The sequence below is a fragment of the Marivita lacus genome (assembly GCF_014637725.1).
Lineage (GTDB): Bacteria > Pseudomonadota > Alphaproteobacteria > Rhodobacterales > Rhodobacteraceae > Marivita > Marivita lacus.
Map to the genome: position 1 here is coordinate 449594 of NZ_BMFC01000002.1, position 57671 is coordinate 507264.

At 62.6% G+C, this 57671-nt stretch carries 51 protein-coding genes and 1 tRNA gene (1 of these 52 cut by a window edge); 32 read left to right on the plus strand and 20 right to left on the minus strand.

Going from position 1 to position 57671, the window contains the following annotated elements; translation table 11 throughout:
• The first annotated feature begins 35 nt into the window (after positions 1 to 35).
• Positions 36 to 806 (plus strand): 30S ribosomal protein S2, encoded by a 771-nt coding sequence (rpsB, locus tag IEV82_RS06880; protein ID WP_188481251.1) that lies wholly within the window; start codon positions 36 to 38, stop codon positions 804 to 806.
• A 90-nt stretch (positions 807 to 896) separates the two neighbouring features.
• A complete protein-coding gene (tsf, locus tag IEV82_RS06885; RefSeq protein ID WP_188481252.1) occupies positions 897 to 1772 on the plus strand; it encodes a translation elongation factor Ts in 876 nt (291 codons plus the stop codon).
• Between the two features lie 521 nt (positions 1773 to 2293).
• On the opposite strand, the gene IEV82_RS06890 is transcribed toward tsf, so the two are convergent.
• Both IEV82_RS06890 and IEV82_RS06895 read right to left on the minus strand, forming a co-directional pair.
• The gene (locus tag IEV82_RS06890; RefSeq protein WP_188481253.1) at positions 2294 to 3343 is read right to left on the minus strand and encodes a sensor histidine kinase; all 1050 of its coding nucleotides are present in this window, start codon (positions 3341 to 3343) and stop codon (positions 2294 to 2296) included.
• Entirely contained in the window at positions 3340 to 4521 is a 1182-nt protein-coding gene (locus IEV82_RS06895) for a trans-sulfuration enzyme family protein (RefSeq protein WP_229747717.1), read from the minus strand. Before IEV82_RS06895 ends, IEV82_RS06890 begins: the two co-directional genes overlap by 4 nt.
• Positions 4522 to 4645: 124 nt before the next feature.
• Between IEV82_RS06895 and IEV82_RS06900 the strand changes: the two genes are divergently transcribed.
• The 4 genes from IEV82_RS06900 to IEV82_RS23890 all read left to right on the plus strand — a co-directional run bounded on the left by IEV82_RS06900 (position 4646) and on the right by IEV82_RS23890 (position 7357).
• Positions 4646 to 5533, plus strand: a complete 888-nt coding sequence (locus IEV82_RS06900) for a PfkB family carbohydrate kinase (protein WP_188481254.1) — start codon at positions 4646 to 4648, stop codon at positions 5531 to 5533.
• Between the two features lies 1 nt (position 5534).
• Positions 5535 to 6452 carry a pseudouridine-5'-phosphate glycosidase gene (locus tag IEV82_RS06905; RefSeq protein WP_188481255.1) on the plus strand — a complete coding sequence of 306 codons (918 nt, stop codon included), beginning with the start codon at positions 5535 to 5537 and terminating at the stop codon, positions 6450 to 6452.
• Between the two features lie 82 nt (positions 6453 to 6534).
• Positions 6535 to 7215, plus strand: coding sequence for a DUF502 domain-containing protein (locus IEV82_RS06910; RefSeq protein ID WP_188481256.1), 681 nt, complete (start codon positions 6535 to 6537; stop codon positions 7213 to 7215).
• Positions 7216 to 7234: 19 nt separating this feature from the next.
• On the plus strand, positions 7235 to 7357 hold the full coding sequence (locus IEV82_RS23890) for a hypothetical protein (RefSeq protein WP_268236109.1): 123 nt from the start codon (positions 7235 to 7237) through the stop codon (positions 7355 to 7357).
• On the opposite strand, the gene IEV82_RS06915 is transcribed toward IEV82_RS23890, so the two are convergent.
• Together IEV82_RS06915 and IEV82_RS06920 are read right to left on the minus strand one after the other, a co-directional pair.
• On the minus strand, positions 7341 to 8372 hold the full coding sequence (locus IEV82_RS06915; RefSeq protein ID WP_188481257.1) for a patatin-like phospholipase family protein: 1032 nt from the start codon (positions 8370 to 8372) through the stop codon (positions 7341 to 7343). The two genes, IEV82_RS23890 and IEV82_RS06915, sit on opposite strands and share 17 nt — an antisense overlap.
• Positions 8373 to 8460: 88 nt before the next feature.
• Positions 8461 to 9234, minus strand: coding sequence for a 3-hydroxybutyrate dehydrogenase (locus tag IEV82_RS06920; protein ID WP_188481258.1), 774 nt, complete (start codon positions 9232 to 9234; stop codon positions 8461 to 8463).
• A gap of 414 nt (positions 9235 to 9648) precedes the next feature.
• On the opposite strand from IEV82_RS06920, the gene IEV82_RS06925 reads away from it, so the two are divergent.
• The 3 genes from IEV82_RS06925 to IEV82_RS06935 all read left to right on the plus strand — a co-directional run bounded on the left by IEV82_RS06925 (position 9649) and on the right by IEV82_RS06935 (position 11930).
• Positions 9649 to 11466: an extracellular solute-binding protein gene (locus IEV82_RS06925; RefSeq protein ID WP_188481259.1), complete on the plus strand. Its 1818-nt coding sequence runs from the start codon at positions 9649 to 9651 to the stop codon at positions 11464 to 11466.
• A 3-nt stretch (positions 11467 to 11469) separates the two neighbouring features.
• Positions 11470 to 11586 carry an entericidin EcnA/B family protein gene (locus IEV82_RS06930; protein WP_188481260.1) on the plus strand — a complete coding sequence of 39 codons (117 nt, stop codon included), beginning with the start codon at positions 11470 to 11472 and terminating at the stop codon, positions 11584 to 11586.
• Between the two features lie 110 nt (positions 11587 to 11696).
• Complete coding sequence (locus IEV82_RS06935) at positions 11697 to 11930, plus strand: hypothetical protein (RefSeq protein ID WP_188481261.1); 234 nt, start codon at positions 11697 to 11699, stop codon at positions 11928 to 11930.
• A gap of 10 nt (positions 11931 to 11940) precedes the next feature.
• On the opposite strand, the gene IEV82_RS06940 is transcribed toward IEV82_RS06935, so the two are convergent.
• Complete coding sequence (locus tag IEV82_RS06940; protein WP_188481262.1) at positions 11941 to 12561, minus strand: helix-turn-helix domain-containing protein; 621 nt, start codon at positions 12559 to 12561, stop codon at positions 11941 to 11943.
• Between the two features lie 78 nt (positions 12562 to 12639).
• On the opposite strand from IEV82_RS06940, the gene IEV82_RS06945 reads away from it, so the two are divergent.
• The 8 genes from IEV82_RS06945 (at position 12640) to IEV82_RS06980 (ending at position 20713) form a co-directional block, all read left to right on the plus strand.
• Positions 12640 to 14148 (plus strand): class I adenylate-forming enzyme family protein, encoded by a 1509-nt coding sequence (locus tag IEV82_RS06945; protein ID WP_188481263.1) that lies wholly within the window; start codon positions 12640 to 12642, stop codon positions 14146 to 14148.
• A 63-nt stretch (positions 14149 to 14211) separates the two neighbouring features.
• Positions 14212 to 14859: a DsbA family oxidoreductase gene (locus IEV82_RS06950; protein ID WP_188481264.1), complete on the plus strand. Its 648-nt coding sequence runs from the start codon at positions 14212 to 14214 to the stop codon at positions 14857 to 14859.
• Positions 14856 to 15230, plus strand: a complete 375-nt coding sequence (locus IEV82_RS06955) for a potassium channel family protein (RefSeq protein WP_188481265.1) — start codon at positions 14856 to 14858, stop codon at positions 15228 to 15230. Before IEV82_RS06950 ends, IEV82_RS06955 begins: the two co-directional genes overlap by 4 nt.
• A 69-nt stretch (positions 15231 to 15299) precedes the next feature.
• Positions 15300 to 16526, plus strand: coding sequence for a multidrug effflux MFS transporter (locus IEV82_RS06960; RefSeq protein WP_229747703.1), 1227 nt, complete (start codon positions 15300 to 15302; stop codon positions 16524 to 16526).
• 31 nt (positions 16527 to 16557) lie between these two features.
• On the plus strand, positions 16558 to 17772 hold the full coding sequence (locus tag IEV82_RS06965; protein ID WP_188481266.1) for an NADP-dependent isocitrate dehydrogenase: 1215 nt from the start codon (positions 16558 to 16560) through the stop codon (positions 17770 to 17772).
• 63 nt (positions 17773 to 17835) lie between these two features.
• The gene (locus IEV82_RS06970) at positions 17836 to 18456 is read left to right on the plus strand and encodes a YitT family protein (RefSeq protein ID WP_188481267.1); all 621 of its coding nucleotides are present in this window, start codon (positions 17836 to 17838) and stop codon (positions 18454 to 18456) included.
• 240 nt (positions 18457 to 18696) lie between these two features.
• Positions 18697 to 20232: a trimethylamine methyltransferase family protein gene (locus IEV82_RS06975; RefSeq protein ID WP_188481268.1), complete on the plus strand. Its 1536-nt coding sequence runs from the start codon at positions 18697 to 18699 to the stop codon at positions 20230 to 20232.
• 151 nt (positions 20233 to 20383) lie between these two features.
• Positions 20384 to 20713 (plus strand): DMT family transporter, encoded by a 330-nt coding sequence (locus tag IEV82_RS06980; RefSeq protein ID WP_188481269.1) that lies wholly within the window; start codon positions 20384 to 20386, stop codon positions 20711 to 20713.
• Between the two features lie 71 nt (positions 20714 to 20784).
• Here IEV82_RS06980 and IEV82_RS06985 read toward each other — a convergent pair whose 3' ends face one another.
• A complete protein-coding gene (locus IEV82_RS06985; RefSeq protein ID WP_188481270.1) occupies positions 20785 to 21366 on the minus strand; it encodes an outer membrane protein in 582 nt (193 codons plus the stop codon).
• Between the two features lie 326 nt (positions 21367 to 21692).
• Between IEV82_RS06985 and typA the strand changes: the two genes are divergently transcribed.
• Positions 21693 to 23513 carry a translational GTPase TypA gene (typA, locus tag IEV82_RS06990; protein ID WP_188481271.1) on the plus strand — a complete coding sequence of 607 codons (1821 nt, stop codon included), beginning with the start codon at positions 21693 to 21695 and terminating at the stop codon, positions 23511 to 23513.
• Between the two features lie 89 nt (positions 23514 to 23602).
• Here typA and IEV82_RS06995 read toward each other — a convergent pair whose 3' ends face one another.
• From IEV82_RS06995 to recA, 3 genes are all read right to left on the minus strand, one after another.
• The gene (locus IEV82_RS06995; protein ID WP_188481272.1) at positions 23603 to 23890 is read right to left on the minus strand and encodes a DUF1330 domain-containing protein; all 288 of its coding nucleotides are present in this window, start codon (positions 23888 to 23890) and stop codon (positions 23603 to 23605) included.
• Between the two features lie 3 nt (positions 23891 to 23893).
• Positions 23894 to 26569: an alanine--tRNA ligase gene (gene alaS / locus IEV82_RS07000; protein WP_188481273.1), complete on the minus strand. Its 2676-nt coding sequence runs from the start codon at positions 26567 to 26569 to the stop codon at positions 23894 to 23896.
• Between the two features lie 194 nt (positions 26570 to 26763).
• Positions 26764 to 27843 carry a recombinase RecA gene (gene recA / locus IEV82_RS07005; RefSeq protein WP_188481274.1) on the minus strand — a complete coding sequence of 360 codons (1080 nt, stop codon included), beginning with the start codon at positions 27841 to 27843 and terminating at the stop codon, positions 26764 to 26766.
• A gap of 181 nt (positions 27844 to 28024) precedes the next feature.
• Here recA and IEV82_RS07010 point away from each other — a divergent pair, with 181 nt between their 5' ends.
• Complete coding sequence (locus tag IEV82_RS07010; protein WP_188481275.1) at positions 28025 to 28630, plus strand: gamma-glutamyl kinase; 606 nt, start codon at positions 28025 to 28027, stop codon at positions 28628 to 28630.
• A gap of 11 nt (positions 28631 to 28641) precedes the next feature.
• Here IEV82_RS07010 and IEV82_RS07015 read toward each other — a convergent pair whose 3' ends face one another.
• The 9 genes from IEV82_RS07015 to IEV82_RS07055 form a co-directional block, all read right to left on the minus strand.
• A complete protein-coding gene (locus tag IEV82_RS07015; RefSeq protein ID WP_188481276.1) occupies positions 28642 to 30957 on the minus strand; it encodes a hybrid sensor histidine kinase/response regulator in 2316 nt (771 codons plus the stop codon).
• 95 nt (positions 30958 to 31052) lie between these two features.
• Entirely contained in the window at positions 31053 to 32204 is a 1152-nt protein-coding gene (locus IEV82_RS07020) for an RsmB/NOP family class I SAM-dependent RNA methyltransferase (protein ID WP_188481277.1), read from the minus strand.
• Positions 32205 to 32485: 281 nt separating this feature from the next.
• Positions 32486 to 32992 carry a GNAT family N-acetyltransferase gene (locus IEV82_RS07025; RefSeq protein WP_188481278.1) on the minus strand — a complete coding sequence of 169 codons (507 nt, stop codon included), beginning with the start codon at positions 32990 to 32992 and terminating at the stop codon, positions 32486 to 32488.
• 40 nt (positions 32993 to 33032) lie between these two features.
• Positions 33033 to 33956 (minus strand): isoaspartyl peptidase/L-asparaginase family protein, encoded by a 924-nt coding sequence (locus IEV82_RS07030; protein ID WP_188481279.1) that lies wholly within the window; start codon positions 33954 to 33956, stop codon positions 33033 to 33035.
• Complete coding sequence (locus IEV82_RS07035; RefSeq protein ID WP_188481280.1) at positions 33953 to 34852, minus strand: polysaccharide deacetylase family protein; 900 nt, start codon at positions 34850 to 34852, stop codon at positions 33953 to 33955. Before IEV82_RS07035 ends, IEV82_RS07030 begins: the two co-directional genes overlap by 4 nt.
• Entirely contained in the window at positions 34849 to 35598 is a 750-nt protein-coding gene (locus tag IEV82_RS07040; RefSeq protein WP_188481281.1) for an SDR family NAD(P)-dependent oxidoreductase, read from the minus strand. Before IEV82_RS07040 ends, IEV82_RS07035 begins: the two co-directional genes overlap by 4 nt.
• Entirely contained in the window at positions 35589 to 36605 is a 1017-nt protein-coding gene (locus IEV82_RS07045; RefSeq protein ID WP_188481282.1) for a ketopantoate reductase family protein, read from the minus strand. The genes IEV82_RS07040 and IEV82_RS07045 overlap by 10 nt, the downstream gene beginning before the upstream one ends.
• Complete coding sequence (locus IEV82_RS07050; protein ID WP_188481283.1) at positions 36602 to 37303, minus strand: creatininase family protein; 702 nt, start codon at positions 37301 to 37303, stop codon at positions 36602 to 36604. Before IEV82_RS07050 ends, IEV82_RS07045 begins: the two co-directional genes overlap by 4 nt.
• The gene (locus tag IEV82_RS07055) at positions 37300 to 38301 is read right to left on the minus strand and encodes a GntR family transcriptional regulator (RefSeq protein WP_188481284.1); all 1002 of its coding nucleotides are present in this window, start codon (positions 38299 to 38301) and stop codon (positions 37300 to 37302) included. The genes IEV82_RS07050 and IEV82_RS07055 overlap by 4 nt, the downstream gene beginning before the upstream one ends.
• 164 nt (positions 38302 to 38465) lie before the next feature.
• Here IEV82_RS07055 and IEV82_RS07060 point away from each other — a divergent pair, with 164 nt between their 5' ends.
• Genes IEV82_RS07060 through IEV82_RS07090 form a run of 7 tightly spaced genes read left to right on the plus strand, consistent with a single transcriptional unit; the run spans position 38466 to position 46418 of the window.
• On the plus strand, positions 38466 to 40040 hold the full coding sequence (locus IEV82_RS07060) for an ABC transporter substrate-binding protein (protein WP_188481285.1): 1575 nt from the start codon (positions 38466 to 38468) through the stop codon (positions 40038 to 40040).
• 54 nt (positions 40041 to 40094) lie between these two features.
• The gene (locus tag IEV82_RS07065; RefSeq protein ID WP_188481286.1) at positions 40095 to 41069 is read left to right on the plus strand and encodes an ABC transporter permease; all 975 of its coding nucleotides are present in this window, start codon (positions 40095 to 40097) and stop codon (positions 41067 to 41069) included.
• Positions 41066 to 42004, plus strand: a complete 939-nt coding sequence (locus IEV82_RS07070; RefSeq protein ID WP_188481287.1) for an ABC transporter permease — start codon at positions 41066 to 41068, stop codon at positions 42002 to 42004. The genes IEV82_RS07065 and IEV82_RS07070 overlap by 4 nt, the downstream gene beginning before the upstream one ends.
• Positions 42001 to 42966 (plus strand): ABC transporter ATP-binding protein, encoded by a 966-nt coding sequence (locus tag IEV82_RS07075; RefSeq protein WP_188481288.1) that lies wholly within the window; start codon positions 42001 to 42003, stop codon positions 42964 to 42966. The genes IEV82_RS07070 and IEV82_RS07075 overlap by 4 nt, the downstream gene beginning before the upstream one ends.
• Positions 42963 to 43982, plus strand: coding sequence for an ABC transporter ATP-binding protein (locus tag IEV82_RS07080; RefSeq protein ID WP_188481289.1), 1020 nt, complete (start codon positions 42963 to 42965; stop codon positions 43980 to 43982). The genes IEV82_RS07075 and IEV82_RS07080 overlap by 4 nt, the downstream gene beginning before the upstream one ends.
• Positions 43979 to 45505 carry a carboxypeptidase M32 gene (locus tag IEV82_RS07085; RefSeq protein WP_188481290.1) on the plus strand — a complete coding sequence of 509 codons (1527 nt, stop codon included), beginning with the start codon at positions 43979 to 43981 and terminating at the stop codon, positions 45503 to 45505. Before IEV82_RS07080 ends, IEV82_RS07085 begins: the two co-directional genes overlap by 4 nt.
• A gap of 7 nt (positions 45506 to 45512) precedes the next feature.
• Positions 45513 to 46418 carry a DMT family transporter gene (locus IEV82_RS07090; protein ID WP_188481291.1) on the plus strand — a complete coding sequence of 302 codons (906 nt, stop codon included), beginning with the start codon at positions 45513 to 45515 and terminating at the stop codon, positions 46416 to 46418.
• A gap of 155 nt (positions 46419 to 46573) precedes the next feature.
• Here the strand turns inward: IEV82_RS07090 and guaB are convergent, their stop codons facing one another.
• Complete coding sequence (guaB, locus tag IEV82_RS07095) at positions 46574 to 48022, minus strand: IMP dehydrogenase (RefSeq protein ID WP_188481292.1); 1449 nt, start codon at positions 48020 to 48022, stop codon at positions 46574 to 46576.
• Positions 48023 to 48159: 137 nt separating this feature from the next.
• Here guaB and IEV82_RS07100 point away from each other — a divergent pair, with 137 nt between their 5' ends.
• From IEV82_RS07100 to IEV82_RS07125, 6 genes are all read left to right on the plus strand, one after another.
• Positions 48160 to 49119 (plus strand): agmatinase, encoded by a 960-nt coding sequence (locus tag IEV82_RS07100; RefSeq protein ID WP_188481293.1) that lies wholly within the window; start codon positions 48160 to 48162, stop codon positions 49117 to 49119.
• Between the two features lie 106 nt (positions 49120 to 49225).
• Positions 49226 to 50377, plus strand: a complete 1152-nt coding sequence (locus IEV82_RS07105) for a CaiB/BaiF CoA transferase family protein (RefSeq protein WP_188481294.1) — start codon at positions 49226 to 49228, stop codon at positions 50375 to 50377.
• A gap of 440 nt (positions 50378 to 50817) precedes the next feature.
• Positions 50818 to 52866: an ASKHA domain-containing protein gene (locus IEV82_RS07110; protein ID WP_188481295.1), complete on the plus strand. Its 2049-nt coding sequence runs from the start codon at positions 50818 to 50820 to the stop codon at positions 52864 to 52866.
• 120 nt (positions 52867 to 52986) lie between these two features.
• Complete coding sequence (locus IEV82_RS07115) at positions 52987 to 54153, plus strand: AAA family ATPase (protein WP_188481296.1); 1167 nt, start codon at positions 52987 to 52989, stop codon at positions 54151 to 54153.
• Complete coding sequence (locus tag IEV82_RS07120; protein ID WP_188481297.1) at positions 54150 to 54767, plus strand: hypothetical protein; 618 nt, start codon at positions 54150 to 54152, stop codon at positions 54765 to 54767. Before IEV82_RS07115 ends, IEV82_RS07120 begins: the two co-directional genes overlap by 4 nt.
• Before the next feature lie 253 nt (positions 54768 to 55020).
• Positions 55021 to 55094: transfer RNA gene (locus IEV82_RS07125), tRNA-Gly, on the plus strand.
• A 63-nt stretch (positions 55095 to 55157) separates the two neighbouring features.
• Here IEV82_RS07125 and mfd read toward each other — a convergent pair.
• Positions 55158 to 57671 carry the 3' portion of a transcription-repair coupling factor gene (mfd, locus tag IEV82_RS07130; RefSeq protein WP_188481298.1) on the minus strand. The gene runs 993 nt beyond the window's last position, so 2514 of the gene's 3507 nt are visible here — the last part of the coding sequence; its start codon lies off the right edge, out of view; it ends in the stop codon at positions 55158 to 55160.

The window sequence follows — 57671 nt, forward strand, 5'->3', positions numbered from 1 at the left end:
CCGCCCAAGGATTGAAACCGGAAAGGATACCGACAATGGCTCTTCCAGAGTTCACATTGCGCCAACTGCTTGAAGCAGGCGTACACTTCGGCCACCAGACGCAGCGTTGGAACCCCCGCATGGGCGAGTTCATCTACGGCGCGCGCAATGGCATCCACATCATGGACCTCACGCAGACCGTTCCGATGCTCGACGCAGCATTGAAAGTGATCCGCGAAACAGTCGCCAAGAACGGCCGCATCCTGTTCGTCGGCACGAAGCGCCAGGCACAGCAGCCGATCGCCGAAGCCGCTGACAAATGCGCGCAGTATTACATGAACCACCGTTGGCTGGGCGGCACGCTCACCAACTGGCAGACCGTGTCAAAGTCGATCCAGCGTCTCAAGCAGATCGACGAACTGATGGCGACCGGTGCCGAGGGTCTGACCAAGAAAGAGCGTCTGGGCATGGAGCGCGAGCAGGGCAAACTGCAGGCGTCGCTGGGCGGTATCCGTGAGATGGGCGGCGTGCCGGACCTTCTGTTCGTCATCGACGTCAAGAAAGAAGCGCTGGCCGTCGCCGAAGCCAACAAGCTGGGTATCCCGGTTGTGGCCATCGTCGATACGAACTGTTCGCCCTCCGGCGTGGATTACATCATCCCGGGCAACGATGACGCGGCGCGCGCCATCAGCCTGTATTGTGACCTCGTGTCCCGCGCGGCACTCGACGGCATGACCGCCCAGATGGGTGCAGCCGGTGTCGATCTCGGCGCGCTCGAAGAAGCGCCGGTCGAAGAGGTTCTCGCCGAAGACGCAACCGCAAGCTAAACTTTACCGCGTCGTTACATCGATATGACAGGGCAGGGCCGTTGAACACAGCGGCCCAGCACGCCCGAATTTGAAATGAGGAGAGCCAAGATGGCGATCACAGCAGCACTCGTGAAAGAACTGCGCGAATTGACCAGCGCAGGTATGATGGACGCCAAGAAGGCGCTTGTCGAAACCGGCGGCGACATGGAAGCCGCAGCAGATTGGCTGCGCACCAAGGGTCTCGCAAAGGCGGCCAAGAAATCCGACCGCACCGCGGCCGAGGGTCTTGTTGCCGTCAAGGTAGATGGCGGCAAGGGTGTCGCGGTCGAAGTGAACTCGGAAACCGACTTCGTTGGCAAGAACTCCGAATTCCAGTCGATGGTTGATGTCATCGCATCTGCGGCGCTGACCGCAAGCGATGTCGAGGGCCTCAAGTCCAAGGACGTCGGCGGCAAGACCGTGCAGGATCTGATCACCGACAAGATCGCCACCATCGGCGAAAACATGTCGCTGCGCCGCATGGCAAAGATCGAAGGCACGCAGGTCGTGTCCTATGTCCACAATGCCGCGACCGACGGCATGGGCAAGATCGGCGTTCTGGTTGCGCTGTCGGGTGAAAACGAAGCCTTCGGCAAGCAAGTCGCGATGCACATCGCGGCTGTGAACCCGGCCTCGCTGTCCTCGGCGGACCTCGATCCGGCGGTTATCGAAAAGGAACGCCAGATCCAGATCGAGATCGCACGCGAATCCGGCAAGCCCGAGCAGGTCATCGAAAAGATGATCGAAGGCCGCATGAAGAAGTTCCTCAGCGACGTGACGTTGCTGGGCCAGTCCTTCGTGATCAACCCGGACCTGACCGTCGAAGACGCGGCCAAGGAAGCCGGTGTCGAGATCACGGGCTATGTCCGTCTTGAAGTCGGCGAAGGCATCGAGAAGAAGGTCGAGGATTTTGCAGCCGAGGTTGCAAAGGCCGCCCAGGGCTAAGTCCAAGGCCCAGATCTGAGTAAAGGAAGCGGCGCTGTTGAAATGAACAGCGCCGCTTTTTTGCGGGAGCAATGGACATCGGTCATGTTGGGGACGACCGGTCCCTTGGCCGGGTCGGACACAATGACCGGGACAGGTCCGTGGCACGACACAGCCAAGCGTCTTTCTGATGAGACCCGCAGAGCCTTGGTAATATCGAGGGTGCGGGCCCCGTGTTCCTTGGCCGAAATTGCCACCACTCACGGAACCTCACCACTGTGCCAATTTACGCAGGGTCAAGGAAGTCCAGTTTTCAGTATCTCACAGTTTTTTCACGCACTTACAGGTCTCTGGAAACTGATTGGGTATGGAGGCACGGCGTGGTCTTGGTGATCTTCTTAATACATAATACTGATTATGCGACTAATTGGTGGCCCACTTTTTAGCGTTACACAAATCATTACAATGTCTTGTGAGGCTATCTTTATCCAGAATCCCAAGCAGAAAGATATGCACGAAAGCAGTCCGCTGTACGGATATGTTCACTCTGGCCGTCGATCCATCGGCAGGATCACGGTAAAGGTTGTGCCCTTGCCGATCTGGCTGTCCACCTGCAAACGTCCGCGATGGCGATTGACGATGTGCTTTACGATGGCCAGTCCCAGCCCGGTGCCGCCCAGTTCGCGGGACCGGTGGCTGTCGACCCGGTAGAACCGTTCGGTCAGCCGCGGAAGGTGCACCGCGTCGATGCCCGGCCCGGTGTCGCTGACCTCAATGCGCACCCCCAGCCCGCGCAGCCGGGTTTCGTAATCCGGAATGCCAAGGCTCATGCGCACGAATGTGCCCTTGCCTGAGTATTTGAGCGCGTTTTCGACAAGGTTGGTCAGGACCTGCCGCAACTGGTCGGGATCGCCCGGCACGACCACCGGCTCGGGTGGCAGATGCAGCGACATCTCGATCCCGGCCTCTTCGGCCAGCTGGGCGAGGCTGTGGCGGGTCTGCTGGATCACCGTGCCCAGATCGACGCTGTCGGCCGGGCGCACGCGCTCCTCGGCCTCGACGCGGCTCAGGGACAGCAGGTCCGACACAAGCCGGTTCATCCGCTCGGCCTCGGCGCCCATGATACCGAGAAAACGCTCCTGTGCCTTCACGTCGTTGCGTGCCGGGCCTTGCAGGGTTTCGATGAACCCCAGCAGAGCGGTGAGCGGCGTGCGCAGCTCGTGGCTCACATTCGCGACGAAATCGCGCCGCATCTGGCCCGCCTGCTCCATCGGGGTGATATCCTCGAAGGACACGAGGATGCCCGTCTGACCCTGCATCGGAACCGCGCCCGCCGTGACGCGATAGGTGATGTCGTGCTGCCCGTCATTGGTCATGTAGCGGGTGTCGCGCTGCGTGCCGTCGCGCCGTACCTGCTCGATCATGTCCAGCAGGGTCGGCTGGCGCAAAGCGGTGATGTAGTGCCGCCCCTCGATATTCTTGCCAAGCAGCGATTCGGCTGCCGCGTTGACGGCAAAGATCCGGTCATCCGGCGCGATCAGCACCGCCGGAATGCCCAGCACCCTCAGGATATCGCTGGGCGTGGCGGTCATTTTGCGTTGGCCACCGCGGCAAGCCCCGCGTCAAAGGCCGCGATCAGCGCGTCCGGGTCTTCGAGCCCTACAGACACCCGAAAGAACCCTTCGGTCATGCCCAGCTTGGCGCGGCCCTCGGGTGTCAGCCCCCGGTGCGACGAGGATGCGGGATGCGACAGGGTGGTGCCCACATCGCCCAGCGTTGGCGCAAAGGCGATCTGGTGCGCGCCCTGGGTAAAGGCATTGGCCTCGGCCCTGCCCCCGTTCAGCTCGAAACTCACCATGTTGCAACCGCGCCCCTGCAGCAGCCCCTGCGCGCGGGCGCGGTCCGGGTGGTCGGGCCGTGTCGGATACAGCACCCGCTTGATCAAAGGTTGCCCGGCCAGATGATCGGCCAGCCGCGCGGCGTTGGATTCGGCGCGGTCGAACCGCAGGTCGAAGGACATCAGCCCGCGCTCGGCCAGCCAGCAATCGAACGGGCTGGGCGTCATGCCGGTGGTGACGGCGAAATCATAGATCGCCTTGGTATCGGCTGCTTCGCGCGCGGCAACCCAGCCCAGTGTCACGTCCGAATGCCCGGCCAGCAGCTTGGTTACGGAATGCAGCACCACATCCGCGCCCAGCTCGAACGGCTGGACCGCGCGCGGCGTGGTGAAGGTGTTGTCCACCACCAGCAGCACGCCCTTGTCGCGGCACAGATCCGCGATGCCCTGCACATCCGCGATCCGCAGCGTCGGGTTCGACACCACCTCGATCAGCACCAGCCGGGTGTTGGGACGCAACGCTGCGGCCATTGCCGCTGCGTCGGTTGGATCGGCGAGCGAGGTCTCGATCCCCAGCCGGGGCAGATCGTCCCGCATCATCCGCAAGCTGCGCCCATACAGCTGGTCACCGCCCACCACGTGATCCCCGGCCTTGCACAGGCCCAGAAGTACCGCCGTCACTGCCGCCATGCCGGACCCGAGCACCAGCCCCGGTTGCGGAGCACCTTCCATCGCGTCGATCCGGCGCGCCAGCACATCCGCGTTGGGATGACCTTCGCGCGCATAGGTGTAGCCTTCGGTGCGACCCTCGTACTGGTCATCGAGCTGATCCGGAGTGTCGCTGGCATAGACCACCGAGGGCATCAGCGGAGTCACCACGGGGGTGGACGCGGAATACGGCAGACCGCCGGGACGCATCAGGGTGGGTTTCATCATTGTCGCAAGTCTCCGTTCAGTTCTTGTGCGCAGGCCTGCCACAAAGCGTGGGCGGCAACAATGGGCGGCGCGCGTCATCCGCACCCTTGTGCTGGCGCTGCACTCGGGCGAAGACAGTCACATGACACAGCGCCCCGACATCCTCTGCATCGGCTCTGTCCTCTGGGACGTGATCGGCCGATCCGACCGCCACATGAAGCAGGGTGCCGATGTGCCCGGCCACATCACCCGCCTGCCCGGCGGCGTGGCGCTCAACATCGCGATGACACTGGCGCGGTTCGACCTTCTGCCCGCGCTGCTGAGCGTTGTCGGGCGCGACCCCGAGGGCGTTGAACTGGTGGCAGCCTGTGACCGGCTGGGCCTGATCACCGATCATCTCTACCGCTCGGATGATCTTCCCACGGATCAATACATGGCGGTCGAAGGCAAGAACGGTCTGATCGCCGCCATTGCGGATGCCCATTCGCTGGAACAGGCAGGCGACAAGATCCTGCGCCCGCTGATCACCGGCCCCGTCGGCTTTGTCGAAGCCCCCTTCCTCGGTCTCATCGCGCTGGATGGCAACCTGACGGAATCGCTGCTCGACCAGATCGTGCACCACCCGGCCTTTGCCGCCGCGGACCTGCGCATCGCGCCTGCCTCGCCGGGCAAGGCAGAACGCCTGCTGCCCTTCATCCGCGCCGGCAAGGGCGTGCTTTACGTCAATCTCGAAGAGGCCGGGCTGCTCTGCCAGACCGAATTCGCGAGCGCACCTCAGGCCGGGGCTGCTCTGGTCGAACGGGGGGCCGCCCGCGCATTGGTCACCGATGGCGGCAATGTCACCTGCGACGCCACGCCCGAGGGCATTCTGGCCGAACGCCCGCCCGAGGTGATGGTCACCCGCGTGACAGGCGCGGGCGATACGTTCATGGCCGCCCATATCGCGTCCGAACTGCGCGGCGCAGACAGGCCCACCGCCCTGCACCGCGCCCTTGCCACAGCTGCCGCCTATGTCGCCGGAGGAACCTGACATGACCACCCTGCCCCTCGATATCTCCCCCGCCGTTCAATCCGCGCTCAAGGCGGGCAGGCCCGTCGTCGCGCTGGAATCGACGATCATCACGCACGGCATGCCATGGCCGCAGAACCTCGAAACCGCCCGCGCGATCGAGGCGACGGTGCGCGACGCAGGTGCGGAGCCCGCCACCATCGCGGTGATCGACGGGCGCCTCTGCGTCGGCCTGGGCGCGGACCAGTTGGAGGCATTGGCTCAGGCCAAGCATGTCGCCAAGCTCAGCCGCGCCGACATGGCGGTCTGCATGGCACGAGGCGGCACTGGCGCGACCACCGTGGCGGCGACAATGATCGCCGCGCATCTTGCAGGGATCGAGGTCTTTGCCACCGGCGGCATCGGCGGCGTGCATCGTGGCGCGGACCAGAGCTTTGACATCTCCGCCGATCTTCAGGAATTGTCACAGACCCCCGTCACGGTTGTGGCTGCCGGGGCCAAGGCCATTCTCGATCTGCCCAAGACGCTGGAAGTGCTTGAAACCCTTGGCGTGCCGGTCATCGCCTATGGCCAGGACACCCTGCCCGCCTTCTGGTCGCGCGGATCGACGCTCAAGGCCCCGCTGCGTGCCGACAGCCCCGCAGAGATCGCCCGCGCCCACCAGATGCGGGCCGCGCTTGGCCTGCCCGGCGGTCAGCTGATCGCCAACCCGATTCCCGCCGAGGCCGAGATCCCCCATGCCGAGATTCACCCCATCATCGCCCGCGCCACGCAGGATGCCGAGGCACATGGCATCACCGGCAAGGCGCTGACGCCCTACCTGCTGCAGCGCATTTTTGAGCTGACCGAGGGCCGGTCACTGGACGCCAATATCGCGCTTGTGCTCAACAATGCCCTGCTGGGCGCGCAAATCGCACAGGAAATGACGTTGCTGCGTTGAAATTCAGTCTCTTGCGCCGCAGCCCCATTGTAGACCCGCGCCGGACCGCCTAGATTTTCGCGGAACAAGCGACGGACACAGCATGACCACCCCATTCGAGCCAGAGCGGCGCAAACCCGGTTTCATCACCGGTCTGCGATCAAGCTTCCTGACGGGGATCGTGGTGATCGCCCCCGTCGCCCTGACGATCTGGCTGATCTGGACGATCATGGGCTGGATCGACGGGTTCGTGCTGCCGCTCGTGCCCACACGCTTCAATCCCGAGCAATATATCGGCATCAATCTGCGCGGCATCGGGGTCATGATCTTTCTGGTGTTCACGATCTTTGTCGGCTGGGTCGCCAAGGGGCTGATCGGGCGCTCGCTGATCCGGTTCGCCGAAAGCCTTGTCGAACGCATGCCGGTGGTCCGGTCGATCTACAGCGGCGTGAAACAGATCGCCGAAACGATCTTTGCCCAGTCCGAACGGAACTTCGAAAAGGCCTGCCTGATCCAGTACCCACGCAAGGGAATCTGGGCCATCGGCTTCATCTCGACCGAGGCGCGGGGCGAGATTGCGGATAAGGCGGAAACCATGGGCCGGCTGATGTCGGTCTTCGTGCCGACCACGCCCAACCCGACCTCGGGATTCCTGCTGTATTTCCCCGAGGAAGACGTGATCGAACTCGACATGAACATCGAGGATGCGGCGAAACTGGTGATCTCGGCGGGGCTTGTCTATCCCAATGCCAAGGACCCGACCCAGCCTGCCAAGGCCGCGTAAATTATCCGGCGGGCCGCTCTTGAAGCGGCTCTTTCCGCCGGACAACTCAACCCAACGGCGCGCGCAGATCAGCCGCGCCACCGGGGCCGCGTTCCTGCTGGTCTATGCCGGGTACATGGTCTGGCTCAGCCAAACATTCTGACAAGATCGGCCGTCTGCCGTTTCCCCAGGTCTGCCTTGTGATGGGCAAGGAACTCCCCTGTGGCGCGGCGGCCAGCCTCTTTCAGCGTGGCGATTACCGAGGGCACCGGCACCAGCTTCGTCGCCACAGACAGATCGTTCATCAGCGCATCATCGGCGATCATGTGCACGAGGACGTTTTTCATCACGCCCTCCTGCATCTTGCCTGCCGAAATGAGACGCTGCACGAATTCGATGGCCCGCAATTCCCGCAGCAAGGACGAGTTGAAGCTGATCTCGTTGATCCGGTTCTGGATCTCGTTCGGCATCACGGGGATCGTGTCGCGCACGAGCGGGTTGATGTTCACGATCACCACGTCATCCGGCAGCTCCGCATGGAACAGAGGAAACAGCGCCGGGTTGCCGGTATAGCCGCCATCCCAGAACGCCTCTACGATGCCAGTCTCCGGATCCGTGACCTTGACCGCCTGAAACAGCGTGGGCAGGCAGGCCGAGGCGAGGATGCTTTGCGTGGTGATCGCGTCGCCTTCGAAGATCCGCACCTTGCCGTCGCGCACCTGCGTGGCGCAGACAAAAAGCTGCGGCCCTTCATTGGCGCAGACCCGGCCGAAATCGAACTGGTCGACGATCTTTTCCAGCGGGTTCTCGTAAAGCGGCCCCCAGGCATAGGGCGACATCATCCGGCTGACCGTATCGCTGAGTTGGAACAGCGGCGAATACTCGATGCTTTTGCTGATGGCAGCGGGCGTCGGCAACCAGGCCTGCATCCAGAGCGGCACCGCCATGTCATCGAGCCGCGCCACCTGTGTCCAGAGCCAGTCGAGGTTTTCCCGCGCCCCGTCGCGCCCGCCCAAGAGCCAACCCGCCTTGAGCGCCGCCCCGTTCAGCGCCCCGGCCGAGGTGCCGGAAATCGCCGCGATCTCGATGTCGTCTTCCTGAAGCAGCCGGTCCAGCACACCCCAGGTGAACGCGCCATGCGCCCCGCCGCCCTGTAGCGCAAGATTAATCCTGATCATGCCGGTTTCCTGCTTCTCTGGTTCAACAATATCTCGGGGAGCGCGAGGGGCTGGCCCCTCGTTCCCGAATTCAGCCAAGAGTCAGCGCTCAGGCAGCCGTCCAGCCGCCATCCACGGCCAGGGATGTCCCGGTGATCTGATCCGCCGCGTCGCTGCACAGGAACAACACCGTTCCGGCAAGCTGTTTCACCGTCACGAATTCCTTGGACGGTTGCTTGGCCAGGATGACCTTTTCGACAGCTTCGTCTTCGGAAATCCCGTATTGCTTGGCCGTATCGGGAATCTGCGCCTCCACCAGCGGGGTCAGCACATATCCCGGACAGACGGCGTTACAGGTGATCGGTTCCTTGGCGGTTTCAAGACCCACGGTCTTGGTCAGCCCCAGAACGCCGTGCTTGGCCGTGACATAGGCCGCCTTGAATGGGGATGCGCGCAGCCCGTGCCCGGAGGCGATATTCACGATCCGGCCCCACCCGGCCTTGCGCATCATCGGCAATGCAGCGGCGATGGTGTGAAACGAAGACGACATGTTGATCGCGATGATCGCGTCCCATTTTTCGATCGGGAATTCATCCACTGGCGCAACATGCTGGATGCCCGCGTTGTTCACGAGGATGTCGCAGGCGCCCGCCTGTTCGATCAGCGCACGGCACTGGTCGGGCTTGGACATGTCCGCCTGGATGTAGCGCACCGTGACTCCATGTTCCTTGGCGATCTCTCTGGCCAGCGCGTGATCCTCGTCCCGGTCGGTGAACGAGTTGATCACCACATCCGCACCGGCGCGCGCCAATTCGTGCGCCACGCCTAGGCCGATGCCCGAGTTCGATCCGGTGATGACGGCGGTTTTTCCCTTCAGCGACATGATCGCTCCTCTTTATGGTCTTTTCGCTTGCGCAGAATGCTACATGCTGCGCGTGCATAATACAAAGAAGAAGAGGGAGCAGGTTCGCAAGAATCGGTCGCCGGACGAATCGAGTCGCCTGACCCACAATTCCGATGCGACAGGCCCCGCGCCACCCCGACAGGAACCCGCGTCATGGCCTTGATTCACACGGGTATGGGCCAGTCTTGCCGAGTTTCTGCGCACAAAAAAACCCCGGCACGAAGCCGGGGTTAAGTTATTGAGGCAGGTTTCATACAGGCAAGAAACCTATCGAGCAGTGATCCCTTTATAGGCATTCTTTCACCGTGATCCAAGCTAAAAGTTTGAAAAGCCACGAAAGCCCCATTAGGTTTGTGGTCAACAAAACAAGAGCAGACAGGGTATGTTGCTAAAATGAGAACGGTTTTATTCCTGAAACGCGGGATCGGCATTGCTGCACTGGCGCTCGCGCTTGGCGCGCATCCGGGCGCTGCGGACCCGCAACACGGCATAGCTATGTATGGTGACCCCGCACTTCCACCTGATTTTGTGTCCCTGCCCTATGCCAATCCCGACGCCCCCAAGGGCGGGCGCATCGTCACCGGCGAGGTTGGTGGCTTCGACAGCCTCAACCCGCATATCGCCAAAGGCTCCACGCCCTGGCAACTTCGGTTCCTCGCCTATGAAAGCCTGATGGGCCGGAATTGGGACGAGCCGTTCTCGCTTTACGGGCTTCTGGCCGAATCAATCGAGGTTGGAGAGAATCGCGACTGGGTCGAATTCGTCCTGCGCGAAGAGGCCGCGTTCTCGGATGGCACGCCGCTCACCGTCGAGGACGTGATGTGGTCCTACGAAACCCTCGGCACCATCGGGCACCCGCGCTACCACGGCGCTTGGAACAAGATCGCGTCGATGGAACAGACCGGCCCGCGTTCCATCCGCTTCACCTTCAACGAGGTGGACCCGGAAATGGCGCTGCTGATCGGCATGCGCCCGATCCTGAAAAAGGCCCAGTGGGAGGGCAAGGATTTCGCCGCCTCCGGCATCGACGAGGTGCCGATCACCACGGCTCCGTACATGATCGACGATTACGAGGCGGGCCGTTTTGTCAGCCTCAAGCGCAACCCCGATTACTGGGGCCAGAACGTCAACTTCATGCGCGGTCAGGCCAACCTGGATGAAATCCGCATGGAATTCTACGGCGACGGCACCGCCATGTTCGAGGCGTTCAAGGCCGGCGCGCTGAATTCCAGCCGTGAATTCAACGTCGAGAAATGGGACACGCAGTATGATTTCCCGGCCATCGACAGCGGCGATGTCGTCAAATCGGTGATCCCGCATGAACGCCCGTCGGGCATGACCGGCTTCGTGATGAACACCCGCCGCGACGTGTTCAAGGACTGGCGCGTGCGTGATGCCATGATGCATGCGTTCAATTTTGAATTCATCAACGAAACCATGACCGGCTCGAAGCAGCCGCGCATCAGCTCGTACTTCTCGAACTCGGTTCTGGGCATGGCGGACGGCCCGGCAGAGGGCCGCGTGCGTGATCTGCTGGAACCCTTCGCGTCAGAGCTGCTGCCCGGCGCGCTGGACGGCTATGCCCTGCCCGTGTCGGACGGGACCGAACGCAACCGCGGCAACATCCGCGCCGCCATCGACCTGATGGAGGAGGCGGGCTACACCATCGCCGACGGCAAGATGGTTGGCCCAGATGGCGCACCCTTCACCTTCGAGATCCTGCTGCAACAGGGCAGCAGCGAAGAGCAGTCCATCATCGACCTCTACACCCAGTCGCTGGAACGGGTCGGCATCACGCCGACGATCACGACGACCGACAGCGCGCAGTTCAAGGAACGCACCACCAATTACGATTTCGACATGAGCTTCAACCGCTGGGGCATGTCGCTGAGCCCCGGCAACGAACAAAAGCTCTATTGGGGGTGTGAGGGCGTCGAGGCGCCCGGCACGCGCAACTGGATGGGCATGTGTTCGCCTGCCGCCGAGGCGATGATCGACGAGATCCTGAATTCGCAATCCCGCGATGACTTCATCGCCGCCACCCGCGCGCTGGACCGGGTGCTGACCACCGGACGCTACGTGATCCCGATCTACCAGTGGAACATCAGCCGGATCGCCCACGCGAAACAGCTGAAATATCCCGAAGCAATCCCGATCTATGGGGACTGGATCGGCTGGCAGCCTGATGTCTGGTGGTGGGACGAGGAGTGATCCATGCGCACATGGGCTCTGATGATCATGGTTGCAGGCGCGCTCAGCGCCTGCGCCACCGTTGACGGGATCGGTCAGGACATCTCGACCACGTCGCGCACCGTGCAAGGCTGGTTCTGACACGGCACAGGTGCATTGCGGCGGGCAGACCGGGCCGAACGTCTTCGCTTGGCGATTCCGAGATCCTGTGTCATCCTCCGGTCCGCGAGGGACGTTTGGAGGAGCGTCGGATGACATGGATCGACATTGCCCAGAACTGGCCCGTGGCGCAGGCGCGTCTGGAAACCCGCTTTCCACTGCTGGATTGTGATGCCCTGCCGTTTCCGCCCGACAGCATCACGAGCCTTGCACGCCGCCTGGCCGCCAAACACGACCTGACGCCGCTCGAAGCCCGCGAAGAACTGGCGGATTGGCTGTTCATCGCAACGCTGGCCCGTCAGACCGAACCGATCCGCCTGCATTGACCCGCGTTGCTCAGTTCAGCGACGTGACCCACAGGATGCTTGCATCGTCATCCGAGATTGAAATCACGTTATGCCCCATCGTGGCATCGTAATAGGCGCTGTCGCCGCGCCGCATCTCGACCGGTTCATAGAACTCGGTATAGAGCCGGATCACCCCGGTCAGCACATACAGGAATTCCTCGCCGTCATGGCGCACCCAGCCGTCGAACTCCTCGGCAGAGCGCGCCCGCACCCGTGCGCGGTACGGCAACATCTGCTTCTTGGTCAGGGTTTCGGCCAAAAGCTCGTGTTCATAGGTGGTTGTGGCATGATGCTGACCCTGCCCGTTGACGGTCACCACCATCCGCCCGTTCACCTTTTCGCGCTGCGGCGGAGTGAACAATTGCGGCACGCTGATCTGCAACCCGGTCGCCAGCTTTTTCAGCGCATCATATGTGGGCGACATCTGCCCGTTCTCGATTTTCGACAGGGTGGACCGCGCCAGACCCGCCTGCTGGGCCGCCTGTTCCAGCGTCCAGTTGCGCGCCTTGCGCAGGTCGCGCACGCGCTCGCCAAGGTTCAGCGGCTCGGGCTGGTCATGGGTGCCGCCGTCGCGCGCGATGCGGATCAGGTTCTTTGGATCATCGGTCATGAACGCCTCTATAGTCGCAGCCCGATCCACCGGCAACCTGCGCTTGCGGTGCTGCCGATTGCGCCCTAGGGCTGTGCCATGAGCTCTGTCTTCGATGCTGGCCCGTGGCCGCCCTGCCCGCAGGATTTCAACCTTGCCGCCCATGTTCTGGCCGCCGCCGACCGCGTGCCGGACAAGATCGCGCTGGCCGTGGTCAAACCCACAGGCGCCCAACGCTGGAGCTATGACCGCCTGCGCAGCGCCATCCTTGGCTGTGCCACCGGGCTGCTGGACAGCGGGCTGAAACCGGGTGACCGACTGCTGATGCGTGTTGGCAATTCGGTCGAATTTCCCGTGGCCTATCTGGCCGCCATCGCCGTCGGCATCGTGCCCATTCCCACATCCTCGCAACTGACCCTGCCCGAGGTTCAGGTGTTGATCGACATGACCGACCCGGCGGCGATGCTGCATGACGGCATCACCGCCTGCCCCGACACGCGGCGTGTGATCCGTACGAACCGGATGTCCGATTGGTACGCTCTGCCCGCCGCAGCCTATGATCTGGGTGACCCCGACCGGCTGGCCTATATCATCTTCACCTCCGGCACATCCGGCACGCCGCGCGCCGTCTGCCATGCCCACCGCGCCATCTGGGCGCGGGGCATGATGATGGAGGGCTGGTACGGGCTGACCGAACAGGACCGCCTGATGCATGCGGGCGCGTTCAACTGGACCTATACGCTGGGCACCGGGCTGCTTGATCCGTGGACGCGGGGTGCCACCGCGTTGATCCCTGCACAAGGCGTCGAACACGCGCAGATTCCGCTTCTGCTCAAACGGCATGAGGCGACGATTTTTGCCGCAGCACCCGGGGTTTACCGAAACATCCTCAAGTCAGCTGGGCTGAACCTGCCCAAGCTGCGTCACGGCCTGTCTGCGGGCGAGAAACTGCCCGCATCGGTCCGCGACGCATGGCAAACGGCCACCGGCACCCGCGTTTACGAAGCCTTCGGCATGTCCGAATGCTCCACCTTCATCTCAAGCGCTCCCGGCGCGCCAGACCTGCCGCCGGAAAGCCTCGGCTGGCCGCAACCCGGTCGGCACATCGCCATCGTCGGCGACACCACCCCCGTTCCAATCGGCACTCCCGGCATCATCGCCGTGCACCGCAGCGACCCCGGCCTGATGCTCGGCTACCTGAACCAACCCGAAGCGACCGAAGCGCGCTATCAAGGCGACTGGTTCCTGACCGGCGACATGGGAGAAATGACGGAAAGCAAAGGCATTCTCTACCACGGCCGCGCGGATGACATGATGAATGCAGGCGGGTTCCGCGTCAGCCCTCTCGAAGTCGAAGCCGCGCTGATGCAGTATCCCGACATTCACGAGGTCGGTGTCACGGATATCGAGATCAAACCCGACACACGCATCATCGCCGCCTATTACGTCGCGGATCACCCGCTCGACGAGGACTTGCTGAACGCCTTTGCCGCCACCCGCCTTGCCCGCTACAAGCAACCGCGCCTGTACCGACGCATCGCGTCGCTGCCGCGCAACGCCAACAACAAGCTGTTGCGACGCGCCCTGCCAGACCAAACCCCGGTCTAGCTGCCTTATCATTGTGCGCCGGATCTGGTAAACGGCAAGGAAATGACTTGAAAGGAGTGACACATGGTCAAGCTCGACATCATGTCCGACCCGATCTGCCCCTGGTGCTATATCGGCAAGACGCATCTGGATCGCGCGCTTGAACAGCGCCCCGATCATCCGTTCCTGATCACCTGGCATCCGTTCCAGCTCAATCCCGACATGCCCAAAGGCGGCATGGACCGGCGCGGCTATCTTGAAACCAAGTTCGGTGGCAAGGATGCAGCGGTCAAGGCCTATGCGCCCGTGGTCGAGAATGCGGAAAAGGCCGGGTTGAAGATCAACTTTGAAGGCATTGAAAAGACACCGAATACGCTGGACGCACACCGGCTGATCCACTGGGCCGGGATCGAAGGTCACCAGAACGCGGTCGTGGACGCGATGTTCACCGCCTATTTCGTCGAAGGGCGCGATATCGGGGATGCCGATGTTCTGGCCGATATCGCCGACAGCTGTGGCATGGATGCCAGCGTCGTGCTGCGCTTGCTGGCCACCGACGAAGACCGGCGCGACATCGTCGACCGTGATGCGGCGGCGCGCGGCATGGGGGTGAGCTCCGTGCCCACCTTCATCGTCGCCAGTCAGCATGCCGTGCCCGGCGCGCAACCGACCGAGCTTTGGCTGCAGGTGATGGACGACCTTGCCCGGCAAGGTGCCGCGCAAGACGCATGAGCACGGCGCTCCGACTCGCGACGCTGGTCCTCACTCTGGTCCTGATCATCGCATCGGGCACGGTGTTCTTTCGCTGGGCCGAGGGCTGGAGCTGGCTGGATGCCTATTTCTTCACCGTCGTGACCCTGTCCACCGTGGGATATGGCAACCTCGTGCCCGCAACCGCGATGGGCAAGATCGGCACCACGATCTTCATCTTCGTGGGGCTGGGGGTCTTCGTCGTGGCGATCCAGCAATTCGGCCTGTTCGCGATGGGCAAACGCGCCGAGCACACCGAATGGCTCATCGGTCGATTGGGCTCACACGGCAAAAGCGCCAATGCGGACGAGGATCCGGCGGACTCCTCTCACCCCGGGTCCGGCACCCCCTGAGGGAGACGAGGTCTGTTCTCTGCATGTCGTTGCTGCTAAGGGCTAGGCGTATAAATCCGGGACATCTTCATGCCGAACGCGATGCCGCGCACCGAATTCATTGCTTTGATGGCCATGCTGGCTGCAACCGTTGCACTGTCGATCGATGCGATGCTGCCTGCCCTGCCGCAAATCGCGCAGGAACTGACCCCCGATGACATCAACAAGGCACAGCTGATCCTGACAAGTTTCGTGCTGGGGATGGGGCTCGGCACGTTCCTGACCGGGCCGCTGTCGGACACGTTCGGGCGCAAGCCGGTCATGCTCTGGGGTGCCGTGCTCTATACCATCTGCGCCTTCATCGCGTCCAAGGCGCAATCGCTCGAAGTGCTGCTGATCGCGCGGGTGTTCCAGGGGGTCGGTGCAGCCGGGCCGCGCGTGGTGGCGATGGCGGTGGTGCGCGACCTTTACATGGGGCGTGGCATGGCGCAGATCGTGTCCTTCATCATGATCATCTTCACGCTGGTGCCCGCCATCGCACCGCTTCTGGGGTCCTTCGTGATCGACGCCTACAGCTGGCGCGCGGTGTTCTACGGCTTCATGGGGTTCTCGGTGATCTCCGCGCTCTGGCTGGGTCTGCGCCTGCCCGAAACCCTTCCCCCCGAACGCCGCCGCCCGTTCCGCCTGCACGCACTGCGCGCGGCGGTGGCCGAGATGTTCGTACATCCGGTGGTGCGCCTGTCCATTGCCGTGCAGGGGCTGTGTTTCGCCATGCTCTTTTCCATGCTGTCGAGCGTGCAGCAGATCTACGACATCACCTTCGGTCGCGCCGACACCTTCGCGATCTGGTTCGGCGTCGTGGCTGTGGTTGCGGGCAGTTCCGGCTTTCTGAACGCCAACCTCGTGATGCGGCTGGGCATGATGTTCCTCGTGCGCGCCATGCTGATCGCGCAGGTCGGCTTTTCCGCGCTGATGATCCTGGCCGGCTATGCCGCGATGGCCGGTCATCTCTCGGACACGGTCTTTTTTGGCTGTTTCGTGGTCTGGCAGATCACGGTGTTTTTCCAGGCCGGCATGACGCTGGGCAATCTGGCGGCCATTGCGCAGGAACCGATGGGCCATATCGCGGGCATGGCGGCGAGCGTGATCGGGTCGGTGGCCACGGTTGTCGGTGTCACCCTTGCGATCCCGGTCGGGCTGATGTTCGATGGCACGCCGATCCCGCTGGCTGCCGCGATTTTCCTCGAAGCCACGCTTGCGCTCTGGCTGATGCGGCTGATGATGCAGGCAGATGCGCAACTTTCGCCCGCCCAATGAATTGACCCGACAAAGGTAAAGGACCCCTCCAATGTCGAAGATCAAAGTCGATAACCCCATTGTCGAAATGGACGGTGATGAAATGACCCGGATCATCTGGGATTTCATCAAGAAAAAGCTGATCTTGCCCTATCTCGACATAGACCTGCTCTACTACGATCTGGGGATCGAGGAGCGGGACCGCACCGACGACCAGATCACCATCGACGCTGCCGAAAAGACCAAGGAAGTCGGCGTCGCCGTCAAATGCGCGACCATCACTCCCGACGAAGGCCGGGTAAAGGAATTCGGCCTGAAGCAGATGTGGCGCAGCCCGAACGGCACGATCCGCAACATCCTGGGCGGCGTGATCTTCCGCCAGCCGATCCTGTGTCGCAACGTGCCGCGCCTCGTGCCCGGCTGGACCAAACCCATCGTGGTGGGCCGACATGCATTCGGGGACCAGTACAAGGCCACCGATTTCAAATTCCCCGGCGCGGGCAAGCTGACGATGAAATTCGTGGGCCAAGACGGCACGGTGATCGCACGCGATGTCTACGACGCGCCGTCTTCCGGCGTGTTCATGGGGATGTACAACCTCGACGATTCGATCACCGATTTCGCGCGGGCCTCGTTCAACTACGGGCTCAACATCGGCTGGCCGGTCTACCTGTCCACCAAGAACACGATCCTCAAGCAATATGACGGCCGGTTCATGGAGATCTTCCAACACATCTACGACACCGAATTCCGCGAGGCCTTCGAGGCCAAGGGCATCGAATACCAGCACCGCCTGATCGACGACATGGTCGCCTCCGCGCTCAAATGGTCGGGCGGGTTTGTCTGGGCCTGCAAGAACTACGATGGCGACGTCCAGTCCGACACCGTGGCGCAGGGGTTCGGGTCGCTGGGCATGATGTCGTCGATCCTGATGACGCCGGATGGCAAGATCGTCGAGGCCGAGGCCGCCCACGGCACCGTCACGCGGCATTACCGCCAGCATCAGGCGGGTGAGGAAACCTCCACAAACTCCATCGCGTCGATCTACGCCTGGACCGGCGCGCTCAAGCACCGGGCCAAGCTGGACCAGAACATCAGCCTGCGCGCCTTTGCCGAAACCTTGGAACGGGTCGTGGTGGAAACGGTTGAGGCCGGTTTCATGACCAAGGATCTCGCGCTCTTGGTCGGGCCGCAGCAAAGCTGGCTCACCACCATGGGCTTTCTCGAAAAGCTGGATGAGCGGTTGAATGCGGCCTTGACGGGGTAAAGCCGGATCGCTCGTCGCGGGTGACGACTTGACATGGTCGCTATATGTCATAGTTGCTGACCTATGTTTCTGCTCAGCACACCCCAATCCGACCGCCACACTCCGTTCGAGGACGCCCAGGGCATCTTGGTCGGCGCAACTCTGGTCGCGTTGGCGGTGCATGTCCTGTCCTCGGCAAACCTGATGACGGGGCAGATCGCCGGTCTGGCGTTGCTCGGCAGTTACATGTCCGACTGGTCGTTCGGCGCGATCTTCTTCGTGCTCAACCTGCCCTTCTACATTGTGGCGGTTCGGCAACTCGGCTGGGTGTTCACCCTCAAGACCTTTGCCGCCGTGGCGCTTATGTCACTGATTTCGGACACACTCCCCCTGATCCTGAATGTCGAGATGGTGCATCCGGCGCTTGGCGCAGTGCTGGGTGGCATCCTTGCCGGGGTCGGGTTGATCTCGCTCTTCCGGCACGGGGCGACGCTGGGCGGCGTGGGTGTCGTGGCGCTCTGGCTGCAGGACGCGCGCGGCATCAAGGCGGGCAACACGCAGCTTGCCTTCGACCTTGTGGTCTTTGCTCTGGCCTTCTGGGTCTTGCCGATCGACGTCGTGATCTGGTCGCTATTGGGCGCGGTGATCCTGAACATGATCATAACGATCAATCACCGCCGCGACCGCTACGTCGCGCGCTCCTGACCCCGCTTTTCCGAACAAATTGCCAAAAACGACACATTGTCGCAATTGGCGCAGATTGCCCGCATCGTTGAAGGCAGCGTCATCGTAGCAATACGGAGATGTAGATGCGCGGTGACAGATCCGCCTTGGCACTGGTGCTGCGCACCATAGGCGCGCGGCGGGGACGCGCGGCGCGCGGGCGGCCCTGATCGGGCCTGACCCAAGCCTTCACATCCCCCCTTTTTGTCAAAGAGTATCCCGATGACCGATCTCTCCCCCCGTCGTGCCGGTGGCCGTGCCGCCCGCCGTGAAGCGCGTGCCAATCCTCTGGCCGACAACCTCCGCCCGATCCGCCCCGGCATGTCCGGTGGGCGCTATCAACCTCTGGACGTGGCGGATCTCGACCGCATCCACAACGCGGCACTCACCGCGCTCGAAGAGATCGGCCTCTCCGAAGCCCCTGCCTCGGGCATCAGGATCATGACCGACGCGGGCGCCATTCTTGGCGACGACGGCCGCATCCGCTTTCCCCGCGCGCTGGTCGAGGACATGCTGGTCCTCGCCAATAGGTCCGTCACGCTTTGTGGCCGCGATCCGCTCTATGACCTCGACCTGTCGGGCACCCGTGTGCATTACGGCACGGCAGGTGCGGCGGTGCACATGGTCGATGTGGATACCGGCCATTACCGCGAAAGCACGGTGCAGGATCTGCACGATGCCGCGCGCATCGCGGACCAGCTCGAGAACATCCATTTCCTGCAGCGCCCGATGGTGGCGCGCGACATTCTCGACAACCGCGAGATGGACCTGAACACGATCTACGCCTGCTGCGCCGGCACCTTCAAACATGTGGGCGTGTCCTTCACGGAACCCTCGTTCGTGCCTGACGCGTTCGAGCTGTTGCACCTGATCGCGGGCGGAGAGGACGCATGGCGCGCGCGCCCCTTCGTGTCGAACTCGAACTGCTTTGTCGTCCCGCCGATGAAATTCGCCACCGAATCCTGCGAGGTCATGGAAGCCTGCGTGCGTGGCGGCATGCCCGTGCTGCTGCTCAGCGCGGGTCAGGCCGGGGCAACCGCGCCTGCGTCGATCGCAGGCGCCATCGTTCAGGCCGTGGCGGAATGTCTGGCGGGTGTGGTTTATGTCAACGCGATGGCGCCGGGCCACCCCTGCATCTTCGGCACATGGCCCTTCGTGTCTGACCTGCGCACCGGTGCCATGTCCGGCGGTTCGGGCGAACAGGCGCTGCTTACGGCAGGCTGCGCGCAGATGCACCGGTACTATGGCCTCTGCGGCGGTGCTGCGGCAGGCATTGCCGACGCCAAACTGCCGGACATGCAGGCGGGCTGGGAACAGATGTGCTCCAACGTCATGGCGGGGCTGTCCGGTCTGAACATGGTCTATGAGGCGGCGGGCATGCATGCCTCGCTTCTGGGGTTCTGCCACGAGAGCCTGATCCTTGGCGACGACCTGATCGGTCAGGCGCTGCGCTGCGTGCGCGGCATCGAGGTCACCGACGACGATCTGAGCCTCGAGGTCATGCGCGCCACCTGTATCGGCGGGCCGGGGCATTATCTGGGCAGCGACGACACGCTGAACCGGATGCAGCGGGATTACGTCTACCCGGTGGTGGGCAACCGCGCCTCGCCCAAGGAATGGGTCGAACAGGGCAAGCCGATCCTTGTCGACACAGCGACGCAGCGCAAGGAGATGATCCTGTCGAAACCCGCACGCGCCCGCTTTGCGCCGGATGTCGACGCGGCGATCCGAAGCCGGTTCAACATTCACCTGCACTGACGCCACACCTGATCTTCTTCTTGTTCCAAATACCTCCGGGGGGTTTGGGGGGCTGGCCCCCCAAAACGTCGCAGACACGCTCAAAAGGACGACGGGTCTGGTCCCGCGCGCCGGGATGCGCCATCAAGCCCGCATTCTCAAGGAGATCGCCATGCCCTATCTTGTCCTCATGTTCGCCGTTCTGGCGGAAACCATCGGCACGACCGCGCTTCAGGCCAGCCAGCAATTCAGCCGCCCCCTGCCCTCGATCATCGTGGTGGTGGCCTATGGTGCGGCGTTCTACCTGCTCGCGATCGCGCTCAAGACGTTCCCGGTGGGCATCGCCTATGCGATGTGGTCGGGCATGGGGATCGTCTTCATCGCCATCATCGGCTTTGCGGTCTTCGGTCAGCGGCTCGACTGGCCGGCAATCCTCGGCATCGGCATGATCATGGCGGGCATCTTGGTGATCAACCTCTTCTCGAACACCGCAACACACTGAACGCCGCGCACAAAAAAACGCGCACCAGAGGGACCGATGCGCGTTTCGTGCCTTACGAAAGGTTCAGGAGGTCAGAACCGGAAGCTGCCGCGCAGCGACACTGTGTCGGCATAGACGTCCACGCCCGTGTCGTCGAAGTCATTGAACTGGTGCGCGAGGTATTCGCCACCCACGGTGAACTGTTCGGTCACCTTGTATTCGATGCCCACACCACCGACGATGCCGGTGTCGTCTCCGATATTGGTGCCCAACTGTGCCGCACCGACGGTGCCGTAGACCAGGGTCCGACCGAGGTCGTAGCCACCGCGCAGCTTGGCGCGGAAGATGTCATCGACTTCGATCCCGCCCAGGTTGATGTCTTCACCCGTCTGGTAGTCAAGCTCGCCACCCAGGACGAACGAACCGAAGTCATAGTCGTAGCCGCCATAGACGCCGTAGATGCCTTCGCTGTCGTCGAAATTGCCTGCGTCTGCCGACAGGTTGCCAAAGCTCAGGCCGCCATAGGCACCGGTCCAGTCGCCATCCATTCCGGTCGGAGCGACGCTGACCGGTTGCATGATCACCGGTTCCGATGGGGCCGGATCTGCGCTGCCCGCAAATGTTGCGGTGGCACCGACACCAAGAAGTGCTGCTCCAAGAAGTACGTTTTTCATGAGAAGATTTCCTTTCTCTCAAGTTGTTCTTGCCTCGGGACATCAGGGCACACCTGCACCCTGCATCCTGTATGAGGAACGTCGGAACCCATGCACCGGTTTCAATGCAAATGTCCTAACACTGATCAGTCCGACCGATTTCAGGCCGAAGCCCGCCCAAAAGGCCACGTGGCATCAGTGCTTTATCGCCGGTTCCCTGTCACGCGCGCGTGAGGTGGATGTGGTGTCCTATCCGCCACACCCTAGTACCCGGGCTTTTTTGCTGGCGTTCCGGGACCGGGCCTAGTAACCCCCGGCCAACTCTTCCCTGTACGAGACAAAGATTCATGGACCTTCGCAACATTGCGATCATCGCCCACGTCGACCACGGCAAGACGACGCTCGTGGACGAACTTCTGAAACAATCCGGCGCGTTCCGTGCCAACCAGGCCGTCGCGGAACGCGCGATGGACAGCAACGACCTTGAACGCGAACGCGGCATCACCATCCTGGCCAAGGCCACGTCGGTGGAATGGAAAGGCACGCGCATCAACATCGTCGACACGCCCGGCCACGCCGATTTCGGCGGCGAGGTGGAGCGCATCCTGTCGATGGTGGACGGTGTTGTCCTGCTGGTGGACGCCGCCGAAGGCCCGATGCCGCAGACCAAGTTCGTGACCTCCAAGGCGCTGGCCCTCGGTCTGCGCCCCATCGTCGTGCTCAACAAGGTCGACAAGTCCGACGCGGAACCGGACCGCGCGCTGGACGAATGTTTTGACCTCTTCGCCAATCTCGGTGCCAACGAGGACCAGCTCGATTTCCCGCACATGTACGCCTCGGGCCGGTCTGGCTGGGCGGACACCACGCTGGAAGGGCCGCGCAAGAACCTTGACGCGCTGTTCAAGCTGATTGTCGACCACGTCCCTGCCCCCAGGCAGATCAAGCACCAGGACGAAGATTTCAGCATGCTGGCCACCACGCTGGGCGCGGATCCCTTTGTGGGCCGCATCCTGACGGGCCGCGTCGAGACCGGTCGTCTCAAGGTCGGCGCCACCGTGCAGGCTCTGAGCCGCGTCGGTCAGAAGATCGAACAGTTCCGCGTCTCCAAGATCCAGGCCTTCCGCGGCCTTGGTCCGCAGGACATCGACGAAGCGTTGGCCGGCGACATCGTCAGCATCGCGGGCATGTCCAAGGCCACGGTGGCCGACACGATCTGCGCGCTGGCGGTTGACGTGCCGCTCAAGGCGCAACCCATCGACCCGCCCACCATCACCGTGACCTTCGGCATCAACGACAGCCCGCTGGCAGGTCGTGACGGCAAGAAGGTGCAATCCCGCGTGATCCGTGACCGCTTGATGAAAGAGGCGGAATCCAACGTCGCCATCAAGATCAAGGACACCCCCGGCGGCGAGGCTTTCGAGGTGTCGGGTCGCGGCGAACTCCAGATGGGCGTCCTGATCGAGAACATGCGCCGCGAAGGTTTCGAGCTGTCGATCTCGCGCCCCCGTGTCATCCTGAAGGAAGACGAGAACGGCAAGATGCTGGAGCCCGTCGAGGAAGCCACGATCGACGTGGATGACGAATATTCCGGCGCCGTGATCGAAAAGCTGACTGGCGCGCGCAAGGGTGAACTGGTCGAAATGCGTCCCGCCGGTGTCGGCAAGACCCGCATCATCGCCCATGTCCCGTCGCGCGGCCTGATCGGCTACCATGGTGAATTCCTGACCGACACGCGCGGAACGGGCGTTCTGAACCGCGTGTTCCACGGCTGGACACCCCACAAGGGGCCGATTCCTGGTCGCCGCGCCGGTGTGCTGATCTCGATGGAAAACGGTGTGTCCGTGGCCTACGCGCTCTGGAACCTCGAAGAGCGGGGCCGCATGTTCATCGGTGCCCAGGAGGCGATCTATACCGGCATGATCATCGGCGAACACAGCCGCGAAAACGATCTCGAGGTGAATCCGCTCAAGGGCAAGAAACTGACAAACGTGCGCGCCTCGGGCACCGATGACGCGGTGCGCCTGACCACCCCGATCACGCTCTCGCTGGAAGAGGCGATTGCCTATATCAACGATGACGAACTGGTCGAGGTGACGCCGAACTCGATCCGTCTGCGCAAGCGTTACCTCGATCCGCATGAACGCAAGCGGATGTCAAAGACGCTCTGACGCTTTTCAGCCCTCACGGGCTTCATCGCGAAGAAAGCCTGCACGGACTTGATGAGCGGCGCATACCGAAAGGTCTGCGCCGCTTTTCGTTATTCGGTCGTTTCGACGATCAGCAATTCGCGCTCGGACGCGCCGCGCGCATGGTCCAGCGCGCGCTGGTATTCGGGGCTGTTGTAGCAGGCCTCGGCGTCCTCGATCGACGGGAACCTCGCCACCACATTGCGCGGCCGTTCCTGCCCCTCAAGCTGCACGTAACGGCCGCCACGGGCAATGAACTGCCCGCCATGTTTGGAAATCGCCGGTCCCGCAAGTTCGGCATATTTGGCATAGGCGTCGGGGTCGGTCACCGTGACATGGGCGATCCAGAGTGCAGGCATGGTCTATCCTCCCAAAACGGCTTCGGCGGCCTTGATCGCGGCCTCGGCATTGCTTGCCGAAGCCCCCCCGCCCTGCGCCATGTCCGGACGACCACCGCCGCCCTTGCCACCCAATTCTGTCACAGCAGCTTTGACCAGATCAACTGCGGAAATGGTGCCCGTCAGATCCGATGTCACACCCGCCGCCACAGCCGCCTTGTCGCCCGTATCCGCTATCAACAGAACCGCGCCCGAACCGATGCGCTGCTTGTGCTCGTCGATCAGCGGCGGCAGGTCCTTGCCCGACACGCCCGTGAGCACCTGTGCGATGAACTTCACGCCATTGATCTCGCGCGCCTCGGCACCGCCGCCTTGGCCCGATCCACCAGCCATGGCCAACTCGCGGCGCAACTGCGCCACTTCGTTCGACAGTGCCTTGCGTTCGTCGAGCAGTGCGCGCACCCGCGACGGCACATCCGTGGCCTGCGCCTTGAGCTCCAGCGCCACCTCGGCCAGACGGTGATCCTGCTCTGACAGGTAACGGAACGCCTCCGCCCCGGTCAGCGCCTCGATCCGTCGCACACCCGCGCTGGACGCGGAATCACCCAGCGTGACGAAGACGCCGATATCGCCGGTGCGCCGCACATGGGTGCCACCGCACAGTTCGAGCGAATAGGTGGTGCCATCCGTGCCCTTGCCCGAGCCGGATTGCGTGCCCATCGACACCACCCGCACCTCGTCGCCGTATTTCTCGCCGAACAGAGCCTGCGCGCCAAGGTCGCGGGCGTCATCCGGCGTCATGATCCGAGTCTCGACGGGTGCGTTCTGGCGGATATAGGCGTTCACCTCGGCCTCGACCTGCCGCAATTCGTCCCGCGACAGCGCCTTGCCATGGCTGAAATCGAACCGCAGCCGATCCGGTGCATTGAGCGACCCGCGCTGTGCGACGTGATCGCCAAGCGCGCGGCGCAACGCTTCGTGCAGAAGGTGCGTGGCAGAATGGTTCGCCCGGATCGACGTCCGACGCGAGTGATTCACCTCAAGCTGAACCGCCTCGCCTTTTTTGAACGTGCCCTGCGTGATCGTGACGTGATGCGCGAAAACCTTGCCGCCCGCCATGCGCTGGGTGTCGGTCACCTTGGCTTGATCGTCCTCGTTCTCCAGCCGCCGCAACCAGCCGGTGTCGCCCACCTGACCGCCGGATTCGCCATAGAACGGCGTCTGGTTCAGCACGATCCAGCCAGACTCACCAGCCGCCAGCGCGTCGACCACAGCGCCATCCTTGATCAGCCCGAGCATCTGGCCCTCGGCAGTTTCGGTGTCATAACCCAGGAAATCCGTGGCGCCGTGGCTTTCGGCCAGATCGAACCAGATCGCCAGATCCGCCGACTCCCCCGTGCCCGACCATGCCGCACGCGCCTTGGCCTTCTGTTCCGCCATCGCCGCATTGAACCCGTCAGTGTCCACCGTCCGGCCCTTTTCGCGCAGCGCGTCCTGCGTCAGGTCGAGCGGGAAGCCATAGGTGTCATACAGCTTGAACGCCGCTTCCCCCGGCAGAGGCGTGTTTTCGGCCAGCCCGGACAGTTCCTCGTCCAGCAGCTTGAGCCCGCGATCCAGCGTCTGCTTGAAGCGCGTCTCCTCGAGCCGCAGTGTCTCTTCGATCAGCGCCTGCGCGCGCGACAATTCCGGATAGGCCGCACCCATCTGGCGCACCAGCGCAGGCACCAGACGGTGCATGACCGGATCCTGCGAGCCCAGCAGATGCGCATGCCGCATCGCCCGGCGCATGATGCGGCGCAGCACGTAGCCGCGCCCGTCATTGCTCGGCATCACACCATCCGCGATCAGGAACGAGGTCGAGCGCAAGTGATCCGCGATCACCCGGTGATGCGTCTTGCCCGGCCCATCGGGATCGGACGAGGTCACATCCGCCGACGCTTCGATCAAAGCGCGCATCGTGTCCGTTGCATAATTGTCGTGGCTTCCCTGCAACAGTGCGCCGATCCGCTCCAGCCCCATGCCGGTGTCGATCGACTGCATGTCCAGCGCCCGCATGGAGCCGTCCTCGAACTGTTCGTTCTGCATGAAGACGATGTTCCAGATCTCGATGAATCGGTCGCCGTCTTCATCTGGGCTGCCCGGAGGGCCACCCCAGATGTGATCCCCGTGATCGTAGAAAATCTCGGTGCAGGGGCCACAGGGACCGGTCGGCCCCATCTGCCAGAAATTGTCGGAGGTCGCGATGCGGATGATCCGGCTTTCCGGCACGCCGACCTTTTTCCAGATCTCGAACGCCTCGTCGTCGGTGTGGTAGATCGTGACGTAGAGACGCTCCGCGGGAATGCCGAACTGCTTGGTGATCAATTCCCAGGCAAACGGGATCGCCTCTTCTTTGAAATAATCGCCAAAACTGAAATTGCCCAGCATTTCAAAGAACGTGTGGTGGCGCGCGGTATAGCCCACATTGTCGAGGTCATTGTGCTTGCCGCCGGCGCGCACGCATTTCTGCGCCGTGGTCGCGCGCTTGTAATCGCGGTGTTCGACGCCCGTGAACAGGTTCTTGAACTGCACCATGCCCGAGTTGGCGAACATCAGTGTCGGATCGTTGCGCGGCACAAGCGGGCTCGAGGCGACGACCTCATGTCCCTGTTTCTCAAAGTAGCTCAGAAAGGTGGAGCGGATATCGTTCAGCGTGGGCATGTGTGACCTGACCTGCAAGGTATTCGGGGTCCGGGCATTTCCGGTTCGGCCTGAAATAGCCCTTGCCAGAGGGGCTGTCCACAGCAGAGGTCACCCGGAAACGGAAACAGGGTGGCGCATTCGCCACCCTGTCCGAGGTATTTTGGGCGTCATGTCTGAACCCGGGCCGTTTCGTCAGTCGCCGTCGGCGTGCCTTACGAGTCGATGATGTTATCGCTCGCGTCGTCATCCGAAGACGACATGTCGAATTCCAACCCATGTGCTGCGCGGATCTTGTCTTCGATCTCGAGCGCCATCGCAGTGTTTTCCTTGAGGAAGGTCTTGGCGTTTTCACGCCCCTGCCCGATCCGTTCATCTCCGTAGGAATACCAGGCACCGGATTTCTCGACCACGCCCGCCTTGACGCCAAGATCGATCAATTCGCCTGTCTTCGATATGCCTTCGCCATACATGATGTCGAATTCCACCTGCTTGAACGGCGGCGCGACCTTGTTCTTGACCACCTTGACGCGGGTTGCGTTGCCGACCACCTCGTCGCGGTCCTTGATCGCGCCGATGCGGCGGATGTCGAGGCGCACAGAGCTGTAGAACTTGAGAGCATTGCCACCCGTCGTGGTTTCAGGGCTGCCGAACATCACGCCGATCTTCATGCGGATCTGGTTGATGAAGATCACCATGCAGTTCGACCGCGAGATCGAGCTGGTCAGCTTGCGCATCGCCTGGCTCATCAGGCGGGCGTGTACGCCGACGCTGCTGTCACCCATGTCGCCTTCAAGCTCGGATTTCGGCGTCAGCGCCGCAACCGAGTCGATAACCACAAGGCTGACCGCGCCAGAGCGCACCAGAGTGTCGACGATCTCAAGCGCCTGTTCGCCGGTGTCGGGCTGCGAGATCAGCAATTCGTTCAGATCGACGCCCAGTTTCTTGGCGTATTGCGGGTCAAGCGCATGTTCGGCGTCCACAAAGGCGCAGACGCCGCCCTTTTTCTGTTCCTCGGCCACCGAATGCAGCGTGAGGGTGGTCTTGCCCGAGCTTTCGGGGCCATAAATCTCGATGATCCGGCCCTTGGGCAGGCCACCAATGCCAAGCGCGATATCCAGACCCAACGATCCGGTCGACGTCGATTCAATGTCGCGCATGAAGTTGTCGCCACCCAGCTTCATGATCGAGCCCTTGCCGAACTGGCGTTCGATCTGCGCAAGCGCCGAATCGAGGGCTTTTTGTTTGTTCGCGTCCCGCTTGCTGTCCATGGTGAGAAGATCTGCCGTTGCCATTGCTTTCGATCCTTATTCCACACCCCGTCCGGGGCGGCAATTACTGCTTTTGTTCGCCTCTTGTTCTCATGTCTTATGAGACCAAAACGCGAACATTTCAACGTTTATTTTCACAAGCACTGTTGCGCGCTTTGGTTAAGGAGTGGTTTATGAAACCGAAAATGGGATCGGAGCGGCGCGCATGATGGTGTTTTGGAACGCACGGCTGGTGCTCTTGTCGGTGCCCAAAACCGGAACGCATGCCTATACGCAGGCGCTGGGTCCACTTGCGTCGATGGTGGTAACCGATCCCCCCGAACTTAAACACGCGCCGGTCTATCGCTACAACCGCTTCTTCCGCCCGATGTTCGAGAAAATGGGCGCACCCGACATGGAATTGGTCGCGGTGATCCGCGAACCGCTGGACTGGCTGGGAAGCTGGTATCGCTACCGCCAGCGCCCGGCGCTGCAGGGCCGTGCGACTTCGACACGGGGACTCAGTTTTGATGCGTTTCTTACAGCTGCCTGCGAAGACACCCCTTCTGCCTTTGCCAATGTCGGCAACCAGGCAAAATTCGTGGAGGCGCGGCCGAATGGCACCGTCGTCACGCATTTCTTTCGCTACGAGGATCAGGCCGGGTTGCGTGCTTTTCTGACTGACCGGCTGGGCGATCTGCCCGAAATCCCCAACGCGAATGTTTCGCCTCGGCTGTCGCTTGAGGCCTCTCCCGAAGTCAAGGTACGGGTGCGCAAGGCGCGGGCAGCCGAGTTTGCGTTGTGGGAATCGATCCCGGTGCGGGGCGGTTGATCTGCGCGGCCCTATTGCAAATTTGTCGGTGTGGCCGTCGCCAATTGCTGATTGACGATCGACGTCAGTTCTGTCAGCGAGAATGGCTTGGCCAGAAAGGCCGACGCCTCGATCCGCGTGCCTTCGGATTTGAACACGTCCTCGGCATAGCCCGACATGAACACCACCGGCACGTCGGGCCGCATCTGACGTGCTTGGCGCACCCAGCTTGGCCCATCCAGACCGGGCATCACCACATCCGTGACGAACACGTCCACCTTGAGATCCGCGTCCTTCAAGAGCTCCAGCGCGTCCTCGGCTGTGCTGGCCTCGATCACCCGGAAGCCGCGATGCGCCAGTGCGCGGGACGCAAAGGCGCGCACCGGTGCCTCGTCCTCGACCAGAAGCACAACGCCATCGCCGAATCGCACAGGCGACATCCGTGGCGGGTCGGGAATGACCGGGCGTTCGATCACCGGATCGTCGCAGACCGGAAACATCAGGGTAAAGACGCTGCCCTTGCCCGGCGTGCTGTCCACGAAGATGAACCCGCCGGTCTGCTTGACGATTCCATAGACCGTCGACAGACCCAGACCGGTGCCTTCGCCGGTGCGCTTGGTGGTGTAGAACGGCTCGAATATCTTTTCGAGCTTGTCCGCCGCGATCCCGATCCCGGAATCCTGCACCCGCACCACAACATAGGCGCCCGCCGGAACGCGGGCGCGCCCGTGTACCAAAGGCTTGTGCAGCACGCGTTCATCGGTTTCGATCAGGATCGTGCCCCCCTTGGTCATCGCGTCACGCGCATTGACGACGAGGTTCATCATCACCTGTTCCAGCTGCCGCTTGTCGGCGCGAATGGGTGGCAATCCGGGGTTCTGGCGTAGGTCGAGCGCGACTTTCTCGCCCACCAGCCGGTTGAGCAGATGTGTCAGGTCCGACAGGATGTCGCGAAGGTCCAGACGTTCTGGGCGCAGGGTCTGCTTGCGCGAGAAGGCCAGCAACTGGCCGACAAGCGCCGCCGCGCGATTGGCGTTCTGATGGATCTGCACAAGGTCGCCGTATTCGGGATCACCCTTGTCATGGCGCAAGAGCAACAGGTCGCAATGCCCTGAAATCGCCGTCAAAAGATTGTTGAAATCATGCGCGACACCGCCTGCAAGCTGGCCGATCGCCTGCATCTTCTGGCTTTGCACGAATTGCGCCTCGAGGCTCTTGAGTTCGGTGGCATCGTTCAGCACCGCCACCAGAAGCACCTTGCCTTCTTCGACCACGCGGGTGAGCGTGACCTGTACGAAGGTCTCCTGTTCGGGGCGGATCAGGCGCAGGAATTCCGACCGTCCCAGCCCCTTTCCCGCCGCCGCATCGGTCAGCCAGTCCGGGATCGACCGGCCCAACCCCTCCATCAGGTCGCCAAGGCTGCGGTCGGTTTCGATATCGGCAATCAGCAGGACACGGGCGCAGCGATTGGCCTGTGCGATTTCGCCGCGCGGCGTGACCTTGAGCAAGGGCACAGGCAAGGCCTCGAACCCCATGTCATCGGTCGGCAACGCGCCGGGATCGGGCCTTGGCACAAACACCACCTCTTCGCGGCCCATCCCGGCGGGATGCACGTTGATGGTGAAATCCATCACCTCGCCCTCGGACCGGACGCGGTGGGTTTGCCCGGATCGCAGCGGCGGGTCGGTGATCAGGTCTTCGACAACGCGCACGCGACCCCCGGCCAGTTCCCGCGCGGCGGCATTCATCCAGAGCACGGTGCCCCCGCGCCCGACCGTCAGCGTGGGGTAAGCCACCTTGGCCTGCGATGCGGGATCATCCCGCGCGAGGAACAGATCAAGCCGCCAGAGCAACGCAGAGCGCCCCACCTGGTGGGCGACGACCCGCAGGTGCCGGTCCGGCAGCACGATCCTTTCGCTCGCGATTCCCTCGGCCAGTGCTGCGGATTGCACCCGGTGGATCAGCCCGGCAGCATCAGCCACCTGTCCGCCCATGATATCGCGCAGCATCCTGCCATTGCCTGCACCAAACGCCTTTGCCGCCGCGCGATTGGCGCTGACCACCTGCCCTTGCAGGTCAGACAAGAGACAGGGCGCCACATCATGTTCGACCAGCAGCGCCATGTTTTTAAATGCCTTTCGTTGGAGATGACCACGCAGACCAACGAGGATGATCCGACCGACACAGGCCAGTGTCAGGGCAGTCGCAACCGCTGCAAGGCCCTTGCGCATCCTGTCATCCGGAGCCGCCAAAGCCAGCCCCGCGGCCACCAGCGCGCAGACCACCAGCAGTGTGGTCGCGGACAGGATGGGTCGGGAGTGCAGCGCGGCGCGGTCGGGAAAGGTCATAAAGGCGGCCCCTGGAACGAAACAGTCCCGGCATAAGACCGCATGACACTTAAGCGAGGCTTAACAAGGACACATCCTGAAGTTGTATTTTGCATTCATGTTCGTGTCAAGACCGCCACGAAGAAGCCATCCCCGCCCTGATCCAGACCGAACCGCGTTTGCTTCGTGCAGACCCAACCGGGGTGGCGCGACAGGAACCCGTCGATCTGGGCCTCGTTCTCGCAATTCAGCACCGAACAGGTCGCATAGGCCAGCGCACCGCCCAGCCCGACGAGACCAGCCACGCGATCGAGGATACCCGCTTGCGTCTGGGTCAGCGCCGCAAGCCGATCCGGGGTCAGCCGCCATTTGCCCTCGGGCGCGCGACGCCACGACCCGCTGCCGGAACAGGGTACGTCGCAAAGCACCAGATCATACGGGCCTTTCGGGCGATCCACGAGCCTCACCGACGCCCCGGCGCGCAGGGCGCGGTCGGGCAGATCGGACATGCGGCGCGGATCGGCATCATGCGCCTCGACCGGGCCACGCAATCTGGCGGCCAGCGCGAGGGTCTTGCCGCCACCGCCCGCGCAATAGTCAAGGCAGCGCATCCCGTCTTTCAGGGGAAGCGCATCGACCACGGCCTGGCTTGCCACGTCCTGCAACTCGACCAGACCGGTGCGGAACGCCTCGGTCTGGGACACGCGCCGCGCGCCTTCCGTGACTTCCAGCGCGGTGTCCGACAGAGGATGCGGCGCGGTCTCCACGCCTTCGGCCTGCAACGCGGTCTGCGCGCTGTTGCGGTCTGTGGTCAGCAGATTGACCCGCAGGAACACCTGCGCACGGTGGCGCAAGGCCTCGGCGGTTGCCTCAGCTTTGTCCGCCAAGTCATTGACAAATATGCCCTGTATCCAATCTGGAAGGTCCAGCGCCTCGGCCCCGTCTGGCGCATGGCCTGCTGCAAGTTCCTCGTCCGACAAGGGGTCCAGCGCGTAGCCTTCACCGATGAACACGGTCGCAGGGTCCTGCCCGGTTTGACGCAACCGGCCCAGCACACGCGCGCGCCCCGAGGTTCCGCCACCAAGCGCGGCCGTGCTGCGCCAGCAGCGCAGGATGTCATAGACATGGTCGCGGATCGCCGCTCGGTCCTTGGATCCGGCAAAGCGCGATTTGCGCGCCCAGGTGGTCAGCGCCTTTTCCGCCGGTTCCCCGGCCTCGATCTGGTCCAGTACGGCGGCGGCGGCGGCCCATCTTGCGGCGGGTGTCATGCGGGCAGGCTCAAGCGATCAGCCAAGGCAGTGGTTCGGAGCTTCGCAGGTGATCTGCACGTCATGCATCTGATATTCATTTATCCATTATCTCTTGTTTTCATTCGATATTCCACTTTCCCTGGATCAATCTGATTCAGTCACGGACCATCAGATCGTGCATCTACGCGCGAAAAAGGCTGGATGGAAGGCTGCCTTCCTGTTCAGGAAGCGACGCGACCTCAGGCACCGGTGCCAATTTTCAGCGCTTGCGGTGAAACATCTCGAATGCCTCTGCGTCCTCAGCCGATACCGCGCAAGCGAAGGTCGTATGTCACCATGTCAGGTGCCCAGCTTGGCGCAGGTGCAAAGAGATCCCGCCGGGCCCCCAGCCTTTTCGCCAACCTTTGTGACCGATGATTGTTTTCAGCGATCCGGATCAACATACGGTCGAAACCCGGGTCCCGGAGGATATGGTGCAAATAGGCTGTTGCTGCTTCATATGCATATCCTCGCGCTTCGTAGGTTCCGTTCCATATCGCCCATGTCAGGTCAGGGGGTTCTTCCAAGGTCAGCCTGAGCGCCCCCACATGCCCGATCGGTGCGTCGGACGCCTTGTCGATCATGACAAAGCGGCCACTGTCGCGCAGCGTCCAATGGCCAACCATGATCGCGAACTTTTCGAATGCGCCCACAGCATCATATGGGCCACCCACGAACGCGCTCCGGTCACTGGCGCAATAGGCGGTGTAGGCTGCAAGATGGTGTAGCTGGGGGCGCAGCAACACAAGACGCTCGGTTTCGATCATGGTGTTTTCCATGCTCAGGTTCGGCGGGCCCAAAGCCAAGTCAGCGGTAGATCAACGTGCTCAGGGGCAGGTCACTTCCAACCGACCCACGGTACATGCCTTCACAGTTGAACGGCATCGCGATCCGGCCTGCCGCGTCGACCGCGATCACCCCGCCCGATCCGTCATTCGGAGCAAGATCGTTCATGACGACAAAGTCCGCCGCCTGCTCCACGGTTTCCCCGAGATGGCGCATCCGGGCGCTGATTTCGGCGGCTGCGGTCCAGCGGGTGAAGATCTCGCCATGCCCCGTCCCGGATACGGCACAGCTTGCGTCATCAGCGAATGACCCCGCGCCGATGCAGGGCGTATCCCCGACGCGGCCCGGTGCCTTGGCGGTCATCCCTCCGGTCGAGGTCGCTGCCGCCACATGGCCGTGACTGTCGCAGGCAACCGCACCAACCGTGCCATGACGGCGGGCGGGGTCGTCGTTTTCCGCGCCTTTTGCGCGCATCTCCAGTGTCTCTTGCAACGCATCCCAGCGGGCTTGCGTGAAGAAATAGGGTGCCTCTTCAAAGGGCAGCCCCGCATCGCGCGCGATCCTTAGGGCGTTGTCGCCGATGAGCATGACATGCTCGGTCCGCTCCATTATGGCGCGGGCGGCGCGGATGGGGTTGCGCGGCCCGAACAGACCGGCAACAGCCCCGGCCCGCCGGTTCGCCCCGTCCATGATGGCGGCATCCATTTCCTGCTTGCCTTCGGCGGTGAACACCGCGCCGCGCGCTGCGTTGAACAAAGGCTCATCCTCCAGCGCGCACACCGCCTCGGTGACGGCGTCCAGTGCGGCTCCGCCCTGCTTCAGCACGGCCTCACCAGCTTCGAGCGCACGGGCAAGCCCGGCATGGTAGGCGGTTTCCAGTTCGGGGGTCATCCTGGATTTCAGGATGGTTCCGGCACCGCCATGAACGGCAAGAGCATAGGTCATGAGTGTCCTTTCAGTCCTGCCGTGCGGGCACAGTGGCGCGCGATGTCGGCATGAGTTGCGACCCAGCAATCGCCCTTGGCGGCGATACGGTCGAGTAGGGTTTCGAGGATGAACATCCGGCTGCGGTAGCCGATGACATGCGGATGCATGGTCAACAGGAACAACCCGCCCTCGGCATAGGCGCCTTCGAATTCGCGGGTGAAGATGTCGAGAACGGCCTCGGGTGGCGTGTAGGGTCGCTGCGCCCCGAAGCGGTTCATCATGAAATAGACCGCGTCGTCGCGAATCCATTCCACCGGCAATTCGACGATGCCGGTAGGGTCGCCATCCGCCACGATTTCGTAGGGGTCGTCATCGGCGAAAAGCGAACTGTCATAGAGCAACCCCATCTCGCGGGCGATGGCCAATGTGTTGGGGCTGTAATCCCAGGAGGGCGTGCGCATGCCCACCGGACGGGTGCCGGTGATGGCTTCCAGCGTGTCGGCGGCGCGCAGCATCAGGTCGCGCTCTGTGGTGGCGTCGAGACGCGAATTGACCTCGTGAATCCAGCCATGCAACCCGATCTCGTGTCCGTCCTGCACCAGCTCCTGCTGCTCTTCGGGGTGCAGCAGCGCCGACACGGCCGGGACGAAAAAGCTGGCCTTGACGCCATGCCGATCAAGGGCTGCGCGGATGCGCGGGATGCCGCGGCGCGTACCATACTCGCCCCAGGACAGGCGCGCCGGAGACAGGCCACCATCGCGCAATTCGTTGGTTTCGTGATCGCTGTCAAAGGACAGCGCGACGGCGCAGCGCGCGCCGCCGGGCCATGTCGCGGGTTTCAGGTTGCGTCCGGCACGAACCTGTCCGACCGTCGCGCGCCAGGTGGCTTCGTCCCATTCATGCGGCTCGGTCATGCGTGGCCCCCGTCGACCGACAGGATCTGCCCGGTGATCCACCCGGCCCGGTCCGATGCCAGAAAGGCAACGGCATCGGCGATATCCTCGGCGCGGCCAAGACGGCGCATGTGGATGCCCTCGACGATCTGTTTCTGCCGGTCCCGACCGAACGCATCCCATTGACGCTCGGTTGAGGGATTGGACAGGACAAAGCCCGGCGCCACGGAATTCACCGTCACCCCGTGCGGGCCAAGCTCCAGCGCAAGCTGGCGTGTCAACCCGACCAGCGCGTGCTTTGCCGAGGCATAGGCCTGAATCCCGGTCAGGCTTGACCGCAGACCTGCCCCCGACGAGATCGTCAGGATACGCCCCCAGCCGCGCGCCTTCATGCCCGGTGCCGCGGCTTGCGCGCACCACATCGCGGCATCGACATTGGCGGCGAAGATCGCACGCCAGTCGTCTTCCGAGATTTCCTCGATCGGGCGACCAGCCTGGCCCCGCACACCGCCTGCCGCGGTTACAAGCCCGTCGATGCGCCCATGGCGCGCTTCGATATCCGCAATGACGGCATGCGCGCCCTCGCGGCTGCCCAGATCGGCGGCATGAGTGGAGGCATGATCGGCAACGCGGGACAGTCCGTCTGCGTCGATGTCGATGGCGGCAACGGTCGCTCCGGCCTCGGCCAGCGTGGCGACGATGGCGCGCCCGATCCCCTGGGATGCCCCGGTGACCGCAAAGACGCGGTTTTTGAAGCTCAGTTGCATAGCGGCACCATCAGATCGACAAGGTCGGCGGATTGCGCGCGGCGGCCATCCTCGATGTCATGGATCAATTCGACAAGCCGGGACAGCGTCGGTGTCTTCACACCGTGCTTTTCACCAAGCGCGACCAGAAGACCCACCTGCGCATCGACCTCGGTGCGCCGCTTGCGGACAGCGAGATCGCGCCAGATCCCGGAATGCGTCTTGGCGGTGTGTCGGTTGTGCTCGACCATCGCGGCCAGCGAGGCATTCATCCCGGCCTTGTCCGCTTTCAGAAACGCATGAGGATCAAACCCGTTGAATCCAAGCGGGCGGATGTTCTGGGCGTTCGCGAGGCGCATGACCTCATGTCCAAGCGCCTGATAAACGGCCCGATGATCCGGTTCAGCCATCGCGTCAGACATCGACAGCGGCGTGAGGGCTGTTGCAAAAAGCAACGCACCATAGCCCAGCTTGCCCCACAGATAGCCCCAGATGTTGTCGGTCAGAACCGCCTCAGGTTCGATAATGCACAAAAGCGCGTGGATCTCGCGAACCCGGTCGGTCATACGCCCATCGAGTTCGCCCACGGCCACGGCAGCCCGATTGCCATAGAGGATGCGCCCCGGCTCCAGCCAATCGGCCCCGTAATTGACAAAACAGCCCACCGTGTTTTCCGCGCCGATCCGGTCGGCGATGATGATCTCGTTCAGACCATTCTGGGCCGAAACAATGTATCCGCCCGGTGCCAGATGCGGGATCAGCATGTCCAGAGCGGCTTCGGTGTGATGCGCTTTCACCGCAAGGAAGATGCGCGAAAACTGACCTTGCAATTCAGTCGGAGTGCTGGCCGGCAATACCTGCGTGAAGGTTTCGACAGGGCCTTCGACATGCAAGCCGTCGCTGCGCATGGCATCGACATGGGCTTCGACGATATCGACCATGTGCACCGCATGTCCGGCACGGGCGAGATAGGCGCCGAGGATGCCCCCTATGGCTCCGGCGCCCCAGATCAGGATCGGCTCGCTCATGCCCAGTCGCCTTCGAGCAGGCTGCGTGTCTCTTCCACGGCAACCGACCAGAGTTTGTCGGTGTCGGCCTCGGGTTTCTGGTATACCCCGCCGTAATTGCCGTCTCCGATCAGCGCGCGCACTCCGGCTGCGTTGCGATCCCGCAGGCGGTCGAAGGGTACGAAGGGTTTTTGCGCATCGGGCAGTTCGCGGCCCGGAAGCCGGGTCCAGGGAAAGTTTTCCATCCAGGATGCATGCGAGGCGACGGGGTCGATTTCCTGCACGCAGGCCCATGTCTGCGGCGCGCGCCACCAGTCGTGGAACCGGCAGCGGGCGCCCTCGTTGGCTTCCATCCATTCCATGGTGACGGGTTGCACCGGGCTGTTGCCGCCATGGCCGTTGACGATGAGAATGCGGCGAAACCCGGTGGCATACAGACTGTCGAGGATGTCGCGCAGCAGCGCAGCATATGTCGCAAGCTTGAGCGACACACTTCCTGGGAAGGCCATGAAATAGGGCGTCAGGCCGTAGGCGACCGCAGGAAAGACCGGCACGCCAAGTGGCTCTGCGGCATCAGCGGCGACTTTCTCGGAGAGGATGGAATCCACCGACAGGGACAGGTAGGCATGCTGCTCTGTCGATCCCAAGGGCAGGACGCAGCGGTCGTCCGTTTCGAGATAGCGTTCAACCTCGAACCAGTTGCTTTCGGAAATTTTCAAGAATTCTGCCCCTTATGGTCTGGAGACCGGCTGCGGCAGGCATCGATTGCCGGCAGAAGGTCTGTTTCTATGGCATGGCTGTCGGGTGTGTGCCGGTATTCGATGGCGGTCTGATCGGGACGCATGTCGCGACGCAGATCCTCGGCCCCGGTCGAGTGGATGACCACGTCCGCGCGAGACGTGACCTCGGACAGGGTGTCGTCTTCCCAGACCGCCGCGGTGACGCGGGTGACATGGGGCGCAAAGCGCAGGATGCCGGCCCGCATGACCGGCAGGAATTCCGGGAAATACGAGACGATCGCGACCTGCGCCTGTGGCGATATCGCCGCAAGCGCGATCCGCGTTGCCTCTTTGGGAATGAGGGTGATTCCCACAACCGGCAGGCCCGGAAAATAGGACTGCGCCTCGACGCGCAGCGTCTTCGGCGCGACGACAAGCCCGATCCCTTCGGGGCGGTTCCGGGCCAGTTGCTCGGTCGTGCGCGCGATGATTTCGTCGCCGGCGCGCAGGTAGGGTCGAATGACCTCTGCATAGGCTTCGGTTGCGTCCTGAAACGTCCCCAACATCAGAAGCCGGACATGGCCCGGACGCTCCGGTGCGGTGGAAACACGGTAGGCAAGCTCTGCCCGCGACAGGCCCACCTCCGCGCCGAGCCGGACCAGCTCGCCGATCCGGCGCTCGATGTCACGAAGGGATTTCGCATGGTGGTGCGATACACCCCCATCGGCGACGAAGGTGCCAGTTCCGACGCGTCCATGCAGGTGACCTGCCTCTTGCAAGGCGGCGTAGACGTTGCTTACCGTGACGGGTGACAGTCCAAGGTGACTCGCCAAACGCCGCACGGACGGCAGGCGCGTGCCGGGCGGGATATCTCCTGACGCGATCCCGTATTCCAAAGCGCCACGCAGCTGAACCGAGACCGAGACCGAAGACGTCCTGTCGAGCGCGAGCGCCAGCCGTTCGAAAGTGTTTCCGATATGTGTCTGGTCTTGATCCATACTGTATCAATGACGGATAACAGTTGGCCGCTCAAGCAAAATTATGAGCATTTAGCTTTTAAATTACGCGTTTTACGTCGAAAGAAAAATAAATTGGTTGACGGAGCGCGCCATATGATCCCGTAGTGTATCACGCCACTATAACAATCCAACGGAGAGGAAACATGGTCAGACATACACTCAAGATGGGGGCTGCCACGGCGCTCTTGCTGTCTTTGACACCTGCCGCGTTCGCGCAGGAGTTGGTCATCGGATTGCGCGCAGGTCCTGATTCGATCGATCCGCACTGGTCGACGCTTGGCAGCCAGGCCGAAGCCCTGCGCCACATCTATGATACGCTTGTCGATGTCGATGACACGCTCCAGCTCCAGCCCGGTCTTGCCGAAAGCTGGGAAGCCGTCGACGACACCACCTGGGATTTCAAACTGCGCGAAGGCGTCACGTTCCATGACGGCACGCCCTTTACCGCTGAGGACGCAAAGTTCTCGATCGACCGGATTCCGGAAGTGACCGGCCCGATGTCGATGACGCTTTACACGAAATACGTGGAATCTGTCGAAGTGATCGACGACTACACGCTGCGCGTGAACACCAAAGGCATTGCTCCGGCGCTGCCGAACGATTTCACCCGCCTGTTTGTCGTGCCGTCGGAAACCGGTGCAGGCGTGGGCAACGAGGAGTTCAACTCGGGCGATGCCGCAATCGGCACCGGCCCCTACCGTTTCGTGTCCTGGGAACCCAAGGGCGACCTTGTGCTGGATCGCTACGAGGATCACTGGCGCGGTGAAACGCCGTGGGAACGTGTCGTGCGCAAGGAAATCCCGGATGACGCCGCACGCGTCGCAGCCCTGCGTTCGGGCCAGGTGGACCTGATCAACTACGTGCCTGCGACCGACTACCTGTCGATGCAGAACAATTCCGAACTCGAGACCTTCATTTCGGATTCGGTCTACATCCTGAACGTCCAGCCCTCGGTCAAGGACGAAGAGCCGCAGCCGATCCGCGTGAACGGCGAAGAGGTCGAAGGCAACCCGCTTCAGGATCTGCGTGTACGCAAAGCCCTTGATCTGGCCATCAATCGCGACGTGCTTGTTAATGTCGTGCTCGAAGGGCTGGGCACTCCGGCGAACCAGCTGATGCCCGAAGGCTTTTTCGGCTATACCGACGCGCTGGGAGCGAAAGAGTACGACATCGAGCAGGCCAAGGCGCTGCTGGCCGAGGCCGGGTATCCGGACGGGTTCGAGGTCGATTTCACCTGCACCAACAACCGCGTGCCCGGCGATGCCGTCGTCTGCGAGGCTTTGGCACAGATGTGGTCGCGTCTGGGTCTGACGGTGAACGCGCAGGCACTGAACGGCACCGTGTTCTTCCCGGCTGCGGCCAACGAGGAATACACGATGGCGATGTCCGCCTGGGGCACGCTGACCGGTGAAGCCGCCTATACCTATGGCGCGATGATCCACAGCAAGGACCCGGAAAAGGGCTTCGGCAACTTCAACCGCACCGGCTATTCGAACCCCGAGTTCGACGAGGTTTTCGTCCGCGGAACCCAGACGCTGGATGCCGAAGAGCGACGGAAGCTTTATGAAGAAGCGTCCTTGATCGCGATGGAAGACCGGGCGCTGATCCCGACGGTCATCCTGCAATCCGTCTGGGCGGCTGATGCGGGTACGCTGACCTTCACCCCGCGTGTCGATCAGGAAACCCGCGCCTACGAGATCCGGCCCGTCAATCAGTAAATCAAACCGGGCGTCCCTGACCGGGGCGCCCTTTTCCACACACAGCGAGGCCTCATGCTCGGATTTGTCATCAGTCGGCTCTTGCAGGCGATTGTCGTTGTCTTTGCGATGTCGATCATCGTCTTCGTGGGCGTCTATGCGATCGGCAACCCGATCGACGTGATGATCGACCCGGGCGCCACGGCAGAGATCCGTGAAAACCTGATCCGGCAATACGGTCTCGACCAGCCGCTTTGGCGGCAATACATCACGTTCCTTGCCAATGTCGCGCAGGGCGATCTGGGCCGCTCCATGGTCTACAACACGTCCGTTACCGGGCTGGTGTTCTCGAGGCTTCCCGCGACGCTTGAACTGGTGCTGGTCGCGATCACGATCGCGACCGTGATCGGCATCCCCGCCGGTATCTATGCCGGCTACCGTCCGAACAGCGTCGCGTCGAAGGCGATCATGGCCCTGTCGATCCTCGGTTTCTCGGTGCCGACCTTCTGGATCGGCATGTTGCTCATCATGGCCTTCGCGGTCGAACTTGGCTGGCTGCCCTCGGGCGGTCGCGGCGACGAGGGGACGATCTTCGGGATTTCGACCTCGCTTGCCACCGCGAATGGCTGGAGCCACGTCATCCTGCCCGCGATCAACCTGTCACTGTTCAAGATGGGTCTGATGATCCGACTTGCGCGCGCCGGAATGGTCGAGGCGATGCAGACCGATTACGTCAAGTTCGCCCGCGCGCAGGGTCTGCCCGACCGGCAGATCGTCTTCAGCCATGTCTTGCGCAACATCTCGATCCCGATTGTTACGGTGTTCGGGCTCGAGCTTGGCTCGACGCTGGCCTTTGCCGTCGTCACCGAAAGCGTCTTCAACTGGCCGGGGGTCGGCAAGCTGATCATCGACTCGATCCTGCAACTCGACCGTCCGGTGATGGTCACCTACCTGATCCTTGTCGTGATCCTGTTCGTCATCATCAATTTCACCGTCGATATCGTCTACGCCCGGCTTGACCCGCGCGTGCGGCTGGGAGGATCGAAATGAGCGACGTTGCCACGACCACGGGCGAAACACTCGCCGAACCCGCTGCCGCGCCGATCGAAACCCGCGCGATGCGGCTGAAGAACTTCTGGTCCGATTTCCGGGCTTCAAAAGTGGCCGTGGCCGCGCTGGTCGTGATCGTCACGCTGCTTCTGCTGGCGTTCGGTGCGCCGCTCGTCGCGCCGCAAGACCCTTATGACATGGCGATGCTGGACTGGCTTGATGCGTTCCTGCGTCCCGGAGAGGTGGGAACCGGCGGTTATGTGCATGTTCTGGGCACCGACAATGCGGGTCGCGACATGTTGTCGGCGATCTTCTACGGGCTGCGCACCAGCTTCACCATTGGCCTGTCCGCTGGCGCGCTGGCGCTGGTCATCGGGATTTCGGTTGGCCTGACGGCGGCCTATTTCGGCGGGCGTGTGGAATCCCTGCTGATGCGGATCATTGACCTTCAGTTGTCCATGCCCGCGATCCTGCTGGCATTGGTTCTGGTCGCGGTCCTGGGGCAAGGCGTCATCCAGATCATCCTAGCCCTTGTTGTTGCGCAATATGCCTATTTCGCACGTACCACCCATGGTGCGGCCACGGTCGAACGCGGCAAGGACTATATCGAAGCCGCGCGCGCGACACCCCTGCCGACCTGGCGTGTGCTGTTCAAGCATCTTCTGCCCAACGTGCTGCCGCCGCTGATCGTCGTGGCGACGGTGCAGGTGGCGGCGGCGATCGCGCTCGAGGCGACACTGTCCTTTCTCGGTGTCGGCCTTCCCCTGACCGAACCTTCGCTCGGATCGCTCATCTCGAACGGGTTCAAATACATCCATTCCGACCGCTACTGGCTGTCCATCTATCCGGGGATCTTCCTGATGATCACTGTCGTCGCCATCAATCTTGTCGGAGACCAGGTCCGCACCGTGCTTGATCCGAGGCATGCGCGATGAGTGCGGCGCTTGACATACAAGGACTGACGACGCGCTTTGACACGCGCGGCGGCTCAGTCACGGCTGTCGACAATGTGAGCTTTTCCGTCGACCGGGGCCGCATCATGGGCCTTGTCGGGGAAAGCGGGTCCGGCAAATCCGTCACCGGCTTTTCCATTCTGGGCCTGATCGACGAACCGGGCCGCGTGACGGATGGCCGGGTGATGGTCGAGGATACGGATCTGCGCAGCCTGTCACCGGATCATCTGCGTTCCATGCGGGGACGCAAGGTGTCGATGGTGTTCCAGGACCCGATGATGACCCTCAACCCGGTGTTGCGGATCGGCGACCAGATGGCGATGGCCGTGCGTGTGCATGAGCCGATGTCCAAGACCAGGGCGCTCGAGCGGGCACGCGATGCGCTTGGTACGGTGGGTATCCCGTCGCCCGAGGAACGGCTCGCCGCCTATCCGCACCAATTGTCCGGCGGGATGCGTCAACGCGTGGCCATCGCAACGGCCTTGCTGCACCGGCCTGCCGTCATCATCGCGGACGAGCCGACAACCGCGCTCGACGTGTCGATCCAGGGCCAGATCCTCGCAGAGGTGCGCCGTCTGGCGGACGAGACGCATACCGCGATTGTCTGGATCACGCATGATCTTGCGGTGGTCTCTTCGCTCGCTGACGACATCTGCGTGATGTATGCGGGCAAGATCGTCGAACGCGGCACCGCCGAGGAGGTGATCGGCCGGCCGCGTCATCCCTATACGCGCGGCCTTCTTGACTCCGTGCCGGGTCAACACGCGCCCGGCTCGCATCTGCCGCAAATTCCCGGCTCCACACCGCAATTGTCGCACCTGCCGTCGGGCTGCCCGTTCCGCAACCGCTGTCCCCGCGCGACCGACGTTTGCGCCACGACCCCACCGCTCGCCCGGTTCGGCGACCACACCGCACTTTGCCACCATCCGATGGAGACCACATGACCGCGCCGCTTCTTGAAATCGATACCGTCTCCAAGCGGTTCCCGCTGAAGGCCACGCTGGCCGACAAGGTCGCCGCGCGTCTGGCCGGGCGTCGCGCTGGCGGGGCGGTCCATGCCGTGACGGACGTGTCTCTGACCGTGGATCGCGGTGAAGTGGTTGGCATTGTGGGCGAATCGGGATGTGGAAAGTCGACCTTGGGCCGTATCGTATCGGGCATCTACGCGCCCACCGAGGGCACGGTGCTGCTTGATGGCAAGCCGATTGCCACGGGACGGGAAGACCACGTCAACAAGCTGACAACACGGGTGCAGATGATCCACCAGGATCCCTTCGCAAGCCTCAATCCCCGGATGAAAGTGGGCGAAACCATCTCGGAAGGTCCGCGCACCCACGGCATCGTGTCCGCCTCTGAAGTCACCGACCGGACACGCGCGCTGCTTGAACAGGTGGGACTCAGGGGCGACTATGCCGACCGCCTGCCGCACCAGTTTTCCGGTGGCCAGAGGCAGCGGATCGCCATCGCGCGCGCGCTCGCCATGCAGCCCGATCTGCTGGTTCTCGACGAGGCGGTGGCCTCGCTGGACGTGTCGATCCAGGCGCAGGTCCTGAACCTGTTCCTCGATCTGCGCCGCGATCTTGGCCTGACGGCGCTTTTCATCAGCCACGACCTGTCCGTGGTGCGTCATGTCTGCGACCGGGTCGCGATCATGTATCTTGGCCGCGTGGTCGAGCTGGCCAGCGCGGAGCGGCTCTATGCCGACCCCAAACACCCCTATACTCAGGCGCTCTTTGCCTCGGTGCCGACGCTGGGCACGGGGCGGCAGGATTTTCGCCCGATCAAGGGCGAGATCCCGTCGCCCATCGACCCGCCGCCGGGCTGTGCGTTCCACCCGCGCTGTCCATTCGCCGGTCCGCGATGCCGCGCAGAAATTCCGCGCCTGACCGAAGCAGGATCAGGGCGCACCGTGGCGTGTCACCTGAACGATGGTGGCGTGGGTCAGGAAGCGGCAGCATGAACGATCTGAACAATCTTGTGGCCCGTCTGAACGACGTGCTCTGTGCCGTGAATACACTGGTGTGGGATTCGCGCACCATGATGCCGAAAGGCGGCGCCGAAACGCGGGGTCACCAGATCGCAACGCTCAAGGGCATCGCGCGGACCATGATCCTTTCCGCCGAGATGCGCGACGCGGGTGCCGCCGCGCTGGAGCAGACATCCGGGCGCGATGCGTTCGATCCCGAGCGTCGCGCCGCCGAGGCGGTGCAGGCAGCGATCCTGCACCATGAACGTATTCCAGCCGACCTGTTGCGCGCTCAGGCAGAACAGAGCACGCTGGCCGGCGCGGCCTGGGCCGAAGCCCGCGCGGCTGCCGATTTCGCGATTTTCCGACCTTATCTGGAACGGACGGTTGCGCTGGCGCGCGAACAGGCCGAGGCGCTTGGGTACAAGGATCATCCCTACGACCCGATGGTCGCAATCTTCGAACCGCGCGAGACCGCCGCATCGCTCGACGCCTTCTTCAAGACCCTTCGCGCAGGGATCCTGCCCATCCTCGATGCCGCAAGGGGCCGGCCCAAGCTGCGCACCGACTTCCTGTATCGCGACTATCCCGAGGCGGGTCAGAAGGCGTTTGCTCAGGAAACGGCGCGCCTGCTGGGGCTGGATGACAGCCGCAGCCGGCTTGACACCACGGTGCACCCGTTCGAGATCAGTTTTACCCGAAATGACGTCAGGATCACCTCGCGCTGGGTCCGCAACTACCTGCCGATGTCGATCTTCGGCTCGATCCACGAAACCGGTCACGCGCTTTATGAACTGGGGGCTGACCCGTCGATCACCAGAACCGCGCATGCCACCGACATGATCGGGCTTTATGCCGTGGCCGGAACGAGTTTCGGCATGCATGAAAGCCAGTCGCGCCTGCTGGAAAACCACGTCGGCCGAAGCCCGGCCTTCTGGGCGCAGAACTTTGCGCGGCTGCGCGATACCTTTCCCGACCAGCTTTCCGATGTGACCGAGGGTGACTTCATCGCCGCGGTGAACCGGGTCGAACCCGGTCTCATCCGGGTCGAGGCAGACGAGCTGAGCTATGACATCCACATCATGCTGCGTGTCGAGATCGAAATGGCGCTGATGGACGGATCGCTGAAGGTGGCTGACATCCCTGAGGTCTGGAATGCCGCGATCCAGCGCGATCTTGGCCTGACAGTGCCCGGCGACGATCTGGGTTGTCTTCAGGATGTGCATTGGTCGTCCGGATATATCGGGTCGTTCCCAACCTACACGATCGGCAATGTCACGGCGGCCCAGATCATGGCGCATCTCGACACCACGCGGCCGGATATCCGGGCCGATCTGGAAATGGCCGAAACGGCCTCCATCCGCGCGGCACTCGGGGATCTTGTCTGGCGACACGGCAGATCACGCAGCAGGGGTGAAATCCTGACGTCGATCGGTGCAACCCCGAACGATCCGACAGCCTATCTCGACTACCTCTCGGGGAAATTCGCTCCGGCGCTGGCATCGTCCAGCGCCTGACATGTCAATGGACTTACTGAAACCCCACGCGGGTGTCACGGGCGCGGACAATCTGCGCGGCGCAATCCTGTTGGCGATTGCCGCTGTCCTGTTCACGCTCGAGGCGACACTGGTGCGGGCCACGGCGCCTTTGGCCAACGAGGCGCAGATCGTGTTCTTCCGCTCCGCCGCGCAGCTTGCGCTGTCGCTCGTGATCCTCTGGCGGATCGGGGACTGGGGCCGCCTTGCGACATCGCGGCCGGGACTTCACATCATCCGAGGGCTGACCAGCCTGTCGATGTGGTGGCTGTATTATGCCAGTTTTCGTCTTCTGGACTTGGCGCTTGCGACGACCTTGACCTTCACGACCTCGCTTTTCGTCGTGGCCCTCGCGGCCCCGCTGCTGGGCGAACACGTGGGTCGGGTCCGCTGGGCCGCGACGATCATCGGATTTGTCGGCATTGCCGTAGCGGTCGGGCCCGCAGCGGATGTCTCGATCCACGGGGTGGGCATCGGTCTGCTGGCCGCCGCGGGCGGTGCGGCCATCGTCATCCTGAACCGCCTGCTGGGCCGGACCGAGAACACCATGACGATCATGACCTGGATCGGCGTGGTCACGACCATCGGCTCGACCCCGGTTGCATGGCTTCTGTGGGAGCCGCTTGCCCTGCGGGATGCGGCGCTGGTCTGTCTCACGGGTTTGCTGGGCGCCTTCGGGATGCTGCTGACAATCGAGGCCTACCGGGTTGGAGAGGCCAGCGCGCTGGCCCCGGTGCCCTATATCCGCTTCGTCGTTGCCGCGGTGGTGGGCATGGTCTTTTTCGGCGAAACTCCGGGGGCCGCACTTCTGATCGGCGCCTCCCTCGTGGTGGGGGCGTCAATCCTCGCGGTGCGTCACGAGATGCGGCAGGGGCTGACCGCGCCGCATCGCTGACGGTTCTGCTTCTCGCGTGGTGCATGCGCGAGATTGCCCCTTTACCAATGCGATGCCCAGTTCTGGGTATGTCTATCAAGCCCGCCCATGTTCTCATGCACATCGGGGACCAAAAACTCGCCAATTCGGTGATTTTTCGGCATGTTATGAGACACTTATGCCAATCGGTAGTTCGGCGACTCGCGCGTGATCTGAACATCGTGCACGTGGCTTTCCTTGAGGCCTGCGCCGGTGATCTTCACGAACTGGCAGTTGTTGCGCATCTCCTCGACGGTTGCACAGCCTGTGTAGCCCATGGCCGCACGCAAGCCGCCGACCAGCTGGTGGAGCACCGCACCCGCCGAGCCCTTGTAGGGCACCTGCCCTTCGATGCCTTCGGGCACCAGCTTGTCGCTGGCCGCGTCCTTCTGGAAATAGCGGTCCGCCGATCCGCGCGCCATCGCTCCGATCGACCCCATGCCGCGATAGGCCTTGAAGCTGCGGCCCTGGTACAGGATCACCTCGCCCGGGGATTCGTCGGTTCCGGCGATCATGCTGCCGACCATGGCACAGGACGCGCCCGCCGCGATGGCCTTGGCGAAATCGCCCGAGAACTTGATGCCCCCGTCCGCGATGACCGGGATGTCACCCGCCGCCTTGGCGCAGTCCATGATGGCGGTGAGCTGCGGCACGCCAACACCCGCGACCATGCGCGTGGTGCAGATCGACCCCGGCCCGATGCCGACCTTGACCGCATCCGCGCCCGCGTCGATCAGCGCGCGGGTGGCTTCGGCCGTGGCGACGTTGCCTGCGATCACCTGCACCTCGTTCGACAGGGTCTTGGCGCGGGTCACCGCCTCGATCACACCCCGGCTGTGACCATGCGCTGTGTCGATCACCACGATATCCACCCCGGCCGCGACCAGCTCCCGCGTGCGCTCGAACCCGGCATCGCCCACCGACGTGGCGGCGGCGACGCGCAACCGGCCCAGCTCGTCCTTGCAGGCTGTGGGGTTCAGAACCGCCTGCTGCGTGTCCTTGAGCGTCAGCAGACCCGTCAGCTTGTTCTCGCCATCCACCACCAGCAGCTTTTCGATGCGGCGCGATTTCATCAGGCTGATCGCCTCGTCGCGGTCGGCAGGTTCGCGCAGGATGGCGAGGTTGTTCGACGTCATCATGACGCTGACCGGCGTGTCGTCCGAAGTGGCAAAGCGCATGTCGCGGTTGGTGACGATGCCGACAACGCGGCCCTGATCGTCCACCACAGGGAAGCCCGTGAAATTATAGCGTTCAATCAGGGCCTTGGCATCAGCCAGCGTCTGGTTGGGGCGCAGCGTGACTGGGCTGTAGACGATCCCGCTTTCAAAACGTTTGACGCGGCGCACCTCGCGGGCCTGTTGTTCGACCGTCAGGTTCTTGTGGATGACCCCGATGCCGCCAGCCTGTGCCATTGTGATCGCCATGCGCCCTTCGGTGACCGTGTCCATCGCCGAGCTGAGCAAGGGAATGTTCAACGCGATGCGTTTCGTGACCCATGTCCGGGTGTCTGCGGTCGACGGCAGGACCGAGGACGCCCCCGGCACAAGCAGAACATCATCAAAGGTGAGAGCCTCGCGAATCTCCATCGGAATCCCTTTCCACGGACAGCATCGTTAGGCACGTCCCTATTGCATGGGTTGCCCTTGGGGGAAAGCCCCAATCCGCCCTTTACCCCTGCGCGGCGCTGCCGCAGTCTGGCCGCGACCAAACAGGAGCGACTCCCATGTCCCACGGATACGATGCAGGCCGCCTGAACCTGCCCTTCACCGGCATCTGCACCTTTGCCCGCAGCCCCTATCAACCGGACTGGAGCACCATCGACGCCGATGTGGCCATTCTCGGCGCACCGTTCGATGCGGGCACGCAATGGCGCGCGGGTGCACGGTTCGGCCCGCGCGGCGTGCGCGAGGCCTCGACGCTGTTCAGCTTCGGCCATGCAGGCGCCTATGACCACGAAGACGACGTGACATACCTGTTCAACACGCGCATCGTCGATCTGGGAGATGCCGACATCATCCACACAGACACCGCGCAAAGTCACGCCAATATCGCATCCGGCGTGCGCGCGATCCGCGAGGCCGGGGCGCTGCCGGTGGTGATCGGCGGGGATCATTCGATCAACATTCCCTGCATCGACGCGTTCGAGGGCGCGGATCCGTTTCACATCCTGCAGATCGACGCGCATCTCGATTTTGTCGATGAACGCCACGGCGTGCGCAACGGTCACGGCAACCCGATGCGCCGCGCCTCCGAGAAACCCTGGGTCAGCGGGATGACACAGGTCGGCATCCGGAATGTCAGCTCCACCGCCCGCGAAGGCTATGAGGATGCACGGGCGCGCGGCTCCGACATCCTGTCGGTGCGGCAGGCCCGCGCGCTGGGCCCCGAAGCTGTGGCGCACCGCCTTCCACTGGGCGCGCCCGTCTACATCACCATCGACATCGACGCCTTCTGCCCCTCCATCGCGCCGGGCACCGGCACGCCGAGCCATGGCGGGTTTCTTTATTACGATGTGCTCGAACTGCTGCAGCACGTGGCGCGGCGCCACAAGATCGTGGGCATCGACCTTGTCGAGGTGGCACCGGATTACGACCCGACCGGATCGACCTCGATCCTCGCGGCGCAGGTTCTGATGAACCTTCTGGGCTTCATCTTTCACGCCAAGGACCAGCAGGGCAGATAGCGGCGCACCCCGCGCCCTGCCGATTTCCGCCGGCCTGTCACGCGCGTGTTGCACTCGGGCGGTGGGCTGCGTTCACTGAACAGAAAATCCGACTCGGCAGGGCTACATGACAAAACCTCTTGCAGGCATCACGATCCTCGATCTCACCCATGTGCTGGCCGGGCCGTTCTGCTCCATGACGCTGGCCGATCTGGGAGCGCGAGTGATCAAGGTCGAACGCCCCGGCAGCGGCGACGACACCCGCGCCTTTCCGCCCTTTTCCAAGGGCAAATCCGCCTATTTCGCCGCCATCAACCACGGCAAGAAATCCATCGCGCTGGACCTCAAATCCGACACCGACCGCGCCGTCTTTGAACGGCTCCTGCCGCACGCCGACGTGATCCTCGAAAATTACCGCCCCGGCGTGATGGAGCGGCTGGGTTATGGCTGGGAGGATCTGCACGCGATGTATCCGCGCCTGATCTACGGCGCGGTGTCCGGCTTTGGCCACACTGGCCCGGATGCGAAACGCCCGGCCTATGACATGGTGGTGCAGGGGCGCGGCGGCGTCATGTCGATCACCGGCGAAAAGGGTCGCGAACCGGTGCGCGTCGGCGCGTCGATCGGTGACATCGTGGCGGGCATGTACCTGTCACAGGGCGTGCTGGCGGCGCTGATGGACCGCGAACGCAATGGCAAGGGCCGCAAGGTGGATGTGGCGATGCTCGACGCGCAGCTGGCGATCCTTGAACACGCCATCGCGATCACCTCGGTGACCGGCACACCGCCCGTGCCCACCGGCGCGCGGCACCCGTCGATTGCCCCGTTCGAGACCTTCCACGCCTCGGATGGCCTTTTCGTGATCGCTGCGGGCAACGACGTGCTGTTCGAAAAGCTGTGTGTGGCGCTGAACCTTCCGCTGTCGGACGATCCGCGCTTTGCCACCAACCCCGCGCGGGTCGAGAACACCCGCCTGCTCAAGCGGTTGATCGAAGCGGTGACCCTCGACAAGACCCGCGCGTATTGGATCGCGCGACTGGGCGCGGCCGGTATCCCCAGCGGTCCGATTCAGGACGTGGCGCAGGTGATGCGCGATCCGCAGATCGTGGCGCGCAACATGGTGGTGGATGTGCTTGACCGCAACGGACGCCCGGCCTTCAAGGCGGCGGGCAACCCGATCAAGATGAGCGGTCTGGGTGACCCGACCGTGCGCCCCGCCGCCCCCGATCTGGACGGCGACCGCGGCGAAATTCTGCGCTGGTTGGAGGGCAAGGGCTAAGCCCGTTTGACCGGGCGTGCCCGCGCCATCGCGCGCAGCCTTTCGAAATCCTTAACGTCTCTGCCGCAGGGTCCGCCGCACAAAAGCTTTTGAGCGGGAAGGGTCACTCCCATGCCGCGACACGTGAACTGACAACGCTCTCTGACGCCCCAACCGAGGCCGACCATGAGAGACCGGTCTCACAAGGCCCCCACACCGGGGGTACAGGTCCAAAGCCAACGGCTTTGCAGCAAGAGAGCAGTGTCAGGCCCAAGGGGCGGCGCCGCTTCCATGTCTACCTCAGCACTTGCACACCGGGCGGAGACATCCGCACCGGTGCGCAGGCATGTCCGGCGTTTGGTCAAGCCATGCCGCTCTGCATAAACATTATGACGCAATTCACCTTTTTCCCGACGCGCGGAACGCTATGGTCCCCGACAACCGTGATCAGAGAGAATCCCATGTCCCACCAAGACCCGCTCGTCGTCTTCACCCCCTCCGGCAAACGTGGCCGGTTTCCTGTCGGCACCCCGGTGCTGACCGCCGCACGGCAACTGGGTGTGGATCTCGACAGCGTCTGCGGTGGGCGCGGCATCTGTTCGAAATGCCAGATCACGCCCGGTTACGGCGAGTTCTCCAAACACGGCGTCACAGCACGCGACGGTGCGCTGTCCGACTGGAACGCGGTCGAGGCGCGGTACGACGAAAAGCGCGGGCTGAAACAGGGCCGCCGTCTGGGCTGTCAGGCCAAGGTGCAGGGCGACATCGTGATCGACGTTCCACCCGAATCGCAGGTCCACCGGCAGGTCGTGCGCAAGGCCGCCAGCGCCCGCGTGATCGAGATGGACCCGGCCACGCGCCTTTACTACATCGTGGTGGACGAACCCGACATGCACACGCCCACAGGCGATCTGGAACGCGTCGCGAGGGCACTCAAGGACCAGTGGGAAATCGCTGAAATCACCTGCGAATTCCCGGTCCTGACCAAACTGCAACCCGTTCTGCGCAAAGGCAAATGGGCGATCACCGTGGCGCTGCACAAGACGAGCGCCACCGCCACACCCAGCATCATCGCCGCATGGCCCGGCTTGCACGAGGGCGGGCTTTACGGGCTGGCCATCGACCTTGGCTCCACCACCATCGCGGCGCATCTGACCAATCTCGACACCGGCGAGGTGGTGGCCTCTTCCGGTATCATGAATCCGCAGATCCGCTTTGGCGAAGACCTGATGAGCCGCGTCAGCTATGTCATGATGAACCCCGGCGGCGACGTCGAGATGACCGGCGCGGTGCGTGACGCGATCAACGCGCTGGCCGAGGAGATTGCCAAGGAAGCGGGCATTTCGACCAGCCTCATTCTGGAGACGGTGTTTGTCTGCAACCCAGTGATGCACCACCTGCTCCTCGGGATAGACCCGGTGGAACTGGGCCAGGCCCCCTTCGCGCTGGCCACGTCGAACCACCTCAACCTGACCGCCCGTGATCTCGATCTCACCGCCCTGCCCGCCAGCGCCCAGATCTACATCCTGCCCTGCATCGCGGGTCATGTGGGGGCCGATGCCGCCGCCGTCGCGCTGTCGGAACAGCCGGGCAAATCCGAAGACCTCGTGCTGATCGTCGATGTGGGCACCAACGCGGAAATCCTGCTCGGCAACACCACCCGCGTGCTGGCCTGTTCCTCGCCCACCGGCCCCGCCTTTGAAGGCGCGCAAATCTCAAGTGGCCAGCGTGCCGCCCCGGGAGCCATCGAAGCGATCCGCATCGACCCCGTCAGCAAGGAACCGCGCTTCCGGGTCATCGGTTGTGACAAGTGGTCGGGCGAGGACGGCTTCTGGGATGAGACCGCCGCCTCCGGCATCACCGGCATCTGTGGATCGGGCATCATCGAGGCGGTGGCCGAACTGCGCATCGCGGGGCTGCTCGACCCCTCTGGCCTGATCGGATCGACGGCGCAGACAGGGACCGAGCGGTGCTTTGCCGAAGGGCGCACCAACGCCTACCTGATCTTTGATGCCACGGACCAAGGCGGCCCGCGCATCACCGTCACCCAGGGCGATATCCGCGCGATCCAGCTGGCCAAATCCGCGCTCTACGCGGGGGCGCGGCTGCTCATGGACGAGATGGGTGTGGAGGTGGTGGACCGCGTGGTGCTGGCAGGCGCGTTCGGCGCGCATATCAGCGCAAAACACGCGATGGTGCTGGGGATGATCCCGGACGTGCCGCTCGACAAGGTGTCAAGCGCCGGCAACGCCGCCGGCACCGGGGCGCGCATCGCGCTCTGCAACCTGGCAGCGCGGGCCGAGATCGAACGCACCGTGCTCCAGATCACCAAGGTCGAAACCGCCATCGAGCCGCGCTTTCAGGAACATTTCGTCGCCGCCAACGCCATCCCCCACGCCACCGACCCCTTCCCGGAACTGGGCAAGGTGGTGGAGCTGCCCGTGGTCGGGTTCAACACGCAGGGGGACGGGAGTGATGGCGGTCGCGTGCGGCGGCGGAAGCGGGGGTGATCGCTGACCTAGGGTGAAAGCCTGTGAAGAAAATCGACCACATCACGCATCTAGAGTTGCTTCGCTTGTGAAAAATTCATCTAAGAGCTATTGTTAAAGCAAAATAGCAAGGGTGAATTAGTGCACATTAGCCGTTTCAAACTTAAAAACTGGCGCAACTTCAAATCTGGAGAGATTTCCGATCTCCCGGACTCGGTTTTCATTCTTGGTCCAAACGCATCTGGAAAATCAAACTTCTTGGATGCGATACGTTTCCTGAGGGATGTTGCAAAACCGCGAGGTGGAGGACTTCAGGATGCAATAGAACGTCGCGGGGGAATTGGAAAACTACGTTGCTTGCACGCGAGAAATGATACTGAAATTCTAATTGAGGTTGATGTTTCGAATGATGAGCAAGATGTTTTGTGGAGGTATGAGCTAGGTTTCAATATCCCGCCTAAAGGAAATCGAATTCCCCTCGTTACCAAGGAACGAGTAACGCCCTTTTCTAAGGGGAAGCCATTAAAGGCATTGATTGACCGACCAGGCCCCGCTGAGCAGAAAGATGAGTTATTACTGAGAGAAACACATATTGAGCAGATTAGTGCAAATGCAGGTTTCCGCGACCTAGTTAATTTCTTCGCCGATACGACTTACGTACACCTTGTTCCGCAATTGCTTAAGTTTGGAGACCAAATTGGAGGGAGGGTGATAGAAGATGATCCTTTCGGTCAAGAGTTTATGTCACGGATCTCGAGAACAACTCCACGGACGAGAGATGCACGGTTAAAGCGAATTGAATCGGCTTTGAAGACTATTGTTCCGCAGCTAGAGGACCTGAAGTTTGTTAAAGATGAGGTTACCGGTCATCCTCATCTGGAAATACGCTTTAAGCATCATCGACCGCGAGGTGCTAGGCAAAGAGAGGATCAATTCTCTGATGGTACATTGCGCCTGATGTCGATTCTTTGGTTGTTGCAAGAGCGTGGTACATCGCCATTGCTTCTGGAAGAACCTGAACTTTCGCTTAATGAAGAGATTGTAGCTCAACTTCCTCGGGTCATGGCCTCAATAAAGTCAAAATCAAGAAGTGACCGGCAATACTTTGTAACGACTCACAGCCAAGCTCTTCTATCCAACACAGGCATTGACCCAAGGGGAATAACGGTGTTGAAGCCGTCAGATGATGGCTCAATCATCCGCAGTGTTTCTTCAAGTGAGCAAATGGCCTTGGACGCAGGTTTAACCGCTGCTGAGGCTGTGTTGCCAAATGCACGCAAGACTGGGCAGTTAAAATTTGCGCTATGACAGTTTTCTATTGTATAGAAGACGAGGTAAGCAGGTCTGTTGCAGAACGACTTATACTTGAGTTTTGCCCAAGTGGAACGCATTTTCAGGAATTAGGAAAGGCATATGGTGGCTATGGATATATCAAAGCCAACTTGCGTAAGTTTGTTGATCTATCACAAAGATCGCCAGTTCTAGTAATTACGGATTTGGATCGCGCTGCGTGCGCACCCTCATTGCGATCTGAATGGCTGCAATCTGCTGGTTTGCACAAAGCTCTTCCAAAAGGCTTTGTTTTTTGCGTTGCGAAGACTGAGATTGAATCATGGCTCATGGCGGATGTTAACGGCATAGCAAGACTTCTTGAGATAAGCGCTGCACTTATTAGTCGAGATATCGAAGACATTGTTCTAGACGCAAAAGAGCACTTAGTTGGTTTGGCCAAGAAGTCACGTAGCGCTTCCGTCCGGAAGGACTACACTCCCGGTTCCAAAAGTAAAGCAACCACAGGGATAAATTATAATTATTTACTTTCCAATTTTGCGGCCAATGATTGGAATCCATTGGAAGCGGCAGATAATAGTGTAAGCTTAAGACGTGCAATTGATCGCCTGTCAGCGGCAACAGCAGTTTAACTAAGTGCGCACCGAAGCACGTACCCTACGGGTTAATTCACTCCGAGGGCATCAGCAGCGTATTGCCCAACCACGCCGGGTCATCCACCGCCTGCGCAAGCGCAAAGGTCTCGGCCTCCCGCGCCCACCCGGTCGGACGCTTGTGCTTCGATCAAACGGTATGACACACCGCAGGATGCATGATCCCACGCACCACCCCACACGCCCCCCTCTTGACGCCCCACACACCCAAGCGTATCCAGACCGCCAGAGCGCGGGTATGGTGAAAAGGTATCACGCGAGCTTCCCAAGCTTACGTTGCGGGTTCGATTCCCGCTACCCGCTCCAGACCTCTCCACCTCCGTGCGCAGGATGCGTTGACGCATCGCAGCTTTGCGTTGACGGAAAGCCTCAGGCCCCGGCGGTCTGCGCCTCTTTGACCTTCTTCGCCAGATCCTGCGCGATGGCAAAGGCGCCCTTGATCTTGTCGCTGTCGCGGGCCCAGTCGCGGCGGATGACGATCTTGTTGTCCTTCACCTTGGCCAGACCGTTCTGGTCGCGAATGAAATCCACCAGTCCTTCGGGGGACACGAACTTGTCCTTGTGGAACTGGATCGTCGCGCCCTTTGGCCCGCCGTCAAGCTTGGCGATCCCGGCGCGTTTGCACATCGCCTTGATCCGCACCACGAGCATGAGCGTGTTGACCTCGCGCGGCAGTTTGCCGAAGCGGTCGATCAGCTCGGCGGCAAAGCCTTCCAGCTCCACCTTGGTTGAAAGCGACGACAGACGGCGGTAGAGGCCCAGCCGCACGTCGAGGTCGGGCACATAGGCCTCGGGGATCAGGACAGGCACGCCGAGGTTGATCTGCGGCGCCCATTGGTCGTCGGTTTCCGACAGCCCTTCCATCTCGCCCGAGCGGATCTTGGCGATCGCCTCTTCCAGCATCTGCTGGTACAACTCGTAGCCCACATCGCGCATCTGGCCGGACTGTTCCTCGCCCAGCAGGTTGCCCGCGCCGCGAATGTCGAGGTCCTGGCTGGCCAGCGTGAACCCGGCCCCCAGCGAGTCGAGCGAGCCCAGAACGCGCAGGCGCTTTTCGGCGGCAGGCGTCAGCTTGGCGCGCGGCTTGGTGGTGAGATAGGCATAGGCACGGGTTTTCGACCGCCCCACCCGGCCCCGGATCTGGTAAAGCTGGCTGAGCCCGAACATGTCGGCGCGGTGAATGACCATCGTGTTGGCGGTGGGAATGTCGAGACCCGATTCCACGATGGTGGTCGCCAGCAGCACGTCGTACTTGCCGTCGTAAAACGCGTTCATCCGCGTGTCCAACTCCCCCGCCGCCATCTGGCCATGGGCGACGATATGGGACACTTCGGGCACCTGCTCGCGCAGGAACTCCTCGATCTCGGGCAGGTCGCTGATGCGCGGCACGACAAAGAAACTCTGCCCGCCGCGATAATGCTCGCGCAGCAGGCCTTCGCGGATCGTCACCGCGTCGAATTCGCTGACATAGGTGCGGATCGCCAGACGGTCCACGGGGGGCGTGCCGATGATGCTCAGATCCCGCACGCCCGACAGGGACAATTGCAGCGTGCGCGGGATCGGTGTCGCGGTCAGGGTCAGCACATGGATGTCCGTGCGCAACTGCTTGAGCCGCTCCTTGTGACCGACGCCGAAATGCTGTTCCTCGTCGATGATCAGAAGCCCGAGGTTCTGGAACCGGATGCCCTTGGCGAGCAATGCGTGCGTGCCGACCACGATATCGACCGTGCCCCGCCCCATCCCGTCCTTGGTCTCGGTTGCGTCCTTTGCGGAAACAAAGCGCGACAAGGCTCTGACTTCCAACGGAAATCCGCGGAACCGTTCGGCAAAGCTCTTGTAGTGCTGGCGGGCCAGCAACGTGGTCGGCGCGATTACGGCGACCTGCACACCGGACATGGCGGCGACAAAGGCCGCGCGCATCGCGACCTCGGTCTTGCCGAAGCCCACATCGCCGCAGATCAGACGGTCCATCGGCTGACCCGACTGCATGTCGGCCATCACGTCCTCGATGGCGCGCAGCTGATCGTCGGTTTCCTGATAGGGAAAACGCGCGGAGAAACTGTCCCACGCGCCCGGGGGCGGGTCCATGATCGGCGCCTTGCGCAGCGCCCGTTCGGCGGCCACGCGAATGAGCCTGTCCGCCATCTCGCGGATGCGCTCCTTGAGCCGCGCCTTCTTGGCCTGCCACGCGCCGCCACCCAGCTTGTCGAGGAACCCTTCCTCGTGGCCGTAGCGGGACAGCAGTTCGATATTCTCGACCGGCAGGTAAAGCCTTGAGCTTTCGGCATATTCCAGCAGCAGGCACTCATGCGCAGCACCGGCGGCGGAGATCACCTCCATGCCCAGATAGCGCCCGATGCCGTGATCCACATGCACCACGAGATCGCCCGGCGACAGGGATTGGGTTTCGGTCAGGAAATTCTCGGCCTTGCGGCGCTTCTTTGGAGACCGGATCAGGCGGTCGCCCAGAACGTCCTGCTCCGAGATGACCGTAATGCGATTGTCTTTGTTTTTTTGGCCTACCGCTTCGCTACTTGAGGCCAGAGCCCCCCATGGCGCCTCGAACCCCTGCTCCAGCGGCCAGACCACCAGGTGCAGCCCACGCTTGCCCACGCGGGTCAGGTCGGTGACGGGGATGGTCTCGGACAGCCCTTCGTCCTCGATCAGGCCCGACAGACGTTCGCGCGCGCCCTCTGAATAGGACGCGATGACCACCGGGCCGCCTTCCATCTTCTTGCGAACATGATCCGCCAATGCGCTGAAAAGACTTATGCTTTCCTGTTGGCGCTCGGGGGCGAAATTGCGCCCGATCCGCCCGCCTGCATCCACGACGCCTGGACCGGAGGCCTGCGCCAAGGAGTGAAACTGCACCACGCGGCGATC

Coding starts and splice junctions, on each gene's coding strand:
- IEV82_RS06995 (WP_188481272.1), bottom strand. CDS start 23,890: ATGCCTGCACTCTGGATCGCCCATGTCACGGTGACCGACCCCGACGCC.
- IEV82_RS06970 (WP_188481267.1), top strand. CDS start 17,836: ATGTTTCTGCTCAGCACACCCCAATCCGACCGCCACACTCCGTTCGAG.
- rpsB (WP_188481251.1), top strand. CDS start 36: ATGGCTCTTCCAGAGTTCACATTGCGCCAACTGCTTGAAGCAGGCGTA.
- IEV82_RS06965 (WP_188481266.1), top strand. CDS start 16,558: ATGTCGAAGATCAAAGTCGATAACCCCATTGTCGAAATGGACGGTGAT.
- IEV82_RS07055 (WP_188481284.1), bottom strand. CDS start 38,301: ATGGATCAAGACCAGACACATATCGGAAACACTTTCGAACGGCTGGCG.
- IEV82_RS07030 (WP_188481279.1), bottom strand. CDS start 33,956: ATGACCTATGCTCTTGCCGTTCATGGCGGTGCCGGAACCATCCTGAAA.
- IEV82_RS07120 (WP_188481297.1), top strand. CDS start 54,150: ATGACAGTTTTCTATTGTATAGAAGACGAGGTAAGCAGGTCTGTTGCA.
- IEV82_RS06920 (WP_188481258.1), bottom strand. CDS start 9,234: ATGTCGCTGAAGGGAAAAACCGCCGTCATCACCGGATCGAACTCGGGC.
- IEV82_RS06955 (WP_188481265.1), top strand. CDS start 14,856: ATGAGCACGGCGCTCCGACTCGCGACGCTGGTCCTCACTCTGGTCCTG.
- IEV82_RS06905 (WP_188481255.1), top strand. CDS start 5,535: ATGACCACCCTGCCCCTCGATATCTCCCCCGCCGTTCAATCCGCGCTC.
- IEV82_RS07080 (WP_188481289.1), top strand. CDS start 42,963: ATGACCGCGCCGCTTCTTGAAATCGATACCGTCTCCAAGCGGTTCCCG.
- IEV82_RS06915 (WP_188481257.1), bottom strand. CDS start 8,372: ATGATCAGGATTAATCTTGCGCTACAGGGCGGCGGGGCGCATGGCGCG.
- tsf (WP_188481252.1), top strand. CDS start 897: ATGGCGATCACAGCAGCACTCGTGAAAGAACTGCGCGAATTGACCAGC.
- IEV82_RS07110 (WP_188481295.1), top strand. CDS start 50,818: ATGTCCCACCAAGACCCGCTCGTCGTCTTCACCCCCTCCGGCAAACGT.
- guaB (WP_188481292.1), bottom strand. CDS start 48,022: ATGGAGATTCGCGAGGCTCTCACCTTTGATGATGTTCTGCTTGTGCCG.
- alaS (WP_188481273.1), bottom strand. CDS start 26,569: ATGCCCACGCTGAACGATATCCGCTCCACCTTTCTGAGCTACTTTGAG.
- IEV82_RS06910 (WP_188481256.1), top strand. CDS start 6,535: ATGACCACCCCATTCGAGCCAGAGCGGCGCAAACCCGGTTTCATCACC.
- recA (WP_188481274.1), bottom strand. CDS start 27,843: ATGGCAACGGCAGATCTTCTCACCATGGACAGCAAGCGGGACGCGAAC.
- IEV82_RS06945 (WP_188481263.1), top strand. CDS start 12,640: ATGAGCTCTGTCTTCGATGCTGGCCCGTGGCCGCCCTGCCCGCAGGAT.
- IEV82_RS07090 (WP_188481291.1), top strand. CDS start 45,513: ATGGACTTACTGAAACCCCACGCGGGTGTCACGGGCGCGGACAATCTG.
- typA (WP_188481271.1), top strand. CDS start 21,693: ATGGACCTTCGCAACATTGCGATCATCGCCCACGTCGACCACGGCAAG.
- IEV82_RS07010 (WP_188481275.1), top strand. CDS start 28,025: ATGATGGTGTTTTGGAACGCACGGCTGGTGCTCTTGTCGGTGCCCAAA.
- IEV82_RS07060 (WP_188481285.1), top strand. CDS start 38,466: ATGGTCAGACATACACTCAAGATGGGGGCTGCCACGGCGCTCTTGCTG.
- IEV82_RS07070 (WP_188481287.1), top strand. CDS start 41,066: ATGAGCGACGTTGCCACGACCACGGGCGAAACACTCGCCGAACCCGCT.
- IEV82_RS06960 (WP_229747703.1), top strand. CDS start 15,300: ATGCCGAACGCGATGCCGCGCACCGAATTCATTGCTTTGATGGCCATG.
- IEV82_RS06900 (WP_188481254.1), top strand. CDS start 4,646: ATGACACAGCGCCCCGACATCCTCTGCATCGGCTCTGTCCTCTGGGAC.
- IEV82_RS06975 (WP_188481268.1), top strand. CDS start 18,697: ATGACCGATCTCTCCCCCCGTCGTGCCGGTGGCCGTGCCGCCCGCCGT.
- IEV82_RS06950 (WP_188481264.1), top strand. CDS start 14,212: ATGGTCAAGCTCGACATCATGTCCGACCCGATCTGCCCCTGGTGCTAT.
- IEV82_RS06980 (WP_188481269.1), top strand. CDS start 20,384: ATGCCCTATCTTGTCCTCATGTTCGCCGTTCTGGCGGAAACCATCGGC.
- IEV82_RS07040 (WP_188481281.1), bottom strand. CDS start 35,598: ATGCAACTGAGCTTCAAAAACCGCGTCTTTGCGGTCACCGGGGCATCC.
- IEV82_RS06935 (WP_188481261.1), top strand. CDS start 11,697: ATGACATGGATCGACATTGCCCAGAACTGGCCCGTGGCGCAGGCGCGT.
- IEV82_RS07100 (WP_188481293.1), top strand. CDS start 48,160: ATGTCCCACGGATACGATGCAGGCCGCCTGAACCTGCCCTTCACCGGC.
- IEV82_RS07035 (WP_188481280.1), bottom strand. CDS start 34,852: ATGACCGAGCCGCATGAATGGGACGAAGCCACCTGGCGCGCGACGGTC.
- IEV82_RS07015 (WP_188481276.1), bottom strand. CDS start 30,957: ATGACCTTTCCCGACCGCGCCGCGCTGCACTCCCGACCCATCCTGTCC.
- IEV82_RS06930 (WP_188481260.1), top strand. CDS start 11,470: ATGCGCACATGGGCTCTGATGATCATGGTTGCAGGCGCGCTCAGCGCC.
- IEV82_RS06895 (WP_229747717.1), bottom strand. CDS start 4,521: ATGAAACCCACCCTGATGCGTCCCGGCGGTCTGCCGTATTCCGCGTCC.
- IEV82_RS07020 (WP_188481277.1), bottom strand. CDS start 32,204: ATGACACCCGCCGCAAGATGGGCCGCCGCCGCCGCCGTACTGGACCAG.
- IEV82_RS06985 (WP_188481270.1), bottom strand. CDS start 21,366: ATGAAAAACGTACTTCTTGGAGCAGCACTTCTTGGTGTCGGTGCCACC.
- IEV82_RS06940 (WP_188481262.1), bottom strand. CDS start 12,561: ATGACCGATGATCCAAAGAACCTGATCCGCATCGCGCGCGACGGCGGC.
- IEV82_RS07045 (WP_188481282.1), bottom strand. CDS start 36,605: ATGAGCGAGCCGATCCTGATCTGGGGCGCCGGAGCCATAGGGGGCATC.
- IEV82_RS07085 (WP_188481290.1), top strand. CDS start 43,979: ATGAACGATCTGAACAATCTTGTGGCCCGTCTGAACGACGTGCTCTGT.
- IEV82_RS06890 (WP_188481253.1), bottom strand. CDS start 3,343: ATGACCGCCACGCCCAGCGATATCCTGAGGGTGCTGGGCATTCCGGCG.
- IEV82_RS07075 (WP_188481288.1), top strand. CDS start 42,001: ATGAGTGCGGCGCTTGACATACAAGGACTGACGACGCGCTTTGACACG.
- IEV82_RS07105 (WP_188481294.1), top strand. CDS start 49,226: ATGACAAAACCTCTTGCAGGCATCACGATCCTCGATCTCACCCATGTG.
- IEV82_RS07025 (WP_188481278.1), bottom strand. CDS start 32,992: ATGATCGAAACCGAGCGTCTTGTGTTGCTGCGCCCCCAGCTACACCAT.
- IEV82_RS07065 (WP_188481286.1), top strand. CDS start 40,095: ATGCTCGGATTTGTCATCAGTCGGCTCTTGCAGGCGATTGTCGTTGTC.
- IEV82_RS06925 (WP_188481259.1), top strand. CDS start 9,649: ATGAGAACGGTTTTATTCCTGAAACGCGGGATCGGCATTGCTGCACTG.